51 protein-coding genes and 1 riboswitch (1 of these 52 only partly in view) are annotated in these 56,718 nt (G+C 69.5%); of the genes, 27 read left to right on the forward strand and 24 right to left on the reverse strand.

The genetic code is table 11. The features are described 5' to 3' along the window. Positions 1–58: 58 nt before the first annotated feature. Together ABD255_RS28200 and ABD255_RS28205 are read right to left on the reverse strand one after the other, a co-directional pair. A complete protein-coding gene (locus ABD255_RS28200; RefSeq protein WP_344219579.1) occupies positions 59–469 on the reverse strand; it encodes an aldo/keto reductase in 411 nt (136 codons plus the stop codon). Between the two features lie 60 nt (positions 470–529). After that, positions 530–1,714: an MFS transporter gene (locus ABD255_RS28205; protein ID WP_344219243.1), complete on the reverse strand. Its 1,185-nt coding sequence runs from the start codon at positions 1,712–1,714 to the stop codon at positions 530–532. A gap of 132 nt (positions 1,715–1,846) precedes the next feature. On the opposite strand from ABD255_RS28205, the gene ABD255_RS28210 reads away from it, so the two are divergent. Then, positions 1,847–2,302, forward strand: coding sequence for a MarR family winged helix-turn-helix transcriptional regulator (locus tag ABD255_RS28210; RefSeq protein ID WP_344219245.1), 456 nt, complete (start codon positions 1,847–1,849; stop codon positions 2,300–2,302). Position 2,303: 1 nt separating this feature from the next. On the opposite strand, the gene ABD255_RS28215 is transcribed toward ABD255_RS28210, so the two are convergent. Beyond that, positions 2,304–2,708: a MerR family transcriptional regulator gene (locus ABD255_RS28215; protein ID WP_344219246.1), complete on the reverse strand. Its 405-nt coding sequence runs from the start codon at positions 2,706–2,708 to the stop codon at positions 2,304–2,306. Positions 2,709–2,737: 29 nt separating this feature from the next. Here ABD255_RS28215 and ABD255_RS28220 point away from each other — a divergent pair, with 29 nt between their 5' ends. The 3 genes from ABD255_RS28220 to ABD255_RS28230 are packed head-to-tail and all read left to right on the forward strand — an operon-like array spanning position 2,738 to position 6,584. Then, positions 2,738–3,889 (forward strand): MFS transporter, encoded by a 1,152-nt coding sequence (locus ABD255_RS28220; protein WP_344219247.1) that lies wholly within the window; start codon positions 2,738–2,740, stop codon positions 3,887–3,889. Positions 3,890–3,942: 53 nt separating this feature from the next. Next, the gene (locus ABD255_RS28225) at positions 3,943–5,325 is read left to right on the forward strand and encodes a DUF1800 domain-containing protein (RefSeq protein WP_344219249.1); all 1,383 of its coding nucleotides are present in this window, start codon (positions 3,943–3,945) and stop codon (positions 5,323–5,325) included. Positions 5,326–5,333: 8 nt separating this feature from the next. Beyond that, the gene (locus ABD255_RS28230) at positions 5,334–6,584 is read left to right on the forward strand and encodes a DUF1501 domain-containing protein (protein WP_344219251.1); all 1,251 of its coding nucleotides are present in this window, start codon (positions 5,334–5,336) and stop codon (positions 6,582–6,584) included. Positions 6,585–6,606: 22 nt separating this feature from the next. Here the strand turns inward: ABD255_RS28230 and ABD255_RS28235 are convergent, their stop codons facing one another. Both ABD255_RS28235 and ABD255_RS28240 read right to left on the reverse strand, forming a co-directional pair. Further along, positions 6,607–7,968, reverse strand: a complete 1,362-nt coding sequence (locus tag ABD255_RS28235; protein WP_344219253.1) for a sensor histidine kinase — start codon at positions 7,966–7,968, stop codon at positions 6,607–6,609. Continuing rightward, a complete protein-coding gene (locus ABD255_RS28240; RefSeq protein ID WP_344219255.1) occupies positions 7,965–8,636 on the reverse strand; it encodes a response regulator transcription factor in 672 nt (223 codons plus the stop codon). The genes ABD255_RS28235 and ABD255_RS28240 overlap by 4 nt, the downstream gene beginning before the upstream one ends. Positions 8,637–8,744: 108 nt before the next feature. Between ABD255_RS28240 and ABD255_RS28245 the strand changes: the two genes are divergently transcribed. Continuing rightward, a complete protein-coding gene (locus ABD255_RS28245) occupies positions 8,745–8,924 on the forward strand; it encodes a DUF3099 domain-containing protein (RefSeq protein WP_344219257.1) in 180 nt (59 codons plus the stop codon). Here the strand turns inward: ABD255_RS28245 and ABD255_RS28250 are convergent. Further along, the gene (locus tag ABD255_RS28250) at positions 8,878–9,792 is read right to left on the reverse strand and encodes a LysR family transcriptional regulator (RefSeq protein ID WP_344219259.1); all 915 of its coding nucleotides are present in this window, start codon (positions 9,790–9,792) and stop codon (positions 8,878–8,880) included. The genes ABD255_RS28245 and ABD255_RS28250 overlap by 47 nt on opposite strands. Positions 9,793–9,863: 71 nt before the next feature. On the opposite strand from ABD255_RS28250, the gene ABD255_RS28255 reads away from it, so the two are divergent. The 6 genes from ABD255_RS28255 to ABD255_RS28280 all read left to right on the forward strand — a co-directional run bounded on the left by ABD255_RS28255 (position 9,864) and on the right by ABD255_RS28280 (position 16,497). Beyond that, a complete protein-coding gene (locus ABD255_RS28255; protein ID WP_344219261.1) occupies positions 9,864–10,919 on the forward strand; it encodes an SDR family oxidoreductase in 1,056 nt (351 codons plus the stop codon). A gap of 24 nt (positions 10,920–10,943) precedes the next feature. Further along, positions 10,944–11,546: a helix-turn-helix domain-containing protein gene (locus ABD255_RS28260; RefSeq protein WP_344219263.1), complete on the forward strand. Its 603-nt coding sequence runs from the start codon at positions 10,944–10,946 to the stop codon at positions 11,544–11,546. 82 nt (positions 11,547–11,628) lie between these two features. Then, entirely contained in the window at positions 11,629–12,801 is a 1,173-nt protein-coding gene (locus ABD255_RS28265) for an NAD(P)/FAD-dependent oxidoreductase (protein ID WP_344219265.1), read from the forward strand. A gap of 62 nt (positions 12,802–12,863) precedes the next feature. Beyond that, on the forward strand, positions 12,864–14,600 hold the full coding sequence (locus ABD255_RS28270) for an FAD-dependent oxidoreductase (protein WP_344219267.1): 1,737 nt from the start codon (positions 12,864–12,866) through the stop codon (positions 14,598–14,600). Then, entirely contained in the window at positions 14,597–15,499 is a 903-nt protein-coding gene (locus ABD255_RS28275; protein WP_344219269.1) for a dihydrodipicolinate synthase family protein, read from the forward strand. The genes ABD255_RS28270 and ABD255_RS28275 overlap by 4 nt, the downstream gene beginning before the upstream one ends. Next, on the forward strand, positions 15,496–16,497 hold the full coding sequence (locus ABD255_RS28280; RefSeq protein ID WP_344219271.1) for a proline racemase family protein: 1,002 nt from the start codon (positions 15,496–15,498) through the stop codon (positions 16,495–16,497). Before ABD255_RS28275 ends, ABD255_RS28280 begins: the two co-directional genes overlap by 4 nt. A 23-nt stretch (positions 16,498–16,520) precedes the next feature. Here the strand turns inward: ABD255_RS28280 and ABD255_RS28285 are convergent, their stop codons facing one another. The 5 genes from ABD255_RS28285 to ABD255_RS28305 are packed head-to-tail and all read right to left on the reverse strand — an operon-like array spanning position 16,521 to position 21,477. Further along, positions 16,521–17,360, reverse strand: coding sequence for a 5-oxoprolinase subunit C family protein (locus ABD255_RS28285; protein ID WP_344219273.1), 840 nt, complete (start codon positions 17,358–17,360; stop codon positions 16,521–16,523). Then, positions 17,357–17,971: a 5-oxoprolinase subunit B family protein gene (locus tag ABD255_RS28290; protein ID WP_344219275.1), complete on the reverse strand. Its 615-nt coding sequence runs from the start codon at positions 17,969–17,971 to the stop codon at positions 17,357–17,359. Before ABD255_RS28290 ends, ABD255_RS28285 begins: the two co-directional genes overlap by 4 nt. Beyond that, entirely contained in the window at positions 17,971–18,732 is a 762-nt protein-coding gene (locus ABD255_RS28295; RefSeq protein ID WP_344219278.1) for a LamB/YcsF family protein, read from the reverse strand. The genes ABD255_RS28290 and ABD255_RS28295 overlap by 1 nt, the downstream gene beginning before the upstream one ends. Before the next feature lie 28 nt (positions 18,733–18,760). After that, positions 18,761–20,059: an NRAMP family divalent metal transporter gene (locus ABD255_RS28300; RefSeq protein ID WP_344219280.1), complete on the reverse strand. Its 1,299-nt coding sequence runs from the start codon at positions 20,057–20,059 to the stop codon at positions 18,761–18,763. A gap of 47 nt (positions 20,060–20,106) precedes the next feature. Further along, entirely contained in the window at positions 20,107–21,477 is a 1,371-nt protein-coding gene (locus ABD255_RS28305) for a hypothetical protein (RefSeq protein ID WP_344219282.1), read from the reverse strand. A 151-nt stretch (positions 21,478–21,628) separates the two neighbouring features. Between ABD255_RS28305 and ABD255_RS28310 the strand changes: the two genes are divergently transcribed. From ABD255_RS28310 to ABD255_RS28330, 5 genes are all read left to right on the forward strand, one after another. Then, entirely contained in the window at positions 21,629–22,360 is a 732-nt protein-coding gene (locus ABD255_RS28310) for a GntR family transcriptional regulator (protein ID WP_344219284.1), read from the forward strand. 30 nt (positions 22,361–22,390) lie between these two features. Then, positions 22,391–23,404 carry an LLM class flavin-dependent oxidoreductase gene (locus tag ABD255_RS28315; protein WP_344219287.1) on the forward strand — a complete coding sequence of 338 codons (1,014 nt, stop codon included), beginning with the start codon at positions 22,391–22,393 and terminating at the stop codon, positions 23,402–23,404. A 10-nt stretch (positions 23,405–23,414) separates the two neighbouring features. Continuing rightward, the gene (locus tag ABD255_RS28320) at positions 23,415–24,203 is read left to right on the forward strand and encodes a putative hydro-lyase (RefSeq protein WP_344219289.1); all 789 of its coding nucleotides are present in this window, start codon (positions 23,415–23,417) and stop codon (positions 24,201–24,203) included. A 22-nt stretch (positions 24,204–24,225) separates the two neighbouring features. Further along, on the forward strand, positions 24,226–25,650 hold the full coding sequence (locus ABD255_RS28325) for an aminopeptidase P family protein (RefSeq protein ID WP_344219291.1): 1,425 nt from the start codon (positions 24,226–24,228) through the stop codon (positions 25,648–25,650). 238 nt (positions 25,651–25,888) lie between these two features. Further along, the gene (locus tag ABD255_RS28330; RefSeq protein WP_344219293.1) at positions 25,889–26,125 is read left to right on the forward strand and encodes a hypothetical protein; all 237 of its coding nucleotides are present in this window, start codon (positions 25,889–25,891) and stop codon (positions 26,123–26,125) included. Between the two features lie 70 nt (positions 26,126–26,195). On the opposite strand, the gene ABD255_RS28335 is transcribed toward ABD255_RS28330, so the two are convergent. Further along, a complete protein-coding gene (locus ABD255_RS28335) occupies positions 26,196–27,425 on the reverse strand; it encodes a S1 family peptidase (protein WP_344219295.1) in 1,230 nt (409 codons plus the stop codon). Between the two features lie 190 nt (positions 27,426–27,615). Then, positions 27,616–29,103: an alpha/beta hydrolase gene (locus ABD255_RS28340; RefSeq protein ID WP_344219297.1), complete on the reverse strand. Its 1,488-nt coding sequence runs from the start codon at positions 29,101–29,103 to the stop codon at positions 27,616–27,618. A gap of 125 nt (positions 29,104–29,228) precedes the next feature. Here ABD255_RS28340 and ABD255_RS28345 point away from each other — a divergent pair, with 125 nt between their 5' ends. Next, positions 29,229–29,570: a DUF3817 domain-containing protein gene (locus ABD255_RS28345; RefSeq protein ID WP_344219299.1), complete on the forward strand. Its 342-nt coding sequence runs from the start codon at positions 29,229–29,231 to the stop codon at positions 29,568–29,570. Here the strand turns inward: ABD255_RS28345 and ABD255_RS28350 are convergent. After that, a complete protein-coding gene (locus ABD255_RS28350; protein WP_344219301.1) occupies positions 29,567–30,505 on the reverse strand; it encodes a hypothetical protein in 939 nt (312 codons plus the stop codon). The genes ABD255_RS28345 and ABD255_RS28350 overlap by 4 nt on opposite strands. Positions 30,506–30,637: 132 nt before the next feature. Beyond that, positions 30,638–30,730, forward strand: a riboswitch (glycine riboswitch). Positions 30,731–30,811: 81 nt separating this feature from the next. Here ABD255_RS28350 and ABD255_RS28355 point away from each other — a divergent pair. After that, on the forward strand, positions 30,812–32,185 hold the full coding sequence (locus ABD255_RS28355) for an L-serine ammonia-lyase (protein WP_344219303.1): 1,374 nt from the start codon (positions 30,812–30,814) through the stop codon (positions 32,183–32,185). Here ABD255_RS28355 and ABD255_RS28360 read toward each other — a convergent pair. The 3 genes from ABD255_RS28360 to ABD255_RS28370 all read right to left on the reverse strand — a co-directional run bounded on the left by ABD255_RS28360 (position 32,172) and on the right by ABD255_RS28370 (position 34,246). Continuing rightward, entirely contained in the window at positions 32,172–32,846 is a 675-nt protein-coding gene (locus ABD255_RS28360; protein ID WP_344219305.1) for an alpha/beta fold hydrolase, read from the reverse strand. The two genes, ABD255_RS28355 and ABD255_RS28360, sit on opposite strands and share 14 nt — an antisense overlap. A gap of 283 nt (positions 32,847–33,129) precedes the next feature. Next, positions 33,130–33,462, reverse strand: coding sequence for a hypothetical protein (locus tag ABD255_RS28365; protein WP_344219307.1), 333 nt, complete (start codon positions 33,460–33,462; stop codon positions 33,130–33,132). A 76-nt stretch (positions 33,463–33,538) separates the two neighbouring features. Next, positions 33,539–34,246, reverse strand: coding sequence for an SDR family oxidoreductase (locus ABD255_RS28370; protein WP_344219309.1), 708 nt, complete (start codon positions 34,244–34,246; stop codon positions 33,539–33,541). Positions 34,247–34,348: 102 nt separating this feature from the next. On the opposite strand from ABD255_RS28370, the gene ABD255_RS28375 reads away from it, so the two are divergent. The 3 genes from ABD255_RS28375 to ABD255_RS28385 all read left to right on the forward strand — a co-directional run bounded on the left by ABD255_RS28375 (position 34,349) and on the right by ABD255_RS28385 (position 38,315). Continuing rightward, entirely contained in the window at positions 34,349–35,197 is an 849-nt protein-coding gene (locus tag ABD255_RS28375) for a helix-turn-helix transcriptional regulator (protein WP_344219311.1), read from the forward strand. A gap of 195 nt (positions 35,198–35,392) precedes the next feature. Further along, on the forward strand, positions 35,393–36,169 hold the full coding sequence (locus ABD255_RS28380) for a hypothetical protein (RefSeq protein WP_344219313.1): 777 nt from the start codon (positions 35,393–35,395) through the stop codon (positions 36,167–36,169). Positions 36,170–36,182: 13 nt separating this feature from the next. Continuing rightward, positions 36,183–38,315, forward strand: coding sequence for a bifunctional polysaccharide deacetylase/glycosyltransferase family 2 protein (locus ABD255_RS28385; RefSeq protein ID WP_344219315.1), 2,133 nt, complete (start codon positions 36,183–36,185; stop codon positions 38,313–38,315). Between the two features lie 16 nt (positions 38,316–38,331). Here ABD255_RS28385 and ABD255_RS28390 read toward each other — a convergent pair whose 3' ends face one another. Further along, entirely contained in the window at positions 38,332–39,285 is a 954-nt protein-coding gene (locus tag ABD255_RS28390; RefSeq protein WP_344219317.1) for a hypothetical protein, read from the reverse strand. A gap of 117 nt (positions 39,286–39,402) precedes the next feature. Beyond that, entirely contained in the window at positions 39,403–42,753 is a 3,351-nt protein-coding gene (gene lysX / locus ABD255_RS28395; protein ID WP_344219319.1) for a bifunctional lysylphosphatidylglycerol synthetase/lysine--tRNA ligase LysX, read from the reverse strand. 222 nt (positions 42,754–42,975) lie between these two features. On the opposite strand from lysX, the gene ABD255_RS28400 reads away from it, so the two are divergent. The 4 genes from ABD255_RS28400 (at position 42,976) to ABD255_RS28415 (ending at position 45,380) form a co-directional block, all read left to right on the forward strand. Further along, positions 42,976–43,662 (forward strand): DUF998 domain-containing protein, encoded by a 687-nt coding sequence (locus tag ABD255_RS28400; protein WP_344219323.1) that lies wholly within the window; start codon positions 42,976–42,978, stop codon positions 43,660–43,662. Beyond that, positions 43,659–44,405, forward strand: a complete 747-nt coding sequence (locus tag ABD255_RS28405) for an alpha/beta fold hydrolase (RefSeq protein WP_344219325.1) — start codon at positions 43,659–43,661, stop codon at positions 44,403–44,405. The genes ABD255_RS28400 and ABD255_RS28405 overlap by 4 nt, the downstream gene beginning before the upstream one ends. Before the next feature lie 88 nt (positions 44,406–44,493). Further along, complete coding sequence (locus ABD255_RS28410; protein ID WP_344219327.1) at positions 44,494–44,859, forward strand: PRC-barrel domain-containing protein; 366 nt, start codon at positions 44,494–44,496, stop codon at positions 44,857–44,859. 110 nt (positions 44,860–44,969) lie between these two features. Continuing rightward, positions 44,970–45,380: a PPOX class F420-dependent oxidoreductase gene (locus ABD255_RS28415; RefSeq protein WP_344219329.1), complete on the forward strand. Its 411-nt coding sequence runs from the start codon at positions 44,970–44,972 to the stop codon at positions 45,378–45,380. Here the strand turns inward: ABD255_RS28415 and ABD255_RS28420 are convergent. The 4 genes from ABD255_RS28420 to ABD255_RS28435 form a co-directional block, all read right to left on the reverse strand. Beyond that, complete coding sequence (locus tag ABD255_RS28420) at positions 45,377–46,627, reverse strand: ROK family transcriptional regulator (protein WP_344219331.1); 1,251 nt, start codon at positions 46,625–46,627, stop codon at positions 45,377–45,379. The genes ABD255_RS28415 and ABD255_RS28420 overlap by 4 nt on opposite strands. Before the next feature lie 169 nt (positions 46,628–46,796). Continuing rightward, on the reverse strand, positions 46,797–49,718 hold the full coding sequence (locus ABD255_RS28425) for an ATP-binding protein (RefSeq protein WP_344219333.1): 2,922 nt from the start codon (positions 49,716–49,718) through the stop codon (positions 46,797–46,799). A 149-nt stretch (positions 49,719–49,867) separates the two neighbouring features. After that, entirely contained in the window at positions 49,868–50,086 is a 219-nt protein-coding gene (locus tag ABD255_RS28430; RefSeq protein ID WP_344219335.1) for a hypothetical protein, read from the reverse strand. Between the two features lie 34 nt (positions 50,087–50,120). Then, entirely contained in the window at positions 50,121–52,997 is a 2,877-nt protein-coding gene (locus ABD255_RS28435; protein WP_344219337.1) for a type 2 lanthipeptide synthetase LanM family protein, read from the reverse strand. 378 nt (positions 52,998–53,375) lie between these two features. On the opposite strand from ABD255_RS28435, the gene ABD255_RS28440 reads away from it, so the two are divergent. Then, entirely contained in the window at positions 53,376–54,455 is a 1,080-nt protein-coding gene (locus ABD255_RS28440) for an MsnO8 family LLM class oxidoreductase (RefSeq protein ID WP_344219339.1), read from the forward strand. 221 nt (positions 54,456–54,676) lie between these two features. Next, positions 54,677–56,143 carry an NAD-dependent succinate-semialdehyde dehydrogenase gene (locus ABD255_RS28445; RefSeq protein ID WP_344219341.1) on the forward strand — a complete coding sequence of 489 codons (1,467 nt, stop codon included), beginning with the start codon at positions 54,677–54,679 and terminating at the stop codon, positions 56,141–56,143. A 28-nt stretch (positions 56,144–56,171) separates the two neighbouring features. On the opposite strand, the gene ABD255_RS28450 is transcribed toward ABD255_RS28445, so the two are convergent. Then, positions 56,172–56,718, reverse strand: the 3' portion of a protein-coding gene (locus ABD255_RS28450) for an SGNH/GDSL hydrolase family protein (protein WP_344219343.1). Its footprint extends 296 nt past the window's final position; the window shows 547 of its 843 coding nt (coding positions 297–843); its start codon lies beyond the right edge, outside the window; the stop codon is at positions 56,172–56,174.

Consider the following 56,718-nt stretch of genomic DNA (forward strand, 5'->3'; position numbering starts at 1 on the left):
GCGTCACCGGACAAAACGCCCGGGACCAACTTAAGCAACGAATTTCAGAAGCAGGACACTAGGCGACGTTGAAGGTGTTCGGGTCGGGGCCGGTCCGCTCGTCGCGGTCCAGCGAGGACAGGGCGGTCAGGTCGGCCTCGGTGAGGGTGAAACCGAAGACGTCGAGGTTCTCCGCGATCCGCGACGGAGTGACCGACTTGGGGATGACGATGGTGCCGCGCTGGAGGTGCCAGCGCAGTACGACCTGGGCGGGGGTTCGGTCGTAGGTCTCCGCGAGCTTCCGGACGGCCGGTTCCGAGAGCAGCGAACCGCCCTTGGCCAACGGACTCCAGGCTTCCGTCGCGATCCCATGCTCGTTGCCATAGGCCCGTACCTCGGACTGAACCAGGTACGGGTGGAGCTCGACCTGGTTGACCGCGGGGACGACGGAGGCGTGGTCTCCGCGTCGGGGACCTGGAAGACGCCGAATCCGACCTGCGGCATCTCGACGCCGTTGTTGAGTTTCACGGTGGGGATCATCAGATGTCCTTCAGACAGTGGTGAGAACGGGCTCGGTGGAACCGGCGGTGCGCCGGCGGCGGTCCAGCAAGCCGGAGGTCAGTGCGACACCGAGACCGGCGACGGCCAGTGCCGCGCCGACCCAGTTGGGAGCGGTGTATCCGAGGCCGTGCTCGATGGTGAGACCGCCCAGGTAGGCGCCGATCGCGTTGCCGAGGTTGAAGGCGGCGATGTTCGCCGCCGAGGCGAGCGCCGGAGCGCCCGGCGCCTTGTCCATCACGCGCTTCTGCAGCGGCGCCACGGTCGCGAACCCGGCCGCGCCGAACAACGCGATCGTCACCGCGGCCGGCACCTGCGCGTGAGCGGTGAAGACGAACACCACCAGTACCGCGGCCAGCAGCGCGAGGATCACGTACAGGCTCGGCATCAACGATCGGTCGGCCGCCTTGCCGCCGAGCAGGTTCCCCACCACCAGGCCGCCGCCGAACAGCACCAGCAGCCAGGTGACGGCGCCGGACGAGAAGCCGGCCACCTCGGTCATCATCGGCGCGATGTAGGTGAACGAGGCGAACACCCCGGCGAATCCCAGCGCGGTCATCGCCAGTGCGAGCCAGACCTGCAGGTTGCGGAACACGGCCAGTTCGCTGCGCAGCCCGGGTCCTTCACCGACGTGCTGCTTCGGGACCAGGAAGAGGATGCCGAGCAGCCCGACGACGCCGAGCACCGTCACCGCCCAGAAGGTGGACCGCCAGCCGAACTGCTGGCCGAGCGCGGTCCCACCGGGAACGCCGAGCACGTTCGCCACGGTCAGCCCGGTGAACATCAACGCGATCGCGCCGGCCTGCTTCTCCTTGGCGACCAGCGACGCGGCGACCACCGAGCCGACGCCGAAGAAGGCGCCGTGGGCGAGGGCCGCGATGACCCGACCGGTCATCAGGACGCCGTACGAGGGGGCGAGCGCCGAGACCAGGTTGCCCACGATGAAGACACCCATCAGCGACAGCAGGACGGTCTTGCGGGAGATCTTGGAGCCGATCGCGGTGAGCAGTGGCGCCCCGACGACGACGCCGAGGGCGTAGCCGGAGATCAGCAGACCGGCTGAGGGGATGCTGACGTCGAGGTCGGTGGCCACCTCCGGCAGCAGGCCCATGATGACGAACTCGGTGGTGCCGATCCCGAACGCACCGATGGCCAGCGCTAGCAAAGCGGCGGGCATGACTGGGTTTCTCCTTGAATGTAGTCTGGTGACTGTTACCGGCGTCCGCGATAGTTGCACACGCGGACTATTGCACAGGCGTCATACTGCCTCATGCAACGGTATTGTTCAAATGGGGACCGAGGAGGAGCCGTGGGACTACCGGATGACGCCGCCGAGGCGCGGGCCCAGGGATGGCGCACGCTGGCGGCTCTGCACGCCCGGATCGAGGACGAGTTGGAGCGCGCGCTGCAGAAGCAGCACGGGCTGTCCGTCAGCGAGTACAGCGTGCTCGACGTGCTCGCCCGCCAGGACGACTACCACCTGCGAATGAACCAGTTGTCGAACGCGGTCGTCCTGAGCCAGTCCGCGACCACCCGCCTGGTGAACCGCCTGGAGGACCGGGACCTGCTGCAGCGCTACCTCTGCCCGACCGACCGCCGAGGCATCTACACCGAGGTCACCCAGGCCGGCCGCGACCTGCTCGACCAGGCCCAGCCGACGCACGACGCCGTACTGACCGGCGCTCTGGACAAGGCCTCGGAACTACCCGAGCTGTCCCCACTCGTCGACGCCCTCGCGAAACTCGCCCTGCCCGCCAAAGTCTGAGTTACCGCTCTCCTGCATCGCGGAGGGTGAGGACGGCGTCGAGGTACTCGGAGACGGCGTTGCGGTTGCGGGTCAGGCAGCCGATGCGGGTGGTCATCCGGTCGCGCTCCAGTTCGAGGGTCGAGATCATCTCGGGAGTCGCGTCGGGGAAGTGGATCGCTCGCGGCTTGTCCAGGCAGGGCAGGATCTGCTTGATGATGCGGGTCGGCAGGCCGGCGTCGAGTAGGCCACGGACCTGGAGGACTCGGTCCACCATCGGCTCGTCGTAGCTGCGGTAGCCGTTGGTGCAGCGTTCGGAGATGATCAGGCCCTGCTCTTCGTAGTACCGCAGCAGTCGCCGCGGGGTGTCGGTCCGCTCCGACAGTTCGCCGATCCGCATCCTGTTCGCCTCCGACTTGACCTTCACATCGATGTGATGGTTCGAGCATACGACTCATGCGAACCGAGAAACTCCGGCCGGCGCCGCTCGCCGCCCTGACGACGGCCGCCTTCATCACCGTTCTCACCGAGGCCCTGCCAGCCGGTGTGCTGCCGGCGATGAGTGCCGACCTGCACGTCGGCGAACCCGCGATGGGCCAGGCCGTGACGATCTACGCTGTCGGTACTGCGCTCGCCGCCATCCCGCTCTCGGCGGCCACCTCGACGTGGCGGCGTAAACGGCTCCTGCTCACGGGCATCGCGGGCTTCGCCCTGGCGAACACGGTCACCGCGATCGCCACGCAGTACGGGCTCACCATGGTCGCCCGGTTCGTCGCAGGGGTGGCGGCCGGTGTGGTCTGGGCCCTGCTCGCGGGGTACGCGCGACGATTGGCCCCGGAACACCTGCAGGGCAAGGCGATCGCGATCGTGATGGCCGGTATCCCGCTCGCCCTGGCGCTCGGCGTACCGGCGGGCACCTTCCTCGGGGAGGCCGTCGGCTGGCGAGTCACCTTCGGCGCGATAACGGCCATCGCCGTGGCGCTGCTCGGGTGGATCCTCGCGACGGTCCCGGACTTCGAGGGACAACCGCGCGGCGAGCGAATCCCCTTGCTGGCGACGGCTCGCATCCCCGGCGTCACCCCGGTCCTCTTCGTCACCCTCGTCTTCGTCCTCGCTCACACGATCCTCTACACCTACATCGCCACCTACCTCGATCATGTCGGGCTGGGGGATTCGGCCGACGTCGTCCTGCTGGTCTTCGGAGTCGCCTCCGTCCTCAGCATCTGGCTCGTCGGTGCTCACATCGACCGCCGGCTCCGCGTGCTGATGATCACGGCCACCATCCTCTTCGCGGTGGCCGCTGCCTTGCTGGTCAGTCCGGGGCTCGTCTATGTCGCGGCAGCCCTTTGGGGGCTGGGATTCGGCGGCGTTCCCACTCTGCTCCAGACTGCCGCGGGTCAGGCCGCGGGTTCGGCTGCGGACACCGCACAGGCCATGCTCGTCACGTTGTGGAACGTCGCGATGGCGGCCGGAGGAGTGATCGGTGGGGTGCTGCTCGGCGTGGCCGGGGCTGGGGCGTTTCCCTGGACCGCGTTTGTGCTCGCGCTCCCTGTACTGGTTGTTGTGGTGAGGGGATTCCAGAGCCGGGTCCGGCTGTGGGTTGGCTGAAGATCGCCGCCGGAAGGTGGTGAGGGTGGCCGGGGCTGGACAGGATCGGGGGTATGGGTGAGATCACGGAACGGGCTGCCGTGCGGCGGTTGCAGGACCGGCTGGGGTTCGGGCCTCGGCCGGGGAGTGTGGAGGCCGGTTTCGAGGCGACGCTTGGGCGGTTGCTCAACCCGGCTGCCGACACCGGGCTCGCACCACCGCCTGCTCTGCCGCAGCCGGTGGAGAAAAAGAAAGACAAAGGGAAGGAAAGCAAAGGGAAGGAAGGCAGGGGGAGGGCGGAGCCCGGGACGGCGGAGCGTGGGGAGGGTGAGCCCGGGAAGCCGGACACCGAGGAGGCTAGGGCGGCTCGGAAGGCGGCTAACAAGGCTCGGGCGGCTCAAGAAGTTCAGTTGGCTGTCTGGTGGCTGGATCGGATGGTCGCTGGCGAACGTGCGACCGAGCGGCTGACCTGGTTCTGGCACGGGCACTTCGCGACCAGCAGCCAGAAGGTTCGCAGCCCGCAGTTCATGCTGGCGCAGAACCAGATCCTCCGCGCTCACGCCCGCGGCAGCTTCGCCGAGCTCGCCCAGCGGCTGATCACCGACGCCGCGATGATCCGCTGGCTCGACGGCAACGACAACCGCAAGGGTTCGCCGAACGAGAACCTGGCCCGCGAGTACTTCGAACTCTTCACCCTCGGCATCGGCAACTACACCGAGATCGACGTCTTCGAAGGCGCCCGCGCGCTGACCGGCTGGACCGTACGGCGTACTTCGGCGCAGGCCCGGTTCGTCCCCGCCCGGCACGACTCCGATCCGAAGACCATCCTCGGCCAGACCGGCGACTTCGGCGCGAAGGAGTTCGTCGACCTGGCGCTGGCGAAACCCGAGTCCGCCAAGTTCGTGATCGGCCGGCTCTGGTTCCGGCTGGTCTCCCCGACGCCACCCTCGTCGGCGACCCTCGCCCGGCTGGTCGCGGCGTACGGGACGAAGCGGGACATCGAGGCAGTTCTGCGAGCGATCGTGGTGGAACCTGCCTTCCGCGACAGCGCGTCCGCGATGGTGAAGCAGCCGGTGGAATGGGCCGTCGGCCTGATGCGGGCGCTCAACGTCCGTCCGTCCGGCCTGAACGACAAGATGAAGCTGAGGCTGCTCGCCGGCCTCCGAGGGATGGGTCAGGTGCCGTTCCGGCCGCCAAGTGTGGGCGGCTGGCCGTCGGGCGCGAGCTGGCTGACCACCTCCGCCGGCGTGACCCGGCTGCAGCTCGCGCAACTGCTGGCGAAGCAGGCCGAGCTCGGGCAGTTGCCGAAGGCGAGCGCGCGCGTCGACGGAGTACGGGCGTTGCTCGGGGTCGACGCGTGGACGGACAGAACCCGGAACGCCCTGGCGGGGTTGACGGATCCCGCGCAACTGGTCGCGGTCGCGGCCTGTGCGCCCGAGTACGTTGTGAGCGGTTGAGGAGAACCATGGACAACCTGACCCGACGCCGGTTCCTGACCATGAGCGGAGTCACCGCGGCCGGTGCTCTCGCCGTCGGGGCGACCCAGGTGAGCTGGTCCGACCTGATGAGCGCCGCCGTCGAGAATCCCTTGAGCAGCGAGGATTCCGTCCTCGTGGTGGTCACCCTGTACGGCGGCAACGACGGGCTGAACACGGTCGTCCCCGCGGCCGATCCGGCGTACCAGAAGGCGCGGCCGGACCTGGCGTACCAGCCGGACGAAGTACTCGATCTCGGTGACGGGCTCGGTCTGAATCCCGGGTTGAAGGGCTTGAAGGGGTTGTGGGACGACAAGTCGCTGGCGATCGTGCGTGGGGTCGGGTATCCACAGCCGGATCGCAGTCACTTCCGGTCGATGGCGATCTGGCAGACGGCATCGCCGAAGACTGCCGTCCCGACCGGGTGGCTGGGGCGCTGGCTCGACGCGGCCGGCTCCGATCCGCTGCAGGCTGTGTCGGTGGAGCCGACGCTGCCGCCGTTGCTGGCCGGTGCGACGACGGCGGCAGCATCCCTACCGGTCCGCGGGCTGAAACTCCCCGCCGGAAAGGCCGGTACTGCGTTCGCCGCACTGGGCAAGCCGAGTCCGGGCGAGGAACACTGGCAGGCCCAGGCGGCCAAGTCGCTGGCCGATATCCAGAACGCGGTCCGGGTGCTCGGCGGCGCGGTGCACGATCAGGCCGAGCGCGAGGACGAGGAGGACGAGCAGCGGAACAAGGGTGCCTCGGCGGGCGGTGGATCGCAGCTCGGCGCTCAGTTGGAACTCGTGGCGGGGCTGGTCGAGGCGGGCGTGCCGACGCGCGCGTACTCCGTGTCGCTGGGCGGGTTCGACACGCACGCGGATGAGCGGGGGACGCAGCAGCGGTTGCTGACCGAGCTCGATGGTGCGCTGACGCCGTTCGTGCAGCGGATGCGGAAGAGCGATCGTGGTCGGCAGGTGGTCGTCCTGGTGTACTCCGAGTTCGGCCGCCGGGTGCACGCGAACGGCAGTGACGGGACCGACCACGGCACGGCCGGGCCGCTGTTCATGATCGGCGACAAGGTTCAGGGCGGGTTCTACGGAGCGCAGCCGAGCCTGACCGATCTGTCGAACGGCGATCTGAAGGCGACGACGGACTTCCGCGATGTCTATGGGACTGTCCTGCGGGGTGTGCTGGGCGCCGATGGCGAGCGGATCCTGGACGGTCACACCGGACACGTCGACGGACTGCTCAAGGTCTGAGGACGAAGAGGTGGAGGCCGGATCAGGGCGCCGTAGGGTGTTCAGCGGTGCGGGGGCCGGCGGGCAGCGTCAGCACGAAGGCGGCGCCGGGGCGACCGTCCGGGCGGTCGGTGCAGATCAGTGTGCCGCCGTGAGCCTGGGCGAAACCCCGGGCGATCGGCAGGCCGAGACCGGAGCCGCGGCTGCGCTCGCCGTGGACCAAGCGCTGGAAGACGCGTTCGCGATCGCTCGGCGGAACGCCGGGACCGTTGTCTTGGACAACGACCTGCACGTACTGCGGCGCCTGAGCCGAAGGCCGCTCCTCGGGCCAAGGTGAGGACAGCAACACCTCGATCACCCCCGCATCGCCGGTGGCATGCCTGGCGTTGTCCACGAGATTGGCGAGGATCTGCGTCAGGCGGTCCGGGTCGGCGTTGACCATCAGGTCGGAGCCGAGGATGCGCACAGTGTGGTTGGGTGCGACGAGACGCAGTCGGTCGGCCTGCGCCTGAGCCAGCGCTCGGAGCTGGACGGGTTGGTGACGCAGTACGAGCCCGGCGTCGATTCGGGCCAGTTCCAGCAGGTCGGCGACCAGCGAGCCGGCGCGGCGGGACTCTCGGACCAGGAGCAGTTCGAGTTCCTCGCGGCGCTCGGCCGGGGCGTTGGGGCCGAGCTGGAGGAGAGTCTCGGCAGCCGTCTGAAGGCCCGTGACCGGAGTACGGAGTTCGTGGGCGGCGTCGGCGACGAACTGGCGCAGGTACTGCTCGGAGCCGCGGGCCGTCCGCTCCGCGCCCTCCAGCGAGTCGAGCATCTCGTCGAACGCGGCCGCGGTCCGGCCGAGCTCGGTGTCGGTGCGCGTCGGCTGCAATCGACCACCTCGGCGACCGGCGGCGATCGAACGCGCCAACGACGTCATCGCGTCCAGAGGCGCCAGCGCGAAGCGCATACCGAGAATCAACGCGAGGGCTGTGATCACTACCGCGGCGGCGCCGGAGAGCAGCAGAACCCGTTGCAGGGTTCGGCTTGCGCCTTCGAGGAGTGAGGTATCGGCAGAGAGCAGCAGTGTCGCACCGCGCGTCCGTTGCCCGCCCTGCAAGGTGACGCGCACCTGACGGATCTCACCGGTCGGCACGACCTCGGGAGCGCCGAGTTGCTGGCCGTTGCGCAGGATGAGCGTGACCCGGATCCCGTCCGCGTCGATGCGCCGGACCAACGCGGCGGGAGCGACGTTCTGCCGCGCCAGTTGCTGGGCGAGTTGGGCGCGACCGTTGAGCAGGGTGTTGAGATTGCGCTCTGCCTGCGCGTCGAAGATCGCCTTGACCGCGAGGCCGGTGATCGGCAGCACCACCAGCAGAACCACCAACGCCGTCAGCGTCACCCGCCGCCGCAGCGACACCGTGTTCACGCGTCCTCCCCGGCGCTGCGCAGGATGTAGCCGGCGCCGCGGATGGTGTGGAGCAACGCGGGGCTGCCCAGCTTGCGGCGCAGCGCGCTGACGTGGACCTCGACCAGATTGGCGGCGTAGTCGTCGTAGCCCCAGACGGCCGCGAGAAGCTGCGCCTTGCCGACCACCTTCTCGTGCCTCCCGGCGAGGAAGGTCAGCAGCTTCAGCTCGGTCGCGGTCAGCTCGATCGGCCGGCCGGCCCGAGTCACCGAGCTGGCCTCGACATCGATCACCAGGTCGTCGATCTCGAGCACGGTCCGCAGCCGGCCCATCCGGCGCAGTACGGCCTCGACGCGGGCGATCAGCTCGGCGAGGACGAACGGCTTGACCACATAGTCGTCGGCTCCGGTTCGCAGTCCGTGCAGCCGGTCCTCGACCGCGTCCCGCGCGGTCAGCAGCACGATGCCGGCGTTCGAGACCTGCCGGACCACCTCCAGCAATTCGAATCCGTCGCGGCCGGGCAGCATCACGTCCAGGAGGACGAGGTCGGGCCGGAAGCCGGCCAGGTCGCGTTCGAGACTCTCGCCGTCCGCACGGGTCAGCACCTCGCAACCGGCCTCTTCCAGGGCGATCCCGACGGCGGTCCGGATCGCCTCCGCGTCCTCGACCACCAGGACCCTCGCCACCATCCGCCCATCGTGCCACCTGCGGCTGTCCCGGCCCGGCTTTCGCGGTGGCGCCTTCAGCGCACCTTCAGGTTGGCCGGGTGGGAGACTTGTAGCGGAAGGGAGCTCGGGATGAAGCGTCCGGACCGGCGCAAGGCCTACTACTGGCTGATGGGCACCTGCCTGACCCTGATCGGGCTCGCCTGGTTCGTCGTCCGCCACTTCTCCGTCCCGGCCGCCATCGGCATGAGCGCCGTCGCCGCCGTCATCCCGCCGGTCGCCGTGATCCTCGCGAACTGGCCCGAGGACTGAGCCACCGGCCGCCCGCCAGTACGTCGATGAACGCGGCCGCGAGCGGGTCGGGCTCACCGCGGGTGTACGCCGTCAGAGTTCGACGGACGGGCGGCCGCGGTCGCAGTACGTGGCCCTCGAAGCCGGGCGGCAGGATGTTCGACGGGACGAGGGCAGGGCCGAGCCCGGCAGCCGCCAGCGCGGGAGCCGCCGCCGTCTGCTCAGTCCGTACTGCGGCGCGCGGCTCGAACCCGGCCCGTGCACAAGCAGCATCCAGTACGTCGGCCAATCCGTGGCCCGGCACGTAGTGGACCCAGCTCCGGTCCGCCAGATCCTCGAGCCGGATGGTCTTCCGCTGAGCCGCCGGGTCGTCGGGCGCTACGACCACCACGAGCTCCTCCTCGCCCAGGACCCGGGTGGCTCCCGACCAGTTGGCCGGGGCAGGTCCCACGGCGAGGTCGGCCTGACCACTGCTCATTGCTTCCGTGAGTTCGTCGGTGTGCCGGTGCTCGAACAACCTGATCCCCACCTGCGGGTGGCGCCGCCGCCAGGCCTTCAACGCGGCCGGGAGGATGCCGAGGCTGATCGAGTACAGCGTGGCGATCTGTAGTTCGCCGACCTCCAGCCCGGCGGCCTGACGGGCGGCGCAGCGGGCTCGCTCGGCGTCGGCCAACGCGGCGCGAGCGTGCGGGAGCATCGCGCGCCCGGTCGGGGTCAGCCGGATCGCCCGGGGGAGTCGCTCCAGCAGAGGACTGCCGGACGACCGCTCCAGGGCGCGGATCTGGTGCGACAGGGCCGGCTGGGTCACGTGCAGCAACTCTGCGGCCCTGGTGAACGAGCCCTCGTCGACGACGGCGACCAGATATTCGAGCTGCCGCAGGGTTGCCATGAACTGAGCTTATGGGATCGGTCAAAACTATGCCTTGGACTTATCCACAGCTCTACCCACAGAGTGTGGATATGAACGAGAAGAAGGTCGCGCTGGTGGTCGGAGCGCGCGGAGTGATCGGCACCAACCTGGTCGAGTACCTCGAGACGCTGCCGGACTGGCGGGTGATCGGTCTGTCCAGGCGCGGCGGAACGGACAGCGAGCGGGTTCGGCACGTCCCGGTCGATCTGCTGGATCCTGACGACACCCGGGCGAAGCTGTCCGGGCTGGCCGAGGTGACGCACGTCTTCTACGTCGCGTACCAGGACCGGCCGACCTGGGCCGAGCTGGTGGCCCCTAACCTGGCCATGCTGGTGAATGTCGTCGACGCGATCGAACCGGTCGCCGCCGGACTGCAGCACGTGAGCCTGATGCAGGGATACAAGGTTTACGGAGCCCACCTCGGGCCGTTCAAAACCCCTGCCCGGGAAGACGATCCGCCGCATCTGCCGCCGGAGTTCAACGTCGACCAGCAGCGGTTCCTGGAGGAGCGCGCAGCGGCCGGCAAGTGGAACTGGTCCGCCCTGCGTCCCTCGGTGGTCGGTGGCGTTGCCTTGGGCAACCCGATGAACCTGGCCGTCGCGATCGCCGTGTACGCGTCGATCTCGAAGGAGCTCGGCGTACCGCTGCGCTTCCCGGGCAAACCCGGCGCCTACGACAGCCTGCTGGAGATGACGGATGCCGGGCTGCTGGCGAAGGCGACCGTCTGGGCGGCCACTTCGCCCGCCGCGGCGAACCAGGCGTTCAACATCACGAACGGCGACCTGTTCCGCTGGAACGAGCTCTGGCCGAAGCTGGCCCGCTGGTTCGACCTGGAGGCGGCGCCGCCGCTGCAGATGCCGCTGCAGGACGTGATGGCGGACAAGGAGCCGCTGTGGAAGCAGCTGCAGGCGACCCACGGACTCGCGGCGACGTCGTACGGCGAAGTGTCTTCCTGGGGGTTCGCCGACTTCGTCTTCGGCTGGGACTACGACTTCTTCGCCGACGGCTCGAAGGCGCGCCGGGCCGGCTTCCACGAGTACGTCGACACCGAGGCGATGTTCCTCGGCATCTTCGCGGACCTGCGCCGCCGCCGGATCATTCCCTGATCGATTTATGACATGCTCCGGGCTGTGGCAGCGCATGGAGCAGGGCAGACGCAGGGGGCCGGGCGGGTGCTCGGGGCGAACCTGCGGGCTCGCCGCGACGATCAGGGCATCTCGCTGTCGGAGCTGGCCCGGCGGTCCGGGATCGCCAAGGGCACGCTGTCGCAACTGGAGTCCGGCGCGGGCAATCCGACGATTGAGACAGTGTTCAGTCTGTCGAACGCTCTAGGTGTTCCGGTGTCGTCCCTGCTGAGCGAGGCGCCGTCGTCCGACGTGGTGCTGGTCCGGTCCGCCGAGCTCGCCGTGCTGAGCGGCGACGCCGTCGACCTGCGGATGCTGCGCCGGCTCGAGAATCCCGGGGCGCTGCTGGAGATCTACGACCAGCAGATCCGGCCGGGGAAGGTCCAGCACTCGGACGGGCATCCCGGGACGGAGCATCACGTCGTTCTTTCCGGGCGGCTGCGGATCACCGCGCAGGGTCGCGAGCACGAACTCGGCGCCGGTGACTACCTCGCCTTCCGGGCCGGCTCCGCGCATCAGTACGAGGCTCTCGACGACCTGGTCCGGTCGGTCCTACTGCTCGAGTACCCGCCGGATGTCCACCCGGTGCCGATCGACGACCTGCACTAGTGCCGCGTAGGCGTTGACCGGGTGCCGGTCGGAGTCGTACGCTCGAATCGTTCATTTTACTGAACGCTAGCGAGGTGTGCGGATGTCCGTGGCGACCGGCTACGACGTGATCGTCGTGGGAGCGGGGATCGTCGGTGCTGCCTGCGCCGAGGCCCTGTCGGCGGCCGGCGTCCGCGTCCTGGTGATCGATCGTGGTGCTGCTTCAGGTGGGACCACCGCGGCCGGCGAAGGCAACATCCTGGTCTCCGACAAGGAGCCCGGCCCGGAGTTGGACCTGGCGATCGCGTCGCGCGCGGAGTGGCCCGCAGTACTGGGGCGGCTGCCTGAAGAGGTGGCTGACGTGGAGTGGGAGCCGAAGGGCGGGCTGGTCGTCGCGACCGGTGAACCCGCCTTGCTGGACGCGTTCGCTGCGACACAACGAGCCGCCGGGGTGGACGCTCGGGTGATCACGCCGGCTGACGCGTTCGAGCTTGAGCCGTTGCTCACTCGGGCGGTGACCACCGCCGTGTATTACCCGGACGACGCGCAGTTGCAGCCTGTGCTCGCGGCGACGGCGCTGCTGGCCGCAGTACGGGCTCGGGGTGGGGTCGTGCAGGTCGGAGTCAACGCCTTGGGCGTACTGCGTTCCGCGGCCGGCCGGGTGGTTGGGCTCGAGACCGGCGACGAGGTCATCCCATGCCAAGCCGTGGTGAACGCGTGTGGGCCGTGGGCCGGGGCGTTCAGTCAACTGGCCGGTGGGCCGATCCAGATCCTGCCGCGGCGCGGGATGATCCTGGTCACGGCGCCGCTGCCTGTCTGTGTGCGGCACAAGGTCTACGACGCGGACTATGTGGGCGCGGTCGGCAGCGGTGAGGCGGATCTGCAGACGTCGACGGTGATCGAGTCCACTCGCGCCGGGACCGTGCTGATCGGGTCCAGCCGGGAGCGGATCGGGTTCGACGAGGCGATCCGGGTGAAGGTGCTGCGGGAACTGGCGCGGAAAGCCGTCGGGCTGTTCCCGTTTCTCGGTGAGGTGTCGGTGATGCGCGCGTACGGCGGGTTCCGGCCGTACGCGCCTGATCATCTGCCGGTGATCGGGGCCGATCCCCGGGTGGACGGTCTCTGGCACGCGACCGGGCACGAAGGGGCTGGTATCGGTTTGGCTGCTTCGACCGGTCGGTTGATCACCGAGCTGTTCCTGGGGTTGAACACTCACGTCGATGCCACGCCGTTCCGGGTGGATCGGCCGGCGTTGCTGGGGGTGGTGGCGTCGTGAGTCCTTATCTGCGTTCTGCTGAAGGTGATCCGGCTGGGACTCGGCCTGGCGCTCCTATCAGCGTGGTCGTCGATGGGGAATCCGTCGAGGCGCTGCCTGGGCAGTCGGTCGCGGCTGTCTTGATGGCTGCGGGGCGCGATTCTTGGCGTACTACTCGCAACGCCGGGAGGCCGCGGGGTGTGTTCTGCGGGATCGGTGCTTGCTTCGACTGCTTGGTCACCGTTAACGGCACGCCGGATGTTCGAGCTTGCCAGCGGGTTGTTCAGCCTGACGACAGCATCAGCTCTCAGCCCGGCGCTGTGCTTCCTTCCGCTGACTCCGGCTCCATCCGGCCCCGGCGCGAGTCCTCTGATTCGGCCGCTCGGTTCGTACGCGGCGTGGTGGTTGTTGGCGCTGGGCCGGCTGGAATGGAGGCGGCTGTGGCTGCTGCTTCCGCGGGGGTTGAGGTGCTGCTGGTTGATGCTGCGCCTGCGGTGGGTGGTCAGTTCAATCGGCAGTTGCCTACGGAGTTTCACGCGCGGCGGCCGGAGCGGCTACAGCATGGGTGGGGTGCGTTTGTTCGGTTGCGGGATCGGATCGCTGCCGATGAGCGGATCGACCACCTGACCAGTACTTCGGTGTGGGCGCTCGAGCGGGGATCGGGTCGTACGCGGCTGTGGTTGCAGCGGGGACCTGCTGATGCGAGTGGGCGGGAGATCTTCGCTGTCGAGGCGCCGGCTGTTGTGCTGGCGACGGGGGCCTATGACCGGGTGTTGCCGTTTCCTGGGTGGGATCTGCCGGGGGTTTACAGCGCGGGGGCTGCGCAGGCGTTGGCGAAGGGTCAGCGGATTGCTATTGGTCGTCGGGTGGTGGTCGCTGGTACTGGGCCGTTCTTGTTGCCGGTGGCGGAGTCGCTGATCGGCGTCGGCGCCGAGGTGGTCGAGCTGCTCGAGGCGAATCGTCCGTCGACTGTCGCGCGAGGTTGGCTGTCTGATCCTTTGGTTGCCGTTAGCAAGCTCGCTGAAGCCGGTGGGTACGCCCGGTTGCTTGCTGGTCGCCGGATTCCTCTGAGGCACGGCCGGACCGTCATCGCGGCCCACGGCACGGACCGGGTGGAGGCCGTCACCACTGCGCGCCTGGACAACAATTGGACGCCGATCCGCGGTACCGAACGCCGCGTCGAGGTGGACGCCGTTTGTCTAGGCTTCGGCTTCACCCCACAACTCGAATTGGCACTTTCCGCCCGCTGCAAGCTCGGCACAGGCCCCGACGGAGCCTCCGCAGTCATCGTCGACGCCAACCAACAAACCACCACCCCCGGCATCTACGCCGCCGGCGAACTAACCGGCATAGGTGGCGCCGCCTTAGCCGCCACCGAAGGCCAAATCGCCGGAGCCTCCGCAGCTGCCTTAGCAGGAGCCTCGGATGCGGCAACTGCGGAAGCATCAAGTAGTACGCCGTTCTCTGTGCCGGCTGAGCTTTGGAAGCGGGTGGTCCGAGGTAGGCGGTTTGCGGTGGCGTTGGCTAGGGCTTATCCGGTGATGCCGGGGTGGAAGAGCTGGAGTGATGGCGGCACGTTGGTGTGTCGGTGTGAGGAGGTTTCCCGGGGGGCGCTTGAGGGTGTGGTTAGCCGGCGGGAGGTGGGTGGGGGGAGAAGTTTCGCCTTGAGTAGTCGGGTGGGGCTTGGGTTGTGTCAGGGGCGGGTTTGTGCTCGGACCGCGGGGGAGCTTGCGGGGGTTCAGCAGTCTGACAACCGGCCGATCGCGCAGCCGGTGCGACTTGAAGATCTGGCAAAAGCCGAAATTCTGGAGGACTTGTGAGTGAGAAGCTGGATGGCGTCATCGTCGCCACCGCGTTGCCGTACGCCGAGGACGCCGCCGCGCCGGCGGGGCTTCGGCCTGACTACGACCGGTACGCCGAGCACTGCCGCTGGTTGATCGACAGCGGGTGCCGCGGTGTCGGGCCGAACGGGTCGCTCGGGGAGTACTCCTCGCTGACCGACGAGGAGCGGCGCAAGGTGGCGCAGACCGCGATCGAGACTGTCGGTGACGACGGGATCGTGGTGGTCGGAGTGCACGGGGCCGGTGCGCACCAGGCTCGGGCGTGGGCGGAGAAGGCGGCGGAGGACGGTGCGCACGGCGTACTGTGCCTGCCGCCGACCATGTACCGCGCGAACCGTGGCGAGGTCATCCACCACTACACCGAGGTCGCCAAGGTCGGACTGCCGGTGATGGTCTACAACAACCCGCTCGACACGAAGGTCGACCTGACTCCCGACCTGCTGGGTGAGCTCGCGCAGATCGAGAACATCGTTGCGGTGAAGGAGTTTTCCGGTGACGTCCGGCGGATCCTGGAGATTCGTGAGCAGGCGCCGAGCCTCACCGTCGTCGCGGGCGCGGACGACCTGACGCTGGAGGCGCTGCTGATGGGCGCGACCGGCTGGTTCGCCGGCTTCCCGAACGTGTTCCCGGCCGAGTCCGTCAAGCTCTTCAACCTCGCGCTCCAGGGTGAGCTGGAGGCGGCGCGTACCCTGTACGAGCCGCTGGTCGCCTCGTTCCGGTGGGACTCCAGGGTGGAGTTCGTGCAGGCGATCAAGTACGGCATGGACTACGTTGGCCGGTACGGCGGCCCCTGCCGCCCGCCGCGTGGGCCGCTCGTGCCGGAGCACCTGGCCCAGTTGGAGCTGGACATGAAGAAAGCAGTGGAGTCCTTGCGATGAGGTCAGTCCGCACCCTGAGCGCGATCGACTCGCACACCGAGGGGATGCCGACCCGCGTCATCACCGGCGGCGTCGGCGTCATCCCCGGCGCGACGATGGCCGAGCGGCGGCTGCACTTCCTCGAGCACGACGACGACCTGCGGCTGTTCCTGATGAACGAGCCGCGCGGGCATTCGGCGATGAGCGGCGCCATCCTGCAGCCGCCGACCCGCCCCGACGCGGACTGGGGCGTGCTCTACATCGAGGTGTCGGGCTGCCTGCCGATGTGCGGCCACGGCACCATCGGGGTGGCGACGGTGCTGGTCGAGTCGGGCATGGTCGAGGTGACCGAGCCGCTCACCCGGGTGCGGCTGGACACGCCGGCCGGCCTGGTCGTCGCAGAAGTTGCGGTGAGCAACGGCCGCGCCGAGCACGTGACGATCCAGAACGTGCCGGCCTACTCGCACGCGCTGGACGCGACGGTGAAGGTCGACGGCCTCGGCGAGGTCACCTACGACCTGGCCTACGGCGGCAACTTCTACGCGATCCTGCCGCTTGAGCAGCTCGGCATCCCCTTCGACCGGTCGGAGAAGGACCGGATCCTGAAGGCCGGGCTGGACATCATGGACGCGATCAACGCCTCGGACCGGCCGGTGCATCCGCTCGATCCGGGCATCCACAGCTGCAAGCACGTCCAGTTCACCGCTCCCGGCGAGAACGGCGCGCATTCCCGCAACGCGATGGCGATCCATCCCGGCTGGTTCGACCGCTCACCCTGCGGTACCGGCACCTGCGCGCGGATGGCTCAGTTGCACGCCCGCGGCGAGCTCGGCCTGCACGAGGACTTCGTCAACGAGTCCTTCATCGGCACGCGCTTCACCGGCCGGCTGCTGTCGGAAACGGCGGTAGGCGACCGCCAGGGCCTGGTACCGACGGTCACCGGCCGGGCCTGGATCACCGGCATGGGCCAGTACCTGCTCGACCCCGACGACCCGTTCCCCACCGGCTTCGTTCTCTGAGCCGCCTGAGCCACCTGAGCCGCCTAGCTGGTGAAGCGCAGTGTCTGGCCGGGGCGGAGTTGGGCGCACGCGTCCAGGTCCGCCCCGGCGACGTACGCGATGACTGGATAACCACCGGTCACCGGGTGGTCGGCCAGGAACAGCACCGGCAACCCGGACGGCGGAATCTGCAGCGCGCCGAGTTCCATCCCCTCGCTCGGCAGTTCGCCGTCGCGAGCACGTTCCAGCGGCACCCCGTCGAGCCGTACGCCGATTCGGTTGCTCTTGCTGTCGACGGTGTAGGTCTGGCCGGTCAGCGAAGCCCACCCCGCGTCGGTGAACCAGTCCCGCCGCGGACCGGGCAGGATCCGTACGGCGACCTCTCCGCCGGGGGGATCCGCGACCGGCGCAAGGTCGACGCCGGGCATCGGGCCGTGGTCCTTGCCCGTGGACAGTTCGACGCCCACCGCCAGTGGCGCGGGACCGAGTCCCGAGAGGAGATCGGTGGACCGGGAGCCGAGCACGGACTCCGCGTCGACGCCGCCACGGATCGCGACGTACGTCCGCAGCCCGGTGCGCGGCATACCGAGTCGCAAGGTCTGGCCTGCTCGCAGGGTGGCCGGAGCATTGAGCGGCACGCCCGCGCACGGAGCTCCTGTGACGGCGAAGACCAGGTCAGACCGGGCTTCGATCGCGAGTCCGCCGAAGGTGACCTCCAAGGCGGCGGCGTCCTCGCTGTTGCCCACGAGCCGGTTCGCCAACCGGTAGGAACCGCGATCGCAGGCGCCCGAGCGGCCGATCCCAAGCGCCGCCTGGCCGATCCGGCCGGCATCCTGCACGGTGGTCAACGGACCTGTCTCCCGGACCACGAAACGCCCGGTCATCCCGAGCCCGCATCGATGAAGCGGACCCGCCGGCCCGGTTGCAGGAGGGCGGCCGGGTCCCGATGCAGATCGAACACAGCGACCTCCGTGCGGCCGAGAAGTTGCCACCCGCCGGGGGACTCGCGCGGGTAGACGCCGCTGAACTCGCCGGCCAGCGCCACCGATCCGGCCGGCACCTTCGTCCGCGGCGATTCGCGGCGCGGTACGTCCCACTCAGACGCACCGGTCAGATAGCCGAAGCCCGGCGCGAAGCCGCAGAACGCCACCGTCCACTGCTCAGCGGTGTGGCGGCGGATCACCTCGGCCACGTCGCAGCCGAGCAACCCGGCGACATCCTCCAGATCCGCGCCGTCGTAGCTGACGGGGATCTCCACCAGTTCGCCGTCGAGCCGGCGGTCTTTACGCGCCACCGTGTCGCGCAAAGCCCGCTCGACCGCGGCGAGGTCGGTGACGGCCGGGTCCGTCACCACCATCACCGTCCGGGCCGCCGGAACGATGTCGACGACACCGTCCGGCGGCTCGGCCAGCAGCGCCGCGTAGTAGCCCAGGACCTCGTCGAGGTCGTCGAGCTCGACCAGCAGCGCGGTACTACCGCAGGGGAGCAGTCGCATCAGGCAGCGAACGGGGTCAGTTCGACGCCCGCGTCCCAGAGGCTCTGCCGCACCTGCTGAGCGATCTGTACCGCGCCCGGGGTGTCGCCGTGCACACAGATCGACCCCGGCTGCAACTTCAGTTCGCCACCTTCGACGTCCGCGATCGGTGCACCGGTGGCCATCGCCACGCAGCGCCGGGCGATCTCGGGCCCGTCGTGCAGCACCGATCCGGGCAGCCGGCGGGACACCAGCGTCCCTTCCGGCGTGTACGCCCGGTCCGCGAACGCCTCGTGGACGACGGTCAGCCCGGCCTCCTCGGCCAGCCGCAGCCAGACCGCGCCGGGCAGCCCCAGCACGGGCAGTCCCCGGTCGTAGTCCGCGATCGCCTCGACCACGGCCGCGGCCTGCTCCTCGTGGTGCCCGATCGTGTTGTAGAGCGCGCCGTGCGGCTTGACGTAGCGCACCTCCGACCCGGCGATCCGGGCGAAGGCGTCCAGTGCGGCGATCTGGTAGATCACCTCGTCGCGCAGCGCCGCCGGTTCGATGTCGATGAACCGGCGGCCGAAGCCCGGCTTGTCGGCGTACCCGACGTGGGCCCCGATGGCCACGTCGCGGTCGGCCGCGCGCCGGCACACCGCACGCATGATGGAGGGGTCGCCGGCGTGGGAACCGCAGGCGATGTTGGCGCTGGTGACGACGTCGAGCAGGGCGTTGTCGTCACCCATCGCCCAGCTTCCGAAGCCTTCGCCGAGATCGGCGTTCAGATCGACGGTGTTCATCAGGTCCTCCTTCAGGCGTCCGCTGTTGCTAGCTGAACAGGTCGATGACGGGACGGACCGACCGCACCGCCAGGTAGATGGTGAGCAACCAGGCGGCACCGCCGATCCCGAGCAGCCAGGCCGGGTACCGGTAGCCGTTCAGGAGATCCTTGCGCCGCCATGCCACCCAGAGAAGCACACCGATCCCCACCGGCAGCAGCAGGCCGTTGAAGGCACCCGCGAAGACCAGCAGGGTGGTCGGCGCCGTACCGACGGACACGTAGATGATCGTCGTCACCACGATGAAGGCGACCACCAGAGCGGTCCGCATCCGGTCGCTGGTCCGCGTCCGCGAGGTGATGAACGAGACCGTCGTGTAGGAGGCGCCGATCACGCTGGTGATGGCGGCGGCCCACAGCACGATGCCGAAGACGCGCAGGCCGACCTCACCCGCGGCCTGCCCGAAGGCCGACGCCGCCGGGCTCGCCGGGTCCAGTTTCGCGCCGCCGGCGACCACGCCGAAGATCGCCAGGAAGAGCACGATCCGCATCACGCCGGTGATCAGGATGCCGGTCACCGAGCCGCGGGTGATGTCGCGGATGTGTTGCGGCCCGGTGATGCCGGAGTCCAGCAGCCGGTGCGCCCCGGCGTACACGATGTAGCCGCCGATGGTGCCGCCGATCAGTGTGGTGATGGCGAGGAACTCGACCTGCTCGGGCAGCACCACGTTCTTCAGCGCCTGGCCGACCGGCGGACCGGAGGTGATCGCGATGTAGGTGGTCAGCACGATCATCAGGAGGCCCAGGACGAAGACGATCCGGTCCATCGCCAGCCCGGCCCGCTTGGACACGAAGATGCCGATGGCAACGAGTGCGGACAGTGCGCCGCCGAGCTTGGGGTCCAGGCCGAACATCGCGTCGGTGCCCAGGCCGGAGCCGGACACGTTGCCGATGTTGAAGACCAGGCCGCCGACGAACAGCAGGGCGGCCATCGCCCAGCCGAGGCCGGGGAAGACCAGGTTGCCGAGCTCCTGGGCGCGGCGCCCGGAGACCCCGATCACCCGCCAGACGTTCAGCTGCAGGGCGATGTCGACCAGGATCGACACGGCGATGGCGAACGCGAACGCGGCGCCCAGTTGCACCGTGAAGGTGGTGGTCTGGGTGATGAAGCCCGGCCCGATGGCCGAGGTGGCCATCAGGAACATCGCGCCGATCAGTGTCGAGCGGGTGCTCGTCTTCATCGCCGAGCCGGTGGCCGGTGCCTCGGCGTTCTCGGTGCTGGGTCGCCCGGTACGGCGTACCTGGCGCTGGCTCGACTTGGTCGGCGGCTTGGACGGTGGCTTGGCCATGGTGCTCTCCTGATCTCAGCAGGTCGGGGTGAGGAGGGACCGCGGCGTCAGCGCCGGACGGCCTTACCGGCGGCCTCGACGAGGGCGACGGTCTGATCCACGACAGCCTTGCGATCAGCCTGGAACTCGGGGCTGGTCAGTGCACTCAGGTCGGTCGGGTACACCAGCGCGGAGATGTGCAGGTGCCCGCCGGGAAGGGTGGAATGTCCGGTACCCAACCGGAGCCGGTTCGTTCGGTACATGGACTCGTTCGACAGGTAGTTGCCACCGGGTGCGCTGGCGGCGCGAGACCCCGGCGACGGGTCCGGAGCGGTCCGCAGGGCGGCGGGGTCGGGGAAGGTGCCGGCCGGCCACTCGGTGATGCCCGGGTTCAGCTTGACCGGCCACGGGCCGGTGCCCGCGTCGATCATCGCCTGGTAGGGCAGCGTGGTGTGGATGAACTGCGGGGACGGCTGCGGCTGGGGCCAGAGCGCGGCCGCCGAGATCGGTCCCCAGTTGAGCGCGCGGTTGTTGTCCGGGGAGCCGCCGCGGAAGCCGCCGGCCCACTTCTCGATGTTCATCTGGCCGCGGCCGGTCTGGCTGATCGTCATCAAGGCGTCGATCGAACCCTGGTACCGCGGGTCCTTGCGGGCCACCAGCCACGGGCCGAACGCGTCCTCGACGATGCCCTGGTCGAAGTCGGTCCAGTTCACCGGGAAGACGACGGACTGCAGGGTGACCAGGCCGTGCTTGGTCTTCACGGTGCGTCCGTCGAGTTGCAGCGCGGAGGCACCGGACGGGTTCGAGTTCCGCAGGCTGGCGTCGAGGCTGTAGGTGTCGAAGCCGCTGACCAGCATCCGGGTGCCGCTGCGGGGGAACGAGACCTGATCGATGCCGCGGGAGGCGTAGCTGAACTGCCGCAGGATCGCCTGCCGCTGCAGGCTGGTCAGTGCGAACGGAGCCTGCCACTCGCGAACGGCGCGGCTCATGGAGGTCCGCGCCCAGTAGAGCGGGCGGTCGTCGTACCGGTCGATGGTGCCTGAGGTCAGCCGGCCCTGCGCCCGGTCCACGGCGGTGCGCCACAGCGCGGCGCCGGCGGCCTTGATGGCGGCGTTGGCCTCACTGACGCTCGTGTAACCGCAGAGCTTGTCGGCGAAGCCGTCGACGATGCCCTCGAAGCCGGCGGCCTCGATGAAGTCGCGGGCGACCGGAGTGGTCCGGCCGGGCAGGCTGAGGGTCGTCCGCTGCTCCTCTACGGAGAGCACGGCGCCTGGCGTCACGCAGGCGGATGAAGGGGCGGCCTGAGCGGTGGACTGGCCGGCCGACATGGTCTGGGTCATCACACGTCCTTCGGTGCTGCCTCCGGTGCTGGCGAGCACAGCCACGGTCGCGACGTTGAGCGCGAGCAGCGCGGCCGGGAAGAGCCTCTTGCGGATCATTCGCACGTCTCCAGGGGGTGAAGTTCGCTGCGGTCAGTGGGCGGGCAACCGCGGCTCGTAATCCCCGAGGGTAGATATTGTTCAACAATCCTGCAAGACTTCTGTTGAACGCAGTTTCGCTCCGGCGCCGTGATTGGGTGATGATGCGAGGGTGTCCAGCTCCAGTGAGATCCGACCGCCTGCCGACCCGGGGACGGACACGTCCTGGCTCCGGGCCGTCGCCGGCGATGCCGCCCTGTTCGACCGGAGCAGTTCGGCCGAGCGAGTCGCCGACGTGCTCCGGCGCCGAATCACCGAAGGTGCGCTACCGCCAGGCACCCAGCTGTCCGAGGAGCTCCTCAAGGAAGCCCTCCAGGTCAGCCGGAACACGCTGCGCGAGGCCTTCCGGCTGCTCACCCACGAAGGGCTGCTGGTGCACAAGATGCACCGCGGCGTCTTCGTCCCGGATCTCACCGAGGAGGACCTGGTCGACCTCTACCGGCTGCGCCGGGTGCTGGAGTGCGACGTGGTCCGGTCGCTCGACGAGCTGCCGACCGAGTGGCTGCAGCCGCTCCGCGACGACGTCGCGGCGAGCGAGGCCGCGGCGCTGGCCGGCGACTGGGTTGCCGTCGGTACTGCGAACATGCGCTTCCACCGGCACCTCGTCGGTCTGGCGGACAGCACCCGGCTCGACGAGATCACCGGCCGGCTGCTCGCCGAGCTCCGGCTGCTCTTCCACGTCATCGCGACACCCCAGGCGCTCCACGAGCCCTACATCGCCAGGAACCGCGAGCTCCTCGAGCTACTCGAAGCCGGCGCCTACACGCAAGCCGCCGACCAGCTCCACCAGTACATGCTCGACTCCGAAGCAGGTCTGCTCGCCGCCTTCCGCGCCCGCGCGTGAGGCGCGCGGCGGTTCGATCCGGAGCATCCGATGACGGGGCTTCAGGTCGACATCCGAGTGCCTGTCGGGCGGCCGCTGCCTGAGCTTGCGGAGTTTGCGACCGAGGTGGAGGCTGCGGGGCTGGATGGGATCGGCGTGCCCGACCACCACCACACCGGGCGTGATGCCTATCTGGTGCTGGCGGCGATGGCGCAGCGGACCGAGCGGTTGTCGCTCTACCCGGCCACCTCGAACGTGGTGACCCGGCATCCGCTGGTCTCCGCCGCACTGACCAACTCGCTGGACGAACTGGCTCCGGGCCGGGCGATGATCACCGTCGCGCCGGGGTTCCTCTCGGTGGAGAAGGCCGGGGAACCGAAGGCGCGCCGAGCGCGGCTGGGCGAGGTCGTGCTCGCGTTGCGCGGTCTGCTCGGCGAAGGGGCCGCCACCTTCGACGGTCACGACCTCGAGCTGTTCCACCGGCCCGAGTCCGGTTCCCGGGTGGTCGTGCTCGCCTCCGGACCGAAGCTGCTGGAGCTGGCCGGTGAAGTCGCGGACGGCGTGATGATGCTGGTCGGGCTCGACCCTCGGAGCGTCGAGGCCGCCCGGCGCCACGTCCGGATCGGAGCGGAGAGGGCCGGCCGGGATCCGTCCTCGATCGAAGAGATCCTGATCGTGCCCTTCGGTCTCGGCGATGCCGACACCGTGCGCGCCTGGCCGCGCGGCTGGTTCCGCCCGGGCCAGCCCTGGCTGCGGTATCCGAGCGCGTCCAACCTGACCTGGCTGAAGGAGGCCGGCATCGAGGTGCCGGACGGACCACCCGAAGACCTTGACGACGAATTGGCCGACCGGATCTGTACGGCGTACGGGTTGTTCGGGACGGCTGAGCAGTGCGCGGACCGGCTGATCCGCGCGCACGACGAGCTCGGGATGAGCCGCGTCTTCCTGTTCCCCGCGCACACCTGGGCGACGACGTACGACCTGCCCCGGGCGGAGGTGGACGCGTTCGGCCGGACCATCGCGCCGGCCCTGCGCGCGGCCGGGCTCTCGATTCATCGACCGTGAGGAGAAACCGATGACCACTCTTGCCGACACCGCCACGCCAGCCGGCGCCCGGGGGCTCTACCGGGAAGGCCTGGTGGTTCCGACCTCTGGCCACGCCCCGGGATTCACCCAAGCGAATCTGGTCGTCCTGCCGCGCGACTGGGCTTACGACATGCTCCTGTTCGGCCAGCGCAACCCGCAGCCGGTGCCGCTGCTTGATGTCACCGACGCCGGCTCGACCAGTACTGCGCTCGCGCCCGGCGCTGATCTCCGCACCGATCTGCCGAGGTACCGGGTCTGGCGGGACGGCGAACTGGTCGACGAGCCGTCCGACGTCACCGACCTGTGGCGTGACGACCTGGTCAGCTTCCTGATCGGCTGCAGCTTCAGCTTCGAACGGGCCCTGCTCGACGCCGGTGTCCCGGTCCGGAACATCGAGCAGGAGAGGAACGTGTCGATGTACCGGACGAATCGCGAGTGCCGGCCGGCCGGACGGCTGGCGGGACCGCTGGTGGTGTCGATGCGGCCGATTCCCGCCGCGCAGGTGGCGACCGCGGTGCAGGTGACGGCGCGGATGCCGCAGGTGCACGGCGCTCCGGTGCACGTCGGATCGCCCGAGTCATTGGGCATCGCGGACGTCGATCGGCCGGACTTCGGGGAGCCGGTCGAGTCCGCGCCGGGCGACGTACCGGTCTATTGGGCTTGCGGAGTGACGCCTCAAGCTGCGTTGATGGATTCACGGCCCCCCTTCGCGATCACTCATGCCCCCGGGCACATGTTCGTGACGGACGTGCCGGACAGTGCCTATCGCCAGTTCTAGACCAGCTTCGTAGGGGGAGTAGATGACTGAGGACCGGACCGAGGAACAGCGGAAGTCGTACCGGCCGATCGACGCGGCCGGGTTCCGGGAGTCGATCGCGCGGGACTGGGGTCCGGTGGACCGCTCGGTCTCGGTGCCGGCCGGACTGGCCGAGGCGGCGGCGGAGCACCGGCAGCGGCTGAGCGCCGCGCTGCCTGGGCGGCGGATCGCTGTCGCGGCCGGGCGGGCGCCGGTCCGGTCGAACGACACCGACTTCCGGTTCCGGGCCGACAGCGACTTCGTCTGGCTGACCGGTTGCCAGGCCGAGGGAGCGGTCCTGGTCATCTCGGCCGACGGCGACGCGACCCTCTACCTGCGCGAGACCGCGGGGCCGGACGAGGTCGACTTCTTCGCGAACGCGCGCGACGGCGAGCTGTGGATCGGCCCGGTGCCGGGGTTGAAGGACTGGTCCGACGCGCTGCAGTTGCCCTGCCGCCCGCTCGAGGAGTTGCCGTCCGCAGTACGGGGGGCGGTGCCGTACATGATGACGACGTACGGCGTGGAGCCGCTGCTCGACGCGTTGGTCGGCGGCCGGCCCTCGGATGCCCAGGAGCTTCGGCAGGCGCTCGCCGAGTTGCGCCGGATCAAGGACGACTGGGAGCTCGACCAGTTGCGGGAGGCGGTCGACGCGAGCGTGCTCGCCTTCGCCGACGTGGCCCGCGAGCTCCCCGAGGCGGTCCGCGGCGGCGGTGAGCGCTGGCTCGAAGGTACCTTCGACCGCCGCGCCCGTACGGCGGGCAACGGCCCGGGGTACGCGTCGATCGTTGCTGCCGGCAACCACGGTCCGGTGCTCCACTGGGTCCGCAACGACGGCGCCGTCCGGGAGGGCGACGTGATCCTGCTCGACGCCGGGGTGGAGACGCGCACGCTCTACACGGCCGACGTGACCCGTTCCTTCCCGGTGACGGGTGAGTTCACTCCGGCCCAGCGCCAGGTGCACGACCTGGTCCACGCCGCTCAGGTCGCCGCGCTGGGCGCGGTTCGCGCGGGAGCGCCGTACCGGGCCTTCCAGTACGAGGCGATGCGGGTGCTGATCGAGGGTCTGCGCGACTGGGGCGTGCTCGACGTGTCGCTGGACGAGGCGCTCGGCGCGGACGGGCAGCAGCATCGCCGCTATGTCGTCTGCGGGCTCGGCCACTACATCGGCCTGGACGTGCACGACTGCGACGCCTCCCGGCCGGAGAAGTACCTCGCCGGCGACCTGGCGGCCGGGATGGCCCTGGCTGTCGAGCCGGGCCTCTACTTCCACCCCCACGACGAGACGATCCCGCCGGAACTGCGCGGCATCGGCATCCGGATCGAGGACAACGTGGTGGTGCACGCCGACCGCACGGAGATCCTCACCGAGCCGCTCCCGATCACCACGGACGGCCTGGAGCAGTGGGTTCGCGCCCAGTTGCCCGCCTGACCTGTGGGTGTTTCGGAGCGTGAACGAGATAGGAACACAGAGTAGTCAAGCAATCACTTAAAATAATCTGGTCACAAGCAGTAACACTGGCCGGGTCCCGCACGATGTAGCAGGCGGGGGAGGGTCAATCTCGGCCTGGCGCGTGGCAGTGGGGGGCCGCGTACCACGCGCCGGCCGAGATGGCCCCGACTGGGACCCGGGGGGGACCCAGGGAAGTACTGGCACGGGGGGATATCTGATGGACCTGCGAGTGCGGGTGGTGCGCTGCGCGTGCGCCGGTAAGCATCACTGGTACGCCGACATCGACGATCCGGGCGATCCGCAGCCCGATGATCCGTACTGGTTCGTCCACGGATGTCAGACCCAGTCCGAGGCTCTCGAGCTTGCTTGTGCTCAGCTCGGCACACTCACTTCCGTCGGTCGCTCGGGTGGTTCCCTGACGCGCGTTCAGGAAGCCCGCCTGGTGTTCGTCTGAGATCCGGTTGGGAAGACGACGGCCCCCTCGCCATGCCCGGCGAGGGGGCCGCTGTTTCGGGCCGGTGGGATCAGCCGCGGGTGAGGGTGACGCCGTAGTACGAGGCCGCGTCGACGACCGGCTGGTAGAAGGAGTACGAGCCGGTGGCGTTGCCGCCCTGGTTCCAGCCGCAGTCGTGGCCGTCGCTCGGGCCGCCGGACGTCATGCCCTGGGCGGTGGTGCCGGAGATGTAGGCGCCGCCGGAGTCGCCGCCCTCGGTGCAGACGGTGGAGCGGGCCAGGCCGGAGGTGCGGGTGATGCTGCCGCCCGCGCCGCCGTAGTTGACGGTCAGGTTGTACTGCTGGATCGAGCCGCAGGTCCAGCCGGTGGTGTTGCCGGCCTTGCAGATGGTCGAGCCGACCGGAGCCTTGGACGAGCCGGTGACCCGGGTGGTCTGGCCGTTGCGGTTGTCGATGTAGCCGCGGCCGGTGTCCTCGGCGTCGATGTCCATCAGGCCCATGTCGACGCTCGGCGAACCGGTCCGGAAGCGGCTCGCGATGCCCTTGCCGAGGTGGACCCCGGAGCGGTTCAGCACGTCGGGGTTGCCCTCGACGCAGTGGCCGGCGCTGAGCATCACGTTGTTGCCGTTGCTGGTGGTGCCGGAGAAGCCGAGCGAGCAGTTCGTGCCCGGCACCAGGTCCATGATCTGGCCGCCGATCACGTCGGCCGTCATCGCCAGCGTGGTGTCGTTGGTGCTCACGTCGACACCCGGGACCGCCTTCAGCTGCTTGACCAGGGCAACGGTCTTCGCGGACTGCTTGCCCGGCTGCAGGACGACCTGCAGGCGGTCCGTCGGCAGGTCGGCGCCGATGGACTGGACCTGCAGCGAGCCGGACTTGTCGGCCAGGGCCTGGACCTGGGTCTGCAGCTTGGTCAGGGCCTTCTCGCCGCGGGCAACAGTCCGCGGTGTCAGGCCGTGCTCGCGGGCCACCTCGGCGGCCTTGGCGGAGTGCACGTTGACGACGAGTTGGCGGGACGCGTTGAAGAAGGCGCCGTCGAGATTCGCCGAGTCGCTCCTGGCTGCCTCGAAGGCGGACGCCTTGGCGTGCTCGGTGTCGAGCCGCACCTTGGCCTCGGCCGGGGACACGCCCCAACTCTTGCCGAGTACGTCGTACACGCCGTCGGTGGGGGCGGGGACAGGCGCGCTGTTCGCGGTCTGGATCGGGGCCAGGGCGGCGGCACCGAGTCCGAGCGCGAGGACCGCGCCTGCGAGAGATTTACGCCCCCGACCGGGGCGGCGGGGCGGGGAAAGAAATGGCATCGGGTCACATCCGGTTTCCTCTTGGCGGCCTGCCTCAAAGGCCACGGTGAGGGAATAGTTGAGGTTACGGAGGATGACCACAAGGGAACGGAAGGTGATGGTTGGGTGCCACGGGCCTGGTCAAGGGAAAGCCTTCGGCGCACCCTCGGTCGAGCCCGCTCCGACCGAGGGTGAACCTTCATAAAACGGTTTAGCCTGCCGGTGGGATCGCGGGGCAACTCATTCCGCGGGGCGGAACCGTCAATGAGACCAGGTAGTCGTCGATCCTCTGCTCGACGCACGGGCTCTTGTTGTAGCTGCCGTGACCCCAGCCCTGATAGGTCAGCAGCACGCCCTGGTTGCCGAACTGACTAGCGACGCTGGTCGCCCAGCCGTAGCCGGTGGCCGGATCGTGCAGCGAGTTCGACAACAGCGCCGGCGTCTTCAGACCGCGAATTCTCAAGTCCTGCTGGGAATTTTCGGCCTTTGGCAGACCGAGGCAGGACGTTACCGCGATCAGTTGCGGCACGTACTTCATGTCCGGGTTGTTCTGCTCCACCCTGCGCAGGTGACCGGCCAACTCGGCGTAGTCGCGGGCCGGCAGGCTGAAGTCCCGGCAGAACGGGGCGAGGGTGTTCGGGGCCAGCCCGGCCGGAACCGCCGGCTCCCCGGTCGGCGGCTTGCTCTCCTCGAACCTCTTCAAGGTGGCGGCGAGTTCCCGCCATCTCGGCTCGTAGAGCGTCCGGAACACCACGAAGCTGAGAAAGAACGGGCTGATGGCCACCGTCGGCCGCCGCGGATCGGGGATCTCGCCGCGCCCGGCCCGGGCCAGCAGGTCCGCCCACAGAGCCCTCACGTCCCGGCCGTGCAGCGTGCAGGCCGTTGCCGCGTCGCACCATGTGACGAACTCGCCGAACGAGTCCTGGACCGTCGCGGCCTGCTCGTCGAGGAACTCGCCGGTGGTCGCGTCGCCGTGGTCGAAGACGCTCTCCAGCACCATGGCACGGACGCGGTTCGGGTACCGCTCGGCGTACTGGCCGCCGAGCAGCGTGCCGTACGAACTGCCGTGGAACGACAACTTCTGCTCGCCCAGCGCGGCCCGGATCGCGTCGACGTCCCGGACGGTCTGCAAGGTGTCGATGTGGTCGTAGACCGGGCCGGTGTGGCTCCGGCAGTCCGCCGCGAGTTCGCGGTTGTAGCGAACCGTCCGGTCAAAATCGGCCTGGTTCTTGATCAGGGGATCCGGTTGCTTGGCCAGTAGCGCGGCCGAGCACCTGACCGGATTGCTGCGGGCGATCCCGCGCGGATCGAAGCTGACGATGTCGAACCTGTCCTGCAGGTCGTCACTGAACCTGCCCATCCCGGTCTTGATCCGGTCCACCCCGGAGTCGCCGGGCCCACCGGGACCGAACACCAGTACGCCGACGCGGCGGGCCGGATCCTTCGCTTCGCGCCGGGCGATCGACAGCCCGAAGGTGCCGCCGCCCGGCTTCTTCCAGTCGATCGGGACCTGCAGGGTCGCGCACTGCGATCCCTTCACGTCCTCGGGTTTGTCCTTGCCTTCGGGCGCACAGTCGTACCAGTGCGGGCTTTTCGGCGCGGCGGCGGCCGACACCGGTACTACGGCGACGCCGGCCAGGGTGACGCCCAGAACCACACCCCACACGGTGGTTCTGAGTCGTCGGGCTTGCGAAGTCATCGGAGCATCTCCTGTCGGTGGGGGAACTGCTCCGATCCTCGGCAAACGGCTTCCACCCCACATCGGGCATCACCCCTGACCGACCCCTCGGCAACCTTGAGGGTCTTGTTAGGGTCGGTGACCTGATGACTGAGACGACGACCACTGCCTCCCAGCCGACCGCCGCTACCACGTCGAAGCACGCGGTCTGGTTTCGTGGTGTGGCGATCGCCGAGGCGATCTCCTGGACCGGACTGCTGATCGGCATGCTGTTCAAGTACGTGGTGTCGGACAACGAGATCGGCGTGAAGATCTTCGGGCCGATCCACGGCGGGATCTTCGTCGCCTACGTGCTGACCGTCGCCGTAGTCCGCAAGCCGTTGCGCTGGTCCTGGCCGGTCACCCTGCTGGCGCTGGCCGCGAGCATCCCCCCGCTGTTCACCTGGTTCTTCGAGATGTGGGCCAAGCGCACCAACCGCCTCGGCTAACGCCCGCAGGTCTTACACGGTTTGCGGGTGCGTAGGTAGTAGCCGTACGTCGCGACGGCCAGTCCCACGCCCCAGATCAGGTAGGCCGGGACGGCGACCCAGAAGAAGCTGTCAGGCAACGAGGTACCGCCGTACGCGGCTTGGCCTCGGAGGGCTGCGACGATCATCTGCACCAGCCCGACCCCGAAGTACGCCGTGATGCCGGCACCCAGCCCCGCGCCGGGTAGGAGCAGCATCCAGCGCGGGAACACCTTGCCCGGCCGGTAGACCAGCAGCAGAGGTAGAGCCGTCCCAGCGCAGACGAAGCCGAACTCGAACACGAGCATCGACGGATTGTCCGCGTAAGGCGTCTGGTCCCACCCGACGACGGCTTGGGCCAGGAGTCGTGCGGTGCAGCCGAAGACCGCGACCCAGGCTGCCGCGACGGCCCAGCGCGGGGTGGTGGTCGGAGGAGCCTTGCGACCGATGCAGGCCGGGCAGTCGGGATTCAGTTGGCGCTGTCGGGCCAGGGCGGTCCCGGCGAGCAGAGCAGCGCCGGTGAGTCCGCCGAGACGGCTCAGAAGCCCCGGAAAGTCGAAGGGAATCCCCAGCCCGGGCAGCACCCCACCCACGAAGTCGAGCAGAGCCATCGCGCACACGGCCACCCACCCGGCAGCCAGCCCCCAAGTCAGTCCGATCAGCACGCGAGACCGGGCCCGAGCTTGTAGCGCGAGAACCGCGGCGGCGCTGATCAAGCAAGCAGCCACGGAAGGCCAGTCGGGGATCAAGAGGTCGCTCGGGAGCTTCCAGGTGGGGGCGTGGCCGGTGGCGAACCACACGCGGACCAGTCCATAGACGACCGCCCACCCGAGCGCGAGCCCAGGCACCACCCGCATCCACCCCGGCATCGGGTCCGCTTTGGGCGATGGCGCCAGAGTATGGGTGTTCGTTGTCATGGCATCAGCCTCCGCCGCCGAACGGGTGGGGCGGATCCATCGGCGGAGGGAACCGCCTCCACCGCCGGATTGACTCGCGGGCCGGGGCCGCCGTACCGTCACGCCGACAACCCAAACTGCACAGCCGCCGCATGAACCCGTGCGGGAGAGACCCGGGCTCGACCCGGGCGCCGTAGGAGCAACTCTCCCCAAGAATCTCTCAGGCACCTTCACCGCACGGGCGAGGCACCTCTGGAAGGCCGCACGATCGGCCTGACAGAGCGGGGAGGCATACCAATCGGTCAATGGCGACCAGGAGGCCTCCAGATGGCAATCAGCGTGTTCGACCTCTTCAGCATCGGGATCGGCCCGTCGAGCTCCCACACCGTGGGACCGATGCGCGCCGCCCGTACCTTCGCGCTCGGCCTGGCCGACGCCGGCCTGCTGGCCCGTACTACGGCCGTCGAGTCCCAGCTGTTCGGCTCACTCGGCGCGACGGGTCACGGGCACGGCAGCAACAAGGCGGTCATGCTCGGTCTCGAGGGGGAGGACCCCGAGACGGTCGACACCCGCTCGGTCGAAGCCCGGGTCGAGGCGATCCGCTCCACCGGGAGGCTGACGCTCGCCGGGCGGCACGAGGTCGCCTTCGACGAGAACACCCAGCTGATCATGCACCGGCGCAAGGCGCTGCCCTACCACCCGAACGGGATGACGTTCGTGGCGCGCGACGGCAGTGGCGAGGTGCTGCGCGAGCGGACCTACTACTCGGTCGGCGGCGGTTTCGTCGTCGACGAGGACGCGGCGGCCGGTGACCGGATCGTGCTGGACCGGACTCCGCTCAAGTACCCGTTCCTGAGCGGCGCCGAGCTGCTCGACCGCTGCCGCGAGTCCGGGCTGCCGATCAGCGAGGTGATGCTCGCGAACGAGCTGGCCTGGCGGACCGAGCCGGAGATCCGCGAGGGTCTGCTGCACATCTGGCAGGTGATGCAGGACTGCGTCGACGAGGGCTGCGAGACCGAGGGCACCTTGCCGGGTGGGCTGAAGGTCCCGCGCCGGGCGCACGCGCTGCACCAGAAGCTCAGCAGCGACAAGTGGTCGGTGGATCCGCTCAAGGTGTTGGACTGGGTCAACCTGTTCGCGCTGGCGGTGAACGAACAGAACGCATCCGGCGGCCGGATCGTCACCGCACCCACGAACGGTGCCGCCGGCATCATCCCGGCGGTGCTGCACTACTACCGCCGATTCGTGCCGGGGGCAACGGAAGACGGCGTGGTCCGGTTCCTGCTCGCGGCCGCGGCGATCGGCGTTCTGTACAAGGAGAACGCGTCCATCTCCGGGGCCGAGGTCGGTTGTCAGGGAGAGGTCGGCTCGGCCTGCTCGATGGCCGCGGCCGGCCTGTGCGAGGTCCTCGGCGGTACGCCGGAGCAGGTCGAGAACGCCGCCGAGATCGCGATGGAGCACAACCTCGGACTGACCTGCGACCCGGTCGGCGGCCTGGTCCAGATCCCCTGTATCGAGCGCAACGCGATGGCCTCGGTGAAGGCGATCAACGCGGCCCGGATGGCGATGCACGGCGACGGCGTGCACGTGGTCACGCTGGACAAGGTGATCAAGACGATGCGCGAGACCGGCGCCGACATGAAGGTCAAGTACAAGGAGACCTCGCGCGGCGGCCTGGCCGTCAACGTCATCGAATGCTGACGGCTCCCGGGTCCTGCACGTGCGCGTTGTGCCCGAGGCCCGGCAACGTGACGACTTGGTCGTGCAGAGCCGCGAGTTCGGCGTCGGTGTTCATCGGGTCGAGCTCACCGCGCGCCAGCACCACCTCGGCCTGACTCGCCGCGATCAGCCGCGGCAGGTCCGGAGCGCCGACCCCGAACGTGCCGGGGTCCATCGCCAGCCGCCACCGGCCGTCGACCTTCGCGAGCCCGTGGTCGACCACCTTGTCGGCCGGATCGACCAAACCCTGCAGCCCGGAGACCTTGAGGAACCTGGCCGCCGCCTCGTCCCGGCTGTCGAACCACGCGATCGGCTTCCGCGCCAACGCGGCCGCCCGGCCCAGGTCGTCGTCGGACCAGGTCACCTTGACGCCCAACGCGACCACCCGGTCCACCTGTACGCCGTACCGGCCGCTGGCGAGCTCGAGCGCGATCACTCCGCCCAGGGAGTGACCCACCACCACGAGCTCACGCCGTACGGGGAGCGACTCGGCGATTGCCGCGGCCATCGACTCGAAGGTGTACGCCGGGAGGGTGCCGGCCGAGCCGTGTCCCGGCAGGTCCGGGGCGAGCCGTGGGAACTGCCAGCCGTCCCAGACGCGTCCGGTGGCGCCGAGGCCGTGCAGCAGGAGCAGAGAAGACATGGAAGCAGGCTGGCACAGGACCGGGCGGAGCGCCTGTTTGTAAGGCGAGCCGGAAAGTTGCTCCAAGGGACTGTTTGAAACGACCGCATAAGAGGTAGCCTGCCGGTCTTGTGAAACGTGAGGGGTTTCGCCGCATCGCCGTTGTCATCGCTGCGCCCGCCGGTCTGTATGCCGTGCTGGTGCTTGTCAGCCTGCTCGGCGGCCCGAGAATCGGCTCACCGCTGATTCCGCTGCCGGGTGGTGGGACGGACGCGACGCGGCCAGTGGCCGGTGCGCAACCGGGTCAGCTGCCGACGGAGCCGTTCCCGCCGATCCCATCGGGAGCGCCGAGCCCGACGTCGCCGGGTACCGCGCTCGCGACGCCGTTGCCATCGACTGCTCCTTGGGGGCAGCTGCCGCGGACCGGGACCACCGGCAGCGATGGAGAGCCGGAGGTGTCGCCGGCGCCGACCCCGGCGATGACGCCGATCCCCGAGCTCGCCGAGCGGTCCGGCCCGCCCCAGCCGCCGGCCACCAGGCGGCCGCCGGAGCGGACGGTCAGCCCGACGGTTCCGCCTGCGACTCCACCCGCGACCCCACCGGCGACTCCGCCGACGCCGAGCAAGCCACCGACCACTCCGAATGATCCGGACGAGCCGAAGACTCTCGCCGACGTCCTGCGTGACCTGGCCGACCTGCTGACTCCCTGAGGTTTACCAGGGGACGACGCCGTCGCGGCTCTGGTACGTGGCGGTCGGACCGTCCGGGCCGACGGTGGCGAGCCGCACGATGATCTCGGCTCCCTCGGGGATCGACTGCACGCCGCGGTGGTGGTTGAAGTCGGTGGCGGTGAAGCCGGGATCCGCGGAGTTGATCCTCAGCTCCGGATAGAGATAGGCGTACTGCGCTGTCAGCATGTTGAGCGCCGCCTTGGAGGACGCGTAGGCCGGCGCTGCCAGCCAGTGCGGCACGTCGTCGGCCTGACCGTCCGGCTTGCTGGCGGTGCCGATCGAGCCGAGCCCGGAGCTCACGTTGACCACCACCGGGTGATCGCTTGCCTTGAGCAACGGAATGAACTCCAGCAGGACCCGGACAGCGCCGAAGACGTTGACGTCGTAGACAGCCTGGAAGTCGTCCGCGGTCCACTCGCTGTGCGGCTTGAACTCGCCGGGGATGCCGGCGTTGTTGACGAGTACGTCGAGCCGGCCGGCCTCGTCCAGGACGTGCTTGGCCGCGGCCCGGACCGACTCGTCGTCGGTCACGTCGAGCTGGACGAAGCGGGCGCCCAGCTCGTCGGCGGCTCGCTGTCCTCGCTCGGGGTCGCGGGCGGCGACGTACACGGTGTGGCCGAGGGCAACCAGTTGGCGGGCGGTCTCGAAGCCCAGGCTCTTGTTGGCTCCAGTGATCAGTGTTGTTGTCATGTCCTCAGCCTCTGTGCCGGGAACAGGGCCAGGTAGAGCACGCCTTGTCCTAGGGAATGGCAGTACCAGGCTCGTCGGTGCGGGAGTCGACATACTGGACAGGTGGCAGAACTCGGCAAGACCTTGCACGCCTGGCGAGACCGGGTGACGCCGGCCGAGGTCGGCCTGCCCGCGGGGGACAGGCGGCGAGCGCCCGGTCTGCGTCGTGAGGAACTCGCTCAGCTGGCAGGGCTGTCGATGGACTATGTGGTCCGGCTCGAGCAGGGCAGGTCGTCCGCACCGTCGGTCCAGGTACTGACCGCGTTGTCCCGGGCCTTGCGGCTGACCGATGCCGAGCGGGACCACCTCTTCGTCCTGGCCGGTCAGGTCCCGCCCGCCGCGGGCCAGATCTCGGCGTACATCCCGCCCGGTGTGCAGCGGCTGGTGGATCAGTTGGACGCCGCCCCGCTCAGCGTGTACGACGCCGCCTGGACGATCGTCAGCTGGAATCCCCTCTGGGCGGCCCTGCTCGGAGACCCGTCCGTACTGCGCGGGCGCCGGCGCAACATCATCTGGCGGCATTTCACCGCGCCGGTGGAAGAAAGCTGGCCGGCCGGCCGAATTGTCCAGACCCCGGAACAGGCGGCCGTGTTCAGCCGCGCGATGATCACCGATTTGCGGACCGCCGCGGCTCGTTATCCCAAGGACGCCGATCTGCGCGCCCTGATCCAGGAACTCCGGGCCGGCAGCGACCATTTCGCCCGGCTGTGGGACCAGCACGTGGTCGGCTTCCACGAGTCCGACCGCAAAACGATCGAGCACGCCTCACTCGGGCCGATCACGCTCGACTGCGACGTGCTCACCGTCCCGGGCAGCGATCTGCGCATCGTCGTCTACACGGCGGCTCCCGGCACCGAGGCGGCCGAGAAACTGCGGCTGCTCTCGGTCGTCGGGCTGCAGTCCCTCGCCTGACGCACCGGAAGCCGCTCATGACTCCGTGTGGCCGCCCCGGCGATCTTCCTGCCTACTGGACAGTTTTGCGGTCAACAACATTCCATCCACTGTTTGAACCCGGCCGAAAGGCGTAGCCTCCGAATTCGAGCTTGGATGGGTCCTGCCGGGGCACTGGGGGCGGGGAAAGCAGGAAAGTCGTGAACGGGGGATTTCGTGAAACCTTTCTTCAGAGAGCCGGTGTTCGTCGATCCGACCGGACGGCGCGGTCGCCGGCTCCGCCGGGCGGGCGTCGTCGTGGCGGCGCCGACCTCGGCGTATCTGGTCCTGATGGTGAGCAGCGTGCTGGGTGTGCCGACGATCCACACCCCGCTGCTTCCGCCCGCCGCGGCCGGGTCGGCCTCGTCCGGGCCGCAGTCCGTGCCCGCGATTCCGGACAGCCGCATCGACACACCAGCGGGGCAGACCGGAGTACTGACCGGGCAGCCGGCGTCGACCTCCACCGAGCCGGGCGCGCCGTCGCGCCGTACTGTGCCGTCGGCCACGCGGCCGGGAGCAGCGAAAGCGAAGACCGCGGCCGCGTCGGTGGGCACGGCGAAAGCCAAGGCCGCGGTGCAGGCGCCCGCGAAGACCGAGCCGGCCCAGGTCGTGACGTCGAAGCCGCGCACGACCACCCAGCAACCGACCCAGCAACCGACCCAGACAGCGACTCAGGAGCCGACGCAGTCCACCCAGCAGCCGACGCGGGAGACCACCGAGCCGTCGGTGCCGGCCCCGAAGCCGCCTGTCTCGAAGCCGGCCGCGCCCCAGCCTGCCGCTCCGGCCCCCGTCAACCGCGTGCTGAAGCCAGTCGTCGAGCCGGTGGTCGAGCCGGTGGTCGAGCCGGTGGTCCAGCCGGTGGTCCAGCCGGTGGTCACAGTGGTGACGCCGGTGGTCGACCCCGTGGTGGGGCTGGTCGGTGGGGCCGGAGGGCTGCTAGGCCTGGGCAAGTGACAGCCCGACGGCCATGATCCGTCGCCGCCCTGGTCAACGCAGCGCCAGGGACATCCCGCTGCGGACCCATTGGCTGGTCCTGACGGTGTGCTTGGTGTGCCTGGTCGCCGCGCTGTTGCTGCACGGCTATACCCAGCACCTGTTCGGTACCGCGCCGGACGCAGAGCCACCGGAGCGGCACTCCTTCGGCAAGGTGCCCGGCGAGGTCAGCAGCGGCGGGCCCGTCATCGATGCGAGCGGAGCCGAGATCCGGACCGCGTCGCCGAAGCCCAAGACGATCGCGCTGACCTTCGACGACGGCCCGGACCCGGTCTGGACCCCGCAGATCCTCGACCTGCTGAAGCAGCACGACGCCAGGGCCACCTTCTTCGTGGTCGGCGTCGAGGTGGCCGCGCAGCAGGAACTGACCCGGCGGATCAACGACGAAGGCCACCAACTCGGCCTGCACACCTTCACCCACGCCGACCTCGCCGCCCTGCCGGACTGGCGCCGCTCCTTCGAGCTCCGGCAGAGCCAGCTGATCCTGGCCGGAGCCGCCGGAGTGAGTACGCCGCTGCTGCGGCCGCCGTACTCGTCCAAGGCCGAGGCCGTCGCCGACGAGGACTGGTCGGGGATCAAGTACGCGCGCGAACTCGGCTACCTCACGGTGCTGACCACCCAGGACAGCGAGGACTGGCGCCGGCTGGGCGTCGAGCGGATCCTCACCAGCTCGCGACCGGTGGGCGACGCCGGGCAGATCCTGCTGGTCCACGACGCCGGTGGCGACCGGAGCCAGACGGTCGCGGCGCTGGCGGTGCTGATTCCCGAGCTGAAGGCCCGCGGGTTCCGTTTCGAGACGGTCAGCGAGACGGTCGGGATCCCGCAGCCGGTCCGGAAGGCCACGGTCAGCGAGCGGTTGCGAGGGCTGGGGATGATCGGCGCGATCAAGCTCAGCGACACGGTCCTGCTGGTGCTCACCTGGCTGCTCTACCTGGTCGGCGGACTGAGCCTGCTCCGGGCCGTGGCGACAGTCCTGGCCGCACGCCGGCATTCCCGCACCAGATCCGCGGCCTGGCCGGAACCGGTCACCGACCCGGTCACGGTCGTCGTGCCCGCCTACAACGAGAGCGCGGGGATCGAGGCAGCCGTCCGGTCGCTGGTCGCCTCCGACCATCCGGTCGAGGTGATCGTGGTCGACGACGGCTCGACCGACGGCACGGCCGACCTGGTCGAAGCGCTGGGACTGCCCGGAGTACGGGTGATCCGGCAGGCCAACGCGGGCAAGCCTGCTGCTCTCACCACCGGGATCGAGGCCGCCTCGCACCAACTGGTGGTGATGGTCGACGGTGACACGGTCTTCGAACCGGACGCGGTCCGGCTGCTGGTCCAGCCGTTCGCCGACCCGGGGATCGGGGCTGTGTCCGGCAACGCGAAGGTGGGCAACCGGCACGGAGTACTGGGGCATTGGCAGCACATCGAGTACGTCGTCGGCTTCAACCTCGACCGCAGGCTGTTCGACCTGGGCCGGTGCATGCCGACCGTGCCCGGAGCGATCGGGGCCTTCCGGCGACGTGCTCTACTCGAGGTCGGCGGCGTCAGCGAGGACACGCTGGCCGAGGACACCGATCTCACGATGGCGCTGTGCCGCAACGGCTGGCGCGTCGTCTACGAGGAGCGGGCCAAGGCCTGGACGGAGGCGCCGAACTCGCTCGGATCCCTGTGGCGGCAGCGTTATCGGTGGTGTTACGGCACGCTGCAGGCGATGTGGAAGCATCGCGGCGCGCTGTCGCAGCGCGGTCCGGCGGGACGGTTCGGCCGTCGCAGCCTCGGGTTCCTGCTCGCTTTCCAGATCCTGCTGCCGCTGCTCGCACCCGTCGTCGACGTGTTCGCCCTCTACGGGCTGATCTTCCTCGACCCGCTGCGCGTCACGGTCCTCTGGCTGCTCTTCGTCTCCTTGCAGACGTTGACGAGCCTGTACGCCTTCCGGCTCGACCGGGAGTCGATCAAGCCGTTGTGGAGTCTGCCGCTACAGCAGTTCGTCTACCGGCAGCTGATGTACCTGGTCGTCATTCAGTCGGTCGTCACCGCCTTGGCGGGCTCACGACTGCGCTGGCAGCGGATGGAGCGCTACGGCAGCCTGAAGGTGCCGGCCGGCCATTCGAGCTGACCTGCCGGGCACCCACTCAGTACGGGTCCACTCCGCTGGTCGGGGCGTTGCCGAGGGTGGACGGCTGCAGGTCGACCTGCCAGCCCTGGTTTTTGCCGAAGCCCTGCTGGAACTTCGAGAAGGCGCAGTCGGAGCTGAACTGGCGGCGCTTGGGGTTCCAGTCCTTGCCGCTCTTGAAGTACAGCGTGTACGCGCCGCCGATCCGGTTCATCGTGGCGGTCTTCTTGGCCTGGACGTACATCATCACGTGCGGCTTGCTCGGCGCCTGCCCGGTGCTGACCACCGAGACCGCGACATCGCGGCTGGTGCCGTTCTTCACCCGCAACCGGCCCGATCCGCCGGATCCGGTACGGACCACGATGTCGCCGTTCGACGGGCGGACGTCGGCCGGCTCGGGACCGAGGTCCGGCAGCGTCGATCCGAAGCGCAGGCCGAGAGTCTTCAGTTGCGTCACCGCGACCGCCAGGTTGGCGGTGAGTTGGCGCTGCACCGCCTGCGAGACGTAGGCGAGCCCGCCGCAGCCGACATCGTCCGTGCCGGTGCCGGTCAGGGTGGTCGCCGCCGCCTTCAGCCGCAGCTGCAAAACCCGGTTCGCGGCGACCGCCCGCTTCGGCGGCTTGAGCCCGCCGACCGCGGTGGACTCGGCGTTCAGCGTCTGGGCGAGATTGTCGATCGCGGCGCTCAGGCTGTCCTCGGTCTTCACCCGGCCCAGCGTGCCGATGCCGCCCGCCAGCCGCTGGTCGAGCTGGGTCAGCGTCTTCTGGTACTCCACCGCGGTGAGCGGCCCAGCCACGGTCGGAGTCGGAGTCGGAGTCGGTGCAGGCGGCGGGGTGGCGCTGGCCGTACTGGTCGTCGGGTCCGGGCTCGACGACTGATTGGGCGAGGGCGACGCATCGTCCTTCGATCCACCACAGCCGGCGACCAACACCAGCACTGCGAGCCCAGCCGTCAACGACACACTTCTGCGCATTTGCCCCCAGCTCTCGAACTTCCCCTTGGCACAAACCCTAGGCGGCAAAGGGGTCCCGATGTCCGCGTGGTGTCGGACGTGGACCGCCGCGCCGCGGTTCCGTCGACCGAGGGAGTTTCAGCCGCGGGGACGGACGAAGGGGAAGGCGAGGGTGGAGCGGATGTTCTGGCCGGTGAGCATCATCATCACCCGGTCCACGCCGATGCCGAGTCCACCGGTCGGCGGCATCGCGTACTCCAGCGTGCTGAGGAAGTCCTCGTCCAGCGACATCGCCTCGGGATCACCGGCCGCCGCTTTCAGCGACTGCTCGGTGAGCCGGCGCCGTTGCTCGACGGGATCCACCAGCTCGGAGTACGCAGTACCGATCTCTGCGCCGAAGGCGACCAGGTCCCAGCGTTCGGCCAGGCGTGGGTCGGTCCGGTGCTCCCTGGTCAGCGGTGACGTCTCCAGTGGGAAGTCGGTGTAGAAGGTCGGCAGGGTGGTGTTGGGCTCGACCAGTTCGTCGTACAGCTCGAGCACCAGTTCGCCGGCGGACAGGTCGAAGCCGGCGTGCACGCCGTGCTCGGCGCAGAGCTCACGCAGGCGTTCGGTCGGCGTACCGGAGTCAACCCGTACTCCGGTCGCGCGGCTGACCGCCTCGTGCACGGTGACGACGGGCCAGTCGCCGGAGATGTCGATCTCGCCGTCCGGCCGTTGCACCACGGGCTTGCCGAACACCGCGGTGGCCGCCTCGATCAGCAGTTCGCGGGTCAGCTCGCGCATCACGAGGTAGTCCGCGTACGGCTGGTAGGCCTCGACCGAGGTGAACTCCGGGTTGTGGGTCGCGTCGGCGCCCTCGTTGCGGAAGTTCCGGTTCAGCTCGAAGATCTTGCCGAGCCCGCCGACGCTGAGCCGCTTCAGGAACAGCTCGGGCGCGATCCGCAGGAACAGCTCGGTGTCGTAGGCGTTGATGTGGGTGGCGAACGGCCGCGCGTTGGCGCCGCCGTGCACGGCCTGCAGCATCGGCGTCTCCACCTCGATGAACCCGCGCGCCTCGAACCCGTTGCGCAAGGCCCGTACCGCGGTACTGCGGTACCGCATCATCTGCAGGCTCTCCGGGTTCATCACCAGATCGAGGTGGCGCTGCCGGACCCGGGCCTCGGGATCGGTGAACCCCTTGCGCTTGTCCGGCAGGGGATGCAGGCACTTCGCCGCCATCAGCCAGCCGGTCGCCGCGATCGACAGCTCGCCCCGGCGGCTCGTGACCACCTCGCCGGTGACGCTGACGTGGTCACCGATGTCGACCAGCCGGCGCCACCGCTCGACGGCCTCGGCGCCACACGCGTCGACGGTCAGCATCACCTGCAGGCCGGTCAATCCGTCCTGCAGCTGCGCGAAGGCCAGGCCGCCGTGGTTGCGCATCCGCAGTACGCGGCCGGTGACCGCGACCTGCTCCCCGGTGCGATGGTCGGCGGGCAGGTTCGGGTGCATCGCCCGGATCCGTTCCAGGGTTTCCGTCCGCGGCACCGAGACCGGATAGGGCTCGATGCCTGCGGCAACTAGTTCGGTGAGCTTGCCGCGGCGGATCCGCTCCTGCTCGGTCAGCGCGCGATCAGGCAGGGCGGGACGCAGCAGGTCCTGCTCCTGCTCGCGGACCGCGAGGGCGAAGTGACCACCGTCGGCGGCCATGATCGCGTGCCGCTCGGCGGTCTCCGCGCTGTCCACCCGGGTCCACGGCCGCGGTGCGGGGAGGAAACCCTCCGCGGTGCCGGCGGCGAGCAGCACCTGCGCGAGCGAAGTACCGCGTTCGTAGCAGATCAGGCGTGGCGACCAGCGCGGCAGGTACTTCTCGTTGGACTGGTAGAGACTCTCCAGTTGCCAGAACCTGGAGGCGGCGGTGAGCAGGGCGTTGGTGAGCCGCAGTACCGGGCCGGCGCCGACCCGCTCGGCGTCGCTGAAGATCTCCCGGAACATGGCGAAGTTCAGCGAGATGTGGTGCACGCCGAGGTCGCCGCACGCGTCCACCAGCGCGTGCACCATGAACTCCATCAGGCCGTTCACGGACTCGGTGTCGCGCCGCATCAGGTCCAGCGAGACACCCCGCACCCCCCACGGGACGAACGACAGCAACCCCCGTACTGCGCCGTCGGCGTCCCGCGCGATCACCATCACGCAGCGCGCGTCCGCGGGATCCCCGAGCCGGCCCAGCGCCATCGAGAAGCCGCGCTCGGTCTGGGCGCCACGCCACTGCTCCGCGAGCCGCACGTACTCGGCGAGGGTGTCGGGGGACAGGTCGCCGTGCCGGACCACCTCCGCGTGGTAGCCGGCTCGCTGGGCCCGGGTGACGGCCTGGCGGACCGGACGCATGGTGCGGCCCTCGAGAGTGAAGTCGGCGACGTCGATGATCGCCTCGTCACCCATCGCGAGCGCGCGCAGGCCGGCGTCGACGTACGCGTGCGCCGCCTCCTCGCCGGCGGACAGCACCGCGGGGGACCAGCCGTACGTGCGGGCCTCGGCAAGCCAGCGCTGGATCGCGCCGGACCAGGCCGTTGGATCGCCGATCGGGTCTCCGCTGGCCAGGCTGACGCCGTTGACCACCCGATACGCGATCGCGGCCTCGCTGTCCGGGGAGAACACGACCGCCTTGTCGCGCCGGGTGGCGAAGTAGCCGAGCGAGTCGCGTTCGCCGTACTGGAGGAGCAGGCGGCGCAGGTGCAGTTCCTCGACCTGGCTGAGGTAGCGGACCCGGCGGACCGAGCGGAGGAAGATCGCGAAGGCGATGACCAGGGAGGCCGCCGAGATCGCGCCGACGGTCAGGCCGACCCAGCCGTGGCCCTCGTGGCCGGCGCCCATCTTGCTGCGGCTCTGGCCGAGCGCCGCGAAGATCGCCCAGCCGATCTTCTCCTTCTGGCCCTCCAGGGTGTTCGGGAAGACCTGGGTCAAGGTGATGCTCGTCGCCACCGAGACCAGCAGGCCGGCGATCAGCGTGACGACCGCGAGCCGCCGGGTGCCGGGGGCCAGCCGGGCCGGGAACGCGCCGCGGATCGTCCACAGCAGCACCACCAGCGACGCGATCACGATCACCTGGGCGATGCTCAGTTCCAGGTCCTGGATCGTGGCCGGGCCGAACTCGCGCAGCAGTTCGGCGTCGTTCGGGTTGGCCAGCCGGACGCTGGTGAAGGCGACCTCGGCGATCCGGGCGACCAGCCAGAGCGCCTCGAAGACCCACAGCACCCACAGCAGCGCGGCTCGCTTACCGCGCAGCAGTGCGCTGCCGACGACCGCCAGGTAGACCGCGGAGAAGAACGTGTGCCCGGCCGGGATGCCGAAGAAGTCGAAGGTCAGATCGACCTTCTTCACGTACGCCGGGGCGACCAGGTGCAGCGGGATCGCGACGAACGACCAGACGGAGGCAAGCACGACGATCCGGCCGACCCAGACAGCAGCGCGTTGGTGCCACTGCGGGATCACCTGTTCTTCCGACGACACCGAGCGATCATCCCACCTCACCCCCGCCGCCCTTGATCCATATGCGACTCGAGTGTCCTGCATCGGAACTCCGCACGTCATCTCCGGCGCCCAGGCGGGCACCTCGCGGCGTTGGAGCAAAGGACACGATGGAAAAGCATCGTGCCCTTCACTCCGCCTTGCGATGCACCCACCTGGACCCCGGAGCTAACGCACGGACCTCCGATGCAGGACACTTGCTCGATGCTGGCCGTCCCCGCTCGGTTCCCGTACCGCCTGATGCGCGGGGTACTGGTTGCCGCCGGCGTGCTCTATTGCAGTCTGCTGCTGGAGTTGGTGGCCGGCTATCCGCTGGATGTTCACGTGTCGTTCCTGAGCGAACTCGGCGCGCTGGACCAACCGACCAGCCCGTACGCGCGGGCTCTGGATCTGGGCGCCGGCGTGTTGCTCCTGCTCGCCGCGGTCCTCGGCCGGCCGGCGGCACGGATGCACCGCGACGTGCTCGGGTTGCTGATCAGCGCCGCCGTCTTCGGAGCCGGCACCATGTTCGACGCCGTGTTCCCGATGAGTTGCGCGCCCTCTGCCAGCGCGGCCTGTCGCGAAGCTGAGGGCGGCGGGCAGGCCGGCGCCGCGTTGCTGCTGCACGAGATCACCTCGACCGTCGCGGGCCTGGGAAGCGTTGCCGTCGGCATCTTTGCCGTTCTCGTACTCCGTCGCTCGGGCTGGGGCGGCCGGTGGGGCAAAGTGGTCGCCGCGCTGGCCGCCGGAGTAGCGGTGACCCAAGCCTGGCTGGGAATCGAGACCGGCCAGGAAGTCCTGACCGGAAGCGATCTGCATCCGCCGGGGATCCTGCAGCGGGTGTCGGTGGGCCTGGTCTGCTTAATGCTGGCGACATTGCTGCCAGGTCTGAGGCAGGCTTTCACCCGATGAGTACCAGTTGGGTGGTGTTGCCCGGCTTGGCCGAGACACCAGAGGAGTTCGGCCGAGTCGTCTCACTGCTGCCCGCGGGTGATCTCCGAGTGGTCGACCCCTGGCGTACTCCGGTGACCGCGCCTGTCGAGTCGTTGCGCTCGGCCACTGAGGTGGAACTCCCGGTCGGGTTGGTAGGTCACTCGATCGGAGGACTCGCCGCACTGCGGTGGACCTTGACGCATCCCGGGGAGGTGGATCGCCTGATCCTGGTGGACACCAGCCTCACCTCGGAGACCGGGCTTCGCCGGCTCTACCCGGGCTCGGCGGGTAACCGGGTTGTTCGCTCGCTGGTACGAGCACTCGGGCGGATCGGCGTACCGCAGGTGCTGGGGACCACGGCACGGAGGTTGTTCGTCCGGATTGGCAGCATGACCAACCAGGACCTGCTGACCAAGTCCACAGCCAAGACCCGGTACGGCGCTGCCGGCTCGTGGTTGCTGTTCTGGGATGAGCTGGCCGGCAGTTGGGCCCTGGCGGCCGAGGTGGAGGAGTTGCTTCGGCAGCCTCTGCCGGCGCTACCGCCCATCGTCCTGCTCGTGGCCACCGGCGGTAGTTCTCGCTTCACCGCCCGAAGCTGGCTGGCCGGTCAACGCGCTCTCGCCGCCCGCTTGAACGCAACTGTCGAGGTCCTCCCGGACTCGGCTCACTTGGTGCACCTGGACCGCCCCGACGCGATCGCCGCCGCCCTCACTCCGGCCTGATTGGACTGGGGTACAGGGGGTCTGGATGCCGACGACCCGGCCGCCCGGGCCAGGTCCGGTGTTCACCACTGGGGAGGAAGGCAGGTTCATGATGAGTTCGTTCGATCCGTGGAACTACCGCCAGGATGCTGGGTACACGCAGGGATCCGACATCGTCGGATACAAGATCGCCGCCACCGACGGTGACATCGGCAAGGTCGACAAGGCCACCTACGAGACCGATTCGTCCTCGATCGTGGTCGACACCGGCCCGTGGATCCTCGGCCGCAAGGTGCTGTTGCCGGCCGGCGTGGTGCAGAGCATCGACACCGACGACGAGAAGGTCTACGTCGACCGCACCAAGGAAGAGATCAAGAACGCTCCCGAGTACGACCCGGACCTTCCGGACGGCGACGCCGAGTCCCGCGACCGCCTCGGCAACTACTACCGCGACTACTACCAGCCTGGCATGTAGGCCTCGGCCGACAGCCCCTACTCCGGCTCAACCCCGGGGTGGGGGTTTCGTCGATTTGGGCTGCCGCCGTTCGTATATAGACGAGGAGCGTCTACCGCGAGGAGGAGTCCATGGGGTTCACGGCAGAAGAGTTGGAGTACTTGCGGTCTCAGCCGCTGGCCCGGCTGGCAACGGTCGGGGCGGACGGGCAGCCGGACGTCGTACCGGTGGCGTTCGAGTTCGACGGCGCTGTCTTCTGGGTCGGTGGTGGCGGGCCGTCCGTGGCGGGGACGCGGAAGTTCCGCAACCTTGCGGCGGGCAACCACCAGGTGGCGATCGTGATCGACGATCTGGTGTCGCTCGAGCCGTTCATCGCCCGCAGTCTGCGGGTCTACGGGCGCGCGGACTCGCCGGTCGAGCGGGTGGGCCTGGTCGGGCCCGGCCTCTACAGCAGGATCACGCCGACCGTGTCATGGAGCTGGAACCTGGCCGGCGAGGTCGTCGGGGACACGTGGTACCCGGCGAACAAGACGATCCACTAGGCAGGCGTGGTGAGCGCCGGGGTGGGGAGCTTGCGCTGCCAGACCTCGTCGAGGGCCATCCGCATGGCACCGGTGACCACGGCGTCTTCGGCGAGCGCGGACAGCTCGAGCTTGGGGTGGTTCAGCGTCAGCAGGCGCAGTTGGTCGGAGATCGCGTCGAGCAGGACGGCTCCGGCGCGCGCCACACCGCCACCGATCACGACAGCCGTCGGATCAAGCACCAGTACTGCGGGCGCCAGCGCCCGGGCGAAGTCACGTGCCACCTGCTGGACGACCGCCTGGGCCACCGGGTCGCGCTCCGCGGCCGCGGCGAACACGTTGGCCGTGTCCAGCTGATCCCGGCCGAGCTCTGCGAGCCGTGAATCCGGGTTGGCGACTGCGGCCTGGCGGCCGAGCTCGGCGATCGCCTCGGAGCCGACGGCGCGTTCCAGCGGACCGCGGCTGTCCTCGGGGTTGATCACGTCGTCCGGGCCGGTGGCGATGAAGCCGATCTCACCGGCCGCACCCGTACCGCGGTGGAGCCGGCCGTCGATCACGATGCCGGCACCGAGCCGCTCGCCCCACTGGACCGCGAGCAGCGTGCCCGTGCCACCTCGTGCCGCGGCGATCGCCAGGGCGGCCAGGTTGGCGTCGTTGTCGAGCATGACCGGGCAGTCGAGCAGACTCCGGACGTGCTTGGTCAGGTCGATCGCGGACCAGCCCGGAACGCTGGGAACCAGTTGGACCCGGCCGGTGTGCTCGTCCACGATGCCGGGGCTGGCGGCGACTGCTGCCGCGATGTCCTCGGCCGGGACCTCCGCCTCGGCCAGCGCCTCGGTGATCACCTCGCTGATGACTCCGAGCAGCTCCTGGGCGGTCCACCCCGGCCCGGAGCGGCGTACCAGCGAGAGCTTGCGGCCGGCCAGGTCGGAGACGCCGACGGTGACCCGGTGCGGCCCGACGTCCAGCCCGAGCACCGGCGCGGCGCGACCGCGCAGGGAGACCCGGATCGCCGGGCGACCCAGCGAACGGTCCGCGGAGTCGGGCCCGTGCTGCTGCAGCCAACCGGCGTCCAGCAGTTCGTCGACCGCCTGCGCCACGGTCGGTCTGGCCAGCCCGGTCCGTTCGACCAGTTCGGCCACCCGTAGTGGCGCCGGTGCGGAGCGGCGGACCGCGTCCAGCACAGCGGCGACGTTGATCCGCCGCAGCATCGTCGTACCGCCGCCGCCGACCGTTCCCTTGCCCATGTCCGACCCCTTGCCTGCCACTCGCCCATCCTATATATAAAGCGAGCGTTCATAAATTAACTCGGTCACATCGCGCGCCGCCGGCCACGACTCGGGACACCGGGGAGCGAGCGGTCACCCCGAAATCCGTGAGTCGACAACTATCACTCACCGGCCATCCCACCGCCCAGCACACGCACGGGGCCAGGGATCAGTCCTGCAACACCGTCCGCGCGAAACTGCTGAGCGCCTCACGATCGGGCTGCTGAGTCTTGGTCATCAGGCTAGCGACATGCTTCTCCACCGTCCGGGGGGAGATGTGCAGGCGCGACGCGATGGACTTGTTCCCGATCCGGTCCACCAGCAACCGGACCACCTCGAACTCCCGGGTGGTGATCCCCAACTGCCGCAGATCCGCCGGCACCTGGTCGGACCCGGTTCGCCGCTGGGACACCGTCGCCCCGAGCTGCCGCAACATGCTCCGGCAGGCACTGGCCACCGCGGCGACCTCGGCGTTGTGGAAGTAGTCCTCGGCCTGCCGCAACCACGCGACCGGCTCCCCCCACCCATCGGCGGCGGCCGGCTCCGCCACCAGCCGCAGCCCGAGACTCCGCGCCATCGGGTAGAGCGAGGACTTCTCCAGCGATGCGGCGAGCACCGCCTCGGCCTCGGCGGTCCGGCCGTCACGACCGAGCAGCACGGCATGCGCCAACTGGACGAACTGCTGGTTCCACCGCATGCCGCTGGCGGCCGTCGCCGTGACCGCCTCCAGGTGCGGCCACCCGTTCCGGCCGGCAAGGACTCCGAGGAGCAGGCCCAGGCCGTTCTTCCCCGACGTGTGGAAGGTGGTCGGATTCTGGGCGTCGTACGCGAGGGCCTGGGCCATTTCGGACTCGGCCAGCTCCCGGTTCTCCTCCAGCAGCGCGCAGAACGTGCGGGCCAGACCGTAGGAGTAGGGGAGTTCCACCGAACCCCGCTCGCCCCAGCCGGCGACCTCGGCGAGGGTTTCCTCCATCGCCGCCCGCCGCCCCTGATGGGCGAACATGATCGCCTTGGTCACCAGCACGTACGCCGCGCCGCGGCCGAGCTTGAGCCGCCTGGTCACCTCCAGGCACTCCTCGAGGATCCCCGCGGCCTTGTCGTACTCCGACCGCAGGATCGCCTGCTGCCCCAGGATGCCGTCCACCTCGTAGGCCAACGGGATGGCGCCGATCCGCAGGGCCTGTTGACGGGCTCGTTCGAGCTCGACCACGCTTCCGTTGGTCAGGCAGATCGTGCCGGCCTGGAAGAGATGCGAGCAGACCCGCTGGAAGGTCATGTTGTGCTCTTCGGCGACCTGCCGGGCCCGATGAAAGTAGGCGATGGAGCCGGCCAGGTCGTGTTCGCGGGACAGGATGCCGAGCAGTTGGAGGGCGTCGCAGGCCACCGCCGGCAGCTTGGCGCGTTCCGCGGCCGCCGCCGCCCTGGTCGCCAGTTCGGTGGCGGACTTGAGCCGGCCAGGACTCGGCCGGGCGAGTTCCAGATGGGCCGCGATCGCGTCCAGCGGGGCCAGGTCGGCGTCACCGGCCTCGGGACCGAGCAGCGAGCGGGCGGTCGCGACCTGGGTCATCGCGGCCGACCAGCGGCCGGCCATGTGCTCGAGATTGGCGAGCTGGATGTGCAGTGCGGCGACCTTGCGGCCGTCCAGGTTGCGGTCGGCCATCTCCTCGATGGTCGCCGCGTGCCGCGTGCTGGTCTCGAACATGCCCGTCTCGCTGAGGGCGATCAGCAGCGAGCCGAGCACCTCGGCGCGGTAGCTGGTGTCGGGATCCGCGGCGAGCAGCGTGGTCGCGCGTTCCAGCAGGTTGACCGCGGAGCCCATCGAGCCGTCGTCGAACGATCGCCGGCCGGCCAGTGCGAACAGCCGGCCGGCCCGGGCCAGGTCGCCGCCGGTCTCGGCCAGTTCGGCGACCATCGGGCACCACTCACCGGGCAGCCCGGGATGCAGTTCCTCGATCGCGTCGGCGCAGCGACGGGCGAGAATGGCCCGCTCCGCCGGGGTCAGCCCAGCGAGCAAGGCATCCGCGGTCAGCGGATGACGGAAGGCGTACCAGTCCGGGACCGGTTCATCAGGGCCGACCAGTTGAGCCGCCAGACCCGCTCGCAGGGTGGCGAGCAGCAGCCGCTCGTCCGTACCGGTTGCCTTGCGTACGACGCTCAGCGGGAAGCGATGTCCGAGGACAGCGGCGAGCACGAGCAGGTCGCGCGACTGCGGTCCCAGCTGACTGGTCCTGCTGCTGATGCTGCGAACCACCGCCGCGGGCACGCTCGTCTGGAGCCCCTCGACCACCTGGATGCTTCCGTCGGGCCCGGACAGCAGTTGCCCGGATCTGCGGAACTCCTGCAGCAATTCCTCGACGATGAAGGGAATTCCGGCGCTGTCGCGCCAGAGTTGGTCGGTCAAGTGATCCGGTACGCCGCTCGGCGGCACCTCGAGGCAACCGGCAACCAGTTCGCCCACCTCCTGGCGGGCGAGTGGCCGCAGCTCGACCAGGTCCGCGGTGCCTCGCTGGGCGGACAGCCGGGCCAGTTCGAGACCGGAACTGCGCTCGGAGCGAACCGTGGCGATCAGGGCGATCGGCTGGTCGGTGAGGTTGTCGAGCAGATATTCGACCACTGCGAGGGTCTCGGGGTCCGAGCCGTGCAGATCCTCCAGCACCAGCAGGCATCCGCGGTCTCGGCCCACCAGGGCGAGCAGCCGGAGGATGCCTTCCCCGAGCACCACGGCGGACGACGCGGTCTCGTGGGCGGTGCCGTCGTCCCAGTCCGGGATCAACCGGCCGAGGACCTGACGGTAGGGCCCCAGTCCTTCCGGTGCGGGCATCTCGCCCCGCCGGATCAGCGACAGCAGCGCCTCGGTGAACGGGCGGAAGGCAACCATCGTGCCGACCGCGCCGACGCGTCCGCGCAGCGTCGTCATCTGGGCGTCGAGGGCGATGGTCGTGCCCACCGCCGCCAGCCGGCTCTTGCCGATCCCGGGCTCGCCGACCAGGAAAAGAGCACCCCCGTGACCGTCACGTGCCTCGGAGAGCAGGGCGTGGAGATGATCGATCTCCCCGTCTCTGCCGACCACCTTGGGCGCATGGGTCTGCATGCTTGCCTACTTTAACGACGTGACCAGGCCGCCGCAGTCGAATCGGCAGGTTGGTCAGGCCCGATGATCGCCCGGCGAGGCAGTGGATCAAACGTTCGCTCGGCTGGTGGCGGAACCGGTGGCAGGACCGCCACCAGCCGGGCTGAGCGTCACTCGGCGATGGTGGGCCAGGTGCTGCAGGCCTCGGTCGCGGCCACGATGCCGACGGCCGCGGAACCGACCACGCCGACCAGCGCCAGGGCGCGGCCGCCGATGCGGGAGCGGATCGGCAGCTTGATCGGCCCGATCGGATCGGTCGACTCGATCGGCTCGGCTCCGGTGGACTGCGGGTCGAGTCGGTCGTCGTTGTGCGGGTGCTGGGCGGTCATGGTCTCCCCTGTCGGATGGTGTTGTGGCCGGTTCTCAGCGCTGTGATGGGCGCTGGGTCCCCGTACTCGGATCGAGCAGCAGGACGGACGGGATCTGTCCGGGAAAGCCGAGCCGGAGCAGGCCGTAGCCGATTCCCGCCAAACCGGTCAGCAGACCGGGGGAGGGAACTGCTCGCGGTGTGCCGCAGTGCGGCCCGTGCTGCTGTACTGCGGCGAGCACCAGCCCGGCCCGGCGCCGCCGGACCGCCTCAATGGCTGGGTGATCGTCTTCGGTGAGCCACAGCAGTGGCTCGACCGCGCCGAGCTCGCCATGACACAGACTCATGTCGGCGAGCACCGGACGTTGGGTGGCGGTCCTCGAGTACGCCTCGAGGTCCGCGGGGGCACCGGCGGCGAGCCGGGCCAGGGCGGTGCCGGCGTCGCCGGAACACCAACCAGGGTTGGCCGGACCGCTGTGCCGATCCAGGTCGGCGGCGACCCCGGCAGCGAGCCGGTACCTGTCTCCCGGTACGCCGTACTGCCCCAAGGCCCAGGCGATTCCCTGGTAGCCCCGGGCGAACCCAGCCTCCGGCCGGTCCTGGCGTACTCCGTGGTCGACAGCGGCGAGTAGTTCGTCGGCGTACCGTGCGGCCAGACGGGAAGCCGCGGGAAGGTCGTGCAGGGCAAGCATCGCGGCGAGTCCGCCCGCGGCTCCCTCTGTATAGCTGGGGAACTCCGCGCCGGCCGGAGTCCGCTCCGCCAGGTCGAGGAGGGCAGCGAGCCAGTTGGCGATCTCAGTGTCGTCCAGTAGGTGGCTGAGCCGGCCGAGGCCGTAGCTGATTCCGCCGAGCCCGTGGAAGCCTGGTCCGACGCTCTGAGCCGCCTCCGGGTCCGAGGCGAGCGCTTCGAGCAGCGCGGGGATCGGGCGGATCGAGTCGCGGGCGAGCTCGCTGTACTTGGCGGCTCCGGTCAGTGCGCCGATCTGCGCGAGGAACAAGGCGGTGCCGGTGTAGCCGTTGGAAAGCCCTGCACCCATGGGCATCACGGCCCAGTGGTGGTCGTCGAGCAGCTCAAGACTCAGCCAGTTCGCCGGGCCACCGCTGCTGCCGAGGACCTGCGCCATGATCTCGTCGGCGATGTCGGTGGCGGCAGCCAGCAGTTGTTCGGGGTCGGCTTCGGTCGCGCCCAGGCCGGCCCGGGTCGCAGTACCGGCGTGGACCACGGGCTCCGGGCGGGTGGCCAGGCAGGCGGAGATGAGCCACTGCTGGCGGTGCTGGTCGATCTCGCTCATCGCGGCGATCTTGGCTTCCACCTCGGCAAGTCCCTTGCCGGCAAGGGCTTGTGGCACTCGGCTGCCGTCGCTGGCCCAGATGTCACGGCTGTTCGGTCGCGCCGTGAACAGGGGGACGTCGCCGGCCCACAGGTCGGCCAGCTCGTACGGAACCAGGCGGTGCTGGCTCGGATCGCCGTCCCACAGGAGGTCCAGCAGGCGGCTGCGGCCGTCCGCGTCGCGCAGCGCGTCGGGATGCGTCGACTCGTCGAGCAGCGTGACGTACGCGCGGGTCGGCCTGGCCACGAAGCGGATCTCGTCGGTCGCGAACCGGTCCAGCAGGCCGTCCGGTCCCAGCAGGTCGGTGCGGTGCCAGGCGATCGCCTCATACGCGGCCCGGAACCCTGTCAGCAAAGAGACTTCGTGGTCCCGCGGTTCCATCACCACGTCGTCCAGCTTCGGCCGGTTGCGGCCTCCGCGCGTCGTGGTGGGGCGGCGGACCAAGTGCATCGAGTCGAGACCGGCATCGGCCCAGTCGACGACGCTGTTGGGCGACATGGCGCCGGCGTCACCGCCCAGCCCCGAGATGTCGGCCACTCCATGCTCGCCGGTGAACAGGAGCGGCAGCAGAGCAGTGCGGTAGACCGAGCTGCGCAGAGAGAAATGTGCCGGATCCTGGCCGAGGACGCCGGTAGGGATCTGGCTGGGGTGGAACAGCGTCTCCACGTCGACCAGGACCGGCTGGTCGCCGTTGGCGATCAGGTTCTCGTAGTGGACGTCGGTGCCGTCGAGGACGTACAGGAGAGCGAGCAGAGCGCCTTGCCGGTGGTAGAAGCGGCGTACTGCGGCGAGGTCCGCGCACGGGGTGTGCGGGATGAACTCGAGCCAGCCGTAGCCCGGGCGACGTAGTACCTGGACTGTCTGCAGGCCCAGAGCAGTCTTGTCGTTCAGCCAGTCGACCAGGTCGTTGAAGTGCTGGTGGAGATCGAGCGGGCGGGGCTTGTAGATGACCTGGCGACCGTCGGCGAAGGTGAGGGTCGCTGTGCAGCGGCCGCCGCGGTGGGGATCGCCCCCGGGCTGGACGCTGACGAGAGGGCCGGGATCTTGGCCGGCCAGCAGTTCGGTGACGAGTAGCTCACGGTCCTCGGCGAGACGCGCCAGCAGCTCGAGATGACCCTCGACGGCTTGACGGCACGCCTCGCCCAGGACCCGGGCCAGCACCGGGTATGCGGCCAGGAACTCCGCCAGCTCGCTCCCTCCAACGAGCCGGTGGGTGAAATCGAGAAATCGCTGCTCCGGGGTGTCGCCGGCCAGTTCGCCGCGGTCCCGGGCCCTGGCCAGTTCCAGCACCAGGGTTCTTGCGGCCAGCCGGACCAGCCTCGAGCCGAGTCGCTGCAGGAACTGGTCGGTCAGTACGCCGACCTGCCCCGCCGCGGTCAGGTCCTGCCGAGCGGAGGTAAGGAGTGGTTCGAGACATCTCACCAAGGCTTGCTGCCAGTCACCTGCCGCCGTCGACGGCGTCGAAGGTGCGGCCGTACTGCGTTCGACGTACTCCGCCCAGGCGGGTGTCGCCAGGCTCAGCTCATGGGGACCAACTCCGCCAGACCACCAGGCCTTGGGCTGGTCGGTCCGGGGAGTCCCGGTCGTTGCGGCGTTGAGCACGCGCTCAGGCTGCCATCGCGGTATGGGTGCTGCCATGGGTAGGAAGCCCCCATATTCCTCTGGGAGTGTGCTGTACCGCGGGATGGCGACTGGGGGTTGACCACCCCGCGGTCCAGCATCGCCTGGCCGGACAGCCTCTGGTGGAAGGCCGTACGGCGCAGGAACTCAGTAGCAGGCGGCCTCAGTCGGGCCCCTGGCGTTGAAGTGACTCGTGGCCGGCCTCCCTGGTTCCGTCGACTGCGAACGCCGTGAACGATGCCTGACCGGACGAAGCGGCAACAAGGGCCGCGATCACCCATTTTCCGGCGGGTTCAGGCGCTCGGAACATGGGTGCAGAACCCCCATGTGAAAACTTGCCAGGGCTGCGACGGTGGGCGGGTGTACAGCCAAGCCGCTCCCGGCCTCCCCGTCTCAGCGCACTCTGTGCTGGACGTGGTGCCGCAGTTGCCTGGCCAGTCCGCCGCTGCCGCGCTCCGGGAAACCGTTGAGGTCGCGCAGGCGGCGGATGACCTTGGCTACCGGCGTTTCTGGCTAGCGGAGCAGCACGGGGTCCGTGGTGTCGGCAGCGCCACGCCGGCCGTCCTAGCGTCGGTACTGGCCGCACGGACCGACCGCATCCGCTTGGGCTCGGGTGCGGTGATGCTGACGAACCACCAGCCGCTGGTGATCGCCGAGCAGTTCGCGGCACTAGCTGCGGCGTACCCGAGCCGGGTCGACCTCGGTGTCAGCAGAGCCCCGAGCGTGCAACCCAGTACTGCGACCGCTCTCGGCTGGACCGACACTGCCTGGGACAGCTTTCCGCAGAGACTCGACGAGCTCTGCTGCTTCCTCCGCGACGGACTACCTGGCCGTGCTCCCGTGGGAGACGTGCGGCTGGCTCTGGCCGGATTGCCTCCACCTGTCTTCGTCATGACGGATACGCCGGCGGGGGCGCAGTTGGCCGCAGTACGGGGGTTGCCGGTGTTCTTGTCGCACCACGTGGCTTCGGCCGCGACCCTTGCCTCGATCGCGGCGTACCGGGACAGCTTCGAGTCGACGGGACCCACGGGCAAGCCGTACGTCGGGGTGACGGTCGGGGTGGCTGCCGCGGATACGGAAGAGGAAGCAGTCGCCCGGCTGGCGGAGTACTTGCGGGTGAAGCTACGACTCAAGGCTGCGGCCAACCGCTCGACACCGGCCGAGCTGATGGACCTGCTCGCCCCACCGATCACCGGCCGCGAGCGGATCAAGGCCGAGCGGTTGCTGGACGACCCCGGGTACGTCGTGGGCTCCCGGTCCGGCGTTGCCGCAGGGCTGGCATCCGTAGCCGCCAGCACCGGCGCCGACGAGATCATGGTGGTCCCGCTGGCCTTCGACGGCTTGGTGCGCTCCGCCATCCTCCGCACGATCGCCGCAGGGCTGACCCGCGCCATCCGCACGATGCCGCGCCACGCCCCCCACTTCGTCGCCACGGCCTAGTGTCCTGAGTCGGAAGTTCGTGCACATCTCCGGCGCCCAGGCACGCACCTCGCCGCGTTGGAGAAACGGCCACGATGGAAAAGCATCGAGGCCGCTTCTCCGCCTTGCGATGCACGCACCTGGACACCGGAGCTGAAGCACGAACTTCCGACTCAGGACACTAGCCCCACCGCCAGACCGGCCTAAGGTGGGTTGGGGGTGTCTAGCGGAAAGGCGGGCTGATGTCGCGGGAGCGGGAGCAGGAAGTCGTCGAGGCATGTCCGAGCGAACTCTTCATCGCCGGCAAGTGGCAGGCGGCCGAGGGCGGTAAGACCCTCGCCGTCGAAGACCCAGCCACCGGTACTGCGCTCTGCGAGGTGGCGGACGCGAGTCCCGCCGACGGCAAGGCGGCGCTGGACGCGGCCGTCGCGGCGCAGGCCGAGTGGGCCGCGACCGCGCCGAGGGAGCGCGGCGAGATCCTGCGCCGGACCTACGAGCTGATGACCGAGCGGGCCGACGAGTTGGCACTGCTGATGACGCTGGAGATGGGCAAGCCGGTCGCCGAGTCGAAGGCCGAGATCGCCTACGCGTCGGAGTTCTTCCGGTGGTTCGCCGAGGAGGCGGTCCGGATCGACGGCGGCTACCAGGTGGCTCCGAACGGCAAGGGCCGCTTCCTGGTGATGCGGCAGCCGGTCGGGCCGTGCCTGCTGATCACGCCGTGGAACTTCCCCGCCGCGATGGGCGCCCGCAAGATCGGCCCGGCGGTGGCCGCGGGCTGCACGATGGTGATCAAGCCCGCCGCCCAGACGCCGCTGTCGATGCTGAAACTGGCCGAACTGATGACGGAGGCCGGCCTGCCGCCGGGTGTGCTCAACGTGCTCACCACCAGCGACTCCGGCGGGGTGATGGAGCCGCTGATCCGCGACGGCCGCGCCCGCAAGCTCTCCTTCACCGGCTCCACCCCGGTCGGCCGCAAGCTGATCGAGCAGTCCGCCGAGCAGGTCTTGCGGACCAGCATGGAACTCGGCGGCAACGCGCCGTTCCTGGTCTTCGCCGACGCCGATCTGGACAAGGCGGTCGACGGCGCGATGCTGGCGAAGATGCGCAACGGCGGCGAGGCCTGCACGGCCGCCAACCGGATCTACGTGCACTCGTCGGTGATGGAGGCCTTCGGCGCCAAGCTGACCGAGCGGATGGCCGCGCTGAAGGTCGGCCGGGGGACCGAGGACGGGGTCGACGTGGGGCCGCTGATCGACGCCAAGCAGCGGGACAAGGTGAAGGACCTGGTCGACGACGCCGTCGCGCTGGGCGCCGAGGTGCTGACCGGCGCGACGACGGTCGAGGGCGATGGGTACTTCTACCCGCCGACCGTGCTGGCCGGCGTACCGACGTCGGCGCGGCTGCAGAAGGAGGAGATCTTCGGCCCGGTCGCCCCGCTGACCGCGTTCGAGGACGAGGACGAGGCGGTCGCGATGGCCAACGACACCGAGTTCGGCCTGGTCTCCTACCTGTTCACCAGCGACCTCGGCCGCGCGCTGCGGGTCAGCGAGCGGCTCGAGACCGGCATGATCGGGCTCAACCAGGGCATCGTCTCCAACCCGGCGGCACCCTTCGGCGGCGTCAAGCAGTCCGGCCTCGGCCGCGAGGGCGGCTCGGTCGGGATCGACGAGTACCTGGAGACCAAGTACGTCGCGGTCGCGCTCGACTGAAACCGGTCGGTGTCGCCGCGCTGAGGGCTCAGCCCCGGATCGCCTGGACGATCAACTCGTTCCGCGCGTTCTGCCCGCGCGGCACCGAGGTGTGCAGGCCGTCGCGCAGGTAGGTCTCCAGCCGGTCCGGATCCGCGGCCAGGAACTCGGCCCAGTGGATGATCCGCAGGTTCGGGTTGCGCCGCTCGGCGTCGGCCAGTTGAAGGTTGAGCCAGGCGCTGTTGCGCTGGTCCGCGACCTGGACCTCGCTCGGCTGCTTGGTCCGGGCCACCTGGGCGTTCACCCAGTACACGGTCCGGTTCGGGCCGACGATCCGCATCACCCGCTCGACCTGCTCGGCGAACGCGAACGGCGCGAAGATGTCGTTGGAGTTGACCGCCATCAGGATCCGGCTCGGCAGCCCGTAGTCGCGCTTCCACTGTTCCAGCGCGTCGACCGCCGCGGAGGTCGGCTCGCCCGACCAGTTGTGCATCGCGATGCTGTCGCCGGTGGCGGCCAGCAGGTGCCTGGCCAGCGACTCGCCGTCCTGGACGGCGATGCTGTCGCCGAACATGAAGATGCCGTCGGCGGCCAGG

Source organism: Kribbella sancticallisti (assembly GCF_039530625.1).
Taxonomy (GTDB): domain Bacteria; phylum Actinomycetota; class Actinomycetes; order Propionibacteriales; family Kribbellaceae; genus Kribbella; species Kribbella sancticallisti.

Bases quoted from the DNA above. Each gene is read 5' to 3' on its own strand.
- ABD255_RS28205 (WP_344219243.1), bottom strand. From the start codon at position 1,714: ATGCCCGCCGCTTTGCTAGCGCTGGCCATCGGTGCGTTCGGGATCGGC.
- ABD255_RS28220 (WP_344219247.1), top strand. From the start codon at position 2,738: ATGCGAACCGAGAAACTCCGGCCGGCGCCGCTCGCCGCCCTGACGACG.
- ABD255_RS28225 (WP_344219249.1), top strand. From the start codon at position 3,943: ATGGGTGAGATCACGGAACGGGCTGCCGTGCGGCGGTTGCAGGACCGG.
- ABD255_RS28230 (WP_344219251.1), top strand. From the start codon at position 5,334: ATGGACAACCTGACCCGACGCCGGTTCCTGACCATGAGCGGAGTCACC.
- ABD255_RS28240 (WP_344219255.1), bottom strand. From the start codon at position 8,636: ATGGTGGCGAGGGTCCTGGTGGTCGAGGACGCGGAGGCGATCCGGACC.
- ABD255_RS28245 (WP_344219257.1), top strand. From the start codon at position 8,745: ATGAAGCGTCCGGACCGGCGCAAGGCCTACTACTGGCTGATGGGCACC.
- ABD255_RS28250 (WP_344219259.1), bottom strand. From the start codon at position 9,792: ATGGCAACCCTGCGGCAGCTCGAATATCTGGTCGCCGTCGTCGACGAG.
- ABD255_RS28255 (WP_344219261.1), top strand. From the start codon at position 9,864: ATGAACGAGAAGAAGGTCGCGCTGGTGGTCGGAGCGCGCGGAGTGATC.
- ABD255_RS28265 (WP_344219265.1), top strand. From the start codon at position 11,629: ATGTCCGTGGCGACCGGCTACGACGTGATCGTCGTGGGAGCGGGGATC.
- ABD255_RS28280 (WP_344219271.1), top strand. From the start codon at position 15,496: ATGAGGTCAGTCCGCACCCTGAGCGCGATCGACTCGCACACCGAGGGG.
- ABD255_RS28285 (WP_344219273.1), bottom strand. From the start codon at position 17,360: ATGACCGGGCGTTTCGTGGTCCGGGAGACAGGTCCGTTGACCACCGTG.
- ABD255_RS28290 (WP_344219275.1), bottom strand. From the start codon at position 17,971: ATGCGACTGCTCCCCTGCGGTAGTACCGCGCTGCTGGTCGAGCTCGAC.
- ABD255_RS28295 (WP_344219278.1), bottom strand. From the start codon at position 18,732: ATGAACACCGTCGATCTGAACGCCGATCTCGGCGAAGGCTTCGGAAGC.
- ABD255_RS28300 (WP_344219280.1), bottom strand. From the start codon at position 20,059: ATGGCCAAGCCACCGTCCAAGCCGCCGACCAAGTCGAGCCAGCGCCAG.
- ABD255_RS28305 (WP_344219282.1), bottom strand. From the start codon at position 21,477: ATGATCCGCAAGAGGCTCTTCCCGGCCGCGCTGCTCGCGCTCAACGTC.
- ABD255_RS28315 (WP_344219287.1), top strand. From the start codon at position 22,391: ATGACGGGGCTTCAGGTCGACATCCGAGTGCCTGTCGGGCGGCCGCTG.
- ABD255_RS28320 (WP_344219289.1), top strand. From the start codon at position 23,415: ATGACCACTCTTGCCGACACCGCCACGCCAGCCGGCGCCCGGGGGCTC.
- ABD255_RS28325 (WP_344219291.1), top strand. From the start codon at position 24,226: ATGACTGAGGACCGGACCGAGGAACAGCGGAAGTCGTACCGGCCGATC.
- ABD255_RS28330 (WP_344219293.1), top strand. From the start codon at position 25,889: ATGGACCTGCGAGTGCGGGTGGTGCGCTGCGCGTGCGCCGGTAAGCAT.
- ABD255_RS28335 (WP_344219295.1), bottom strand. From the start codon at position 27,425: ATGCCATTTCTTTCCCCGCCCCGCCGCCCCGGTCGGGGGCGTAAATCT.
- ABD255_RS28340 (WP_344219297.1), bottom strand. From the start codon at position 29,103: ATGACTTCGCAAGCCCGACGACTCAGAACCACCGTGTGGGGTGTGGTT.
- ABD255_RS28345 (WP_344219299.1), top strand. From the start codon at position 29,229: ATGACTGAGACGACGACCACTGCCTCCCAGCCGACCGCCGCTACCACG.
- ABD255_RS28350 (WP_344219301.1), bottom strand. From the start codon at position 30,505: ATGACAACGAACACCCATACTCTGGCGCCATCGCCCAAAGCGGACCCG.
- ABD255_RS28355 (WP_344219303.1), top strand. From the start codon at position 30,812: ATGGCAATCAGCGTGTTCGACCTCTTCAGCATCGGGATCGGCCCGTCG.
- ABD255_RS28360 (WP_344219305.1), bottom strand. From the start codon at position 32,846: ATGTCTTCTCTGCTCCTGCTGCACGGCCTCGGCGCCACCGGACGCGTC.
- ABD255_RS28370 (WP_344219309.1), bottom strand. From the start codon at position 34,246: ATGACAACAACACTGATCACTGGAGCCAACAAGAGCCTGGGCTTCGAG.
- ABD255_RS28385 (WP_344219315.1), top strand. From the start codon at position 36,183: ATGATCCGTCGCCGCCCTGGTCAACGCAGCGCCAGGGACATCCCGCTG.
- ABD255_RS28390 (WP_344219317.1), bottom strand. From the start codon at position 39,285: ATGCGCAGAAGTGTGTCGTTGACGGCTGGGCTCGCAGTGCTGGTGTTG.
- ABD255_RS28400 (WP_344219323.1), top strand. From the start codon at position 42,976: ATGCTGGCCGTCCCCGCTCGGTTCCCGTACCGCCTGATGCGCGGGGTA.
- ABD255_RS28405 (WP_344219325.1), top strand. From the start codon at position 43,659: ATGAGTACCAGTTGGGTGGTGTTGCCCGGCTTGGCCGAGACACCAGAG.
- ABD255_RS28410 (WP_344219327.1), top strand. From the start codon at position 44,494: ATGATGAGTTCGTTCGATCCGTGGAACTACCGCCAGGATGCTGGGTAC.
- ABD255_RS28415 (WP_344219329.1), top strand. From the start codon at position 44,970: ATGGGGTTCACGGCAGAAGAGTTGGAGTACTTGCGGTCTCAGCCGCTG.
- ABD255_RS28425 (WP_344219333.1), bottom strand. From the start codon at position 49,718: ATGCAGACCCATGCGCCCAAGGTGGTCGGCAGAGACGGGGAGATCGAT.
- ABD255_RS28430 (WP_344219335.1), bottom strand. From the start codon at position 50,086: ATGACCGCCCAGCACCCGCACAACGACGACCGACTCGACCCGCAGTCC.
- ABD255_RS28445 (WP_344219341.1), top strand. From the start codon at position 54,677: ATGTCGCGGGAGCGGGAGCAGGAAGTCGTCGAGGCATGTCCGAGCGAA.